Source organism: Bradyrhizobium sp. URHC0002 (assembly GCF_054059515.1).
In genome coordinates this window covers 8048617-8104843 of record NZ_JBSSCF010000001.1, presented here as the reverse complement: position 1 = coordinate 8104843, position 56227 = coordinate 8048617, and the positions used below count along the sequence as shown (strand labels likewise).

At 59.6% G+C, this 56227-nt stretch carries 57 protein-coding genes, 1 tRNA gene and 4 pseudogenes (1 of these 62 cut by a window edge); 33 read left to right on the top strand and 29 right to left on the bottom strand.

Annotation, left to right across the window (positions count from 1 at the left end; genetic code table 11):
• The first annotated feature begins 443 nt into the window (after positions 1-443).
• Entirely contained in the window at positions 444-1229 is a 786-nt protein-coding gene (locus ACVWVY_RS39095; RefSeq protein WP_456631382.1) for a DUF427 domain-containing protein, read from the top strand.
• Between the two features lie 739 nt (positions 1230-1968).
• Here ACVWVY_RS39095 and ACVWVY_RS39090 read toward each other — a convergent pair.
• Positions 1969-3252, bottom strand: a complete 1284-nt coding sequence (locus ACVWVY_RS39090; protein ID WP_456631373.1) for an IS256 family transposase — start codon at positions 3250-3252, stop codon at positions 1969-1971.
• 278 nt (positions 3253-3530) lie between these two features.
• On the opposite strand from ACVWVY_RS39090, the pseudogene ACVWVY_RS39085 reads away from it, so the two are divergent.
• From ACVWVY_RS39085 to ACVWVY_RS39055, 7 genes and pseudogenes are all read left to right on the top strand, one after another.
• Positions 3531-3922 (top strand): annotated as a pseudogene (locus ACVWVY_RS39085) (aminotransferase class I/II-fold pyridoxal phosphate-dependent enzyme); the annotation flags it as partial.
• 398 nt (positions 3923-4320) lie between these two features.
• Positions 4321-4584, top strand: a complete 264-nt coding sequence (locus ACVWVY_RS39080; RefSeq protein WP_456631381.1) for a hypothetical protein — start codon at positions 4321-4323, stop codon at positions 4582-4584.
• Between the two features lie 53 nt (positions 4585-4637).
• Entirely contained in the window at positions 4638-5468 is an 831-nt protein-coding gene (locus tag ACVWVY_RS39075; RefSeq protein ID WP_456631380.1) for a hypothetical protein, read from the top strand.
• A gap of 189 nt (positions 5469-5657) precedes the next feature.
• Positions 5658-5804, top strand: coding sequence for a 4Fe-4S cluster-binding domain-containing protein (locus ACVWVY_RS39070; RefSeq protein ID WP_456631379.1), 147 nt, complete (start codon positions 5658-5660; stop codon positions 5802-5804).
• Between the two features lie 32 nt (positions 5805-5836).
• Positions 5837-6010: an ATP dependent DNA ligase gene (locus tag ACVWVY_RS39065; RefSeq protein WP_456632428.1), complete on the top strand. Its 174-nt coding sequence runs from the start codon at positions 5837-5839 to the stop codon at positions 6008-6010.
• A gap of 249 nt (positions 6011-6259) precedes the next feature.
• Entirely contained in the window at positions 6260-6406 is a 147-nt protein-coding gene (locus ACVWVY_RS39060; protein ID WP_456631378.1) for a hypothetical protein, read from the top strand.
• A 508-nt stretch (positions 6407-6914) separates the two neighbouring features.
• A complete protein-coding gene (locus ACVWVY_RS39055) occupies positions 6915-8297 on the top strand; it encodes a tyrosine-type recombinase/integrase (RefSeq protein ID WP_456631377.1) in 1383 nt (460 codons plus the stop codon).
• Positions 8298-8311: 14 nt separating this feature from the next.
• On the opposite strand, the gene ACVWVY_RS39050 is transcribed toward ACVWVY_RS39055, so the two are convergent.
• Positions 8312-8554, bottom strand: a complete 243-nt coding sequence (locus ACVWVY_RS39050) for a hypothetical protein (protein WP_456631376.1) — start codon at positions 8552-8554, stop codon at positions 8312-8314.
• A 538-nt stretch (positions 8555-9092) separates the two neighbouring features.
• Between ACVWVY_RS39050 and ACVWVY_RS39045 the strand changes: the two genes are divergently transcribed.
• Together ACVWVY_RS39045 and ACVWVY_RS39040 are read left to right on the top strand one after the other, a co-directional pair.
• Positions 9093-9171 (top strand) — tRNA-Glu (locus tag ACVWVY_RS39045).
• Positions 9172-9260: 89 nt separating this feature from the next.
• Positions 9261-9959: pseudogene (locus ACVWVY_RS39040) on the top strand (UPF0182 family protein); the annotation flags it as partial.
• A gap of 15 nt (positions 9960-9974) precedes the next feature.
• Here the strand turns inward: ACVWVY_RS39040 and ACVWVY_RS39035 are convergent.
• Positions 9975-10136, bottom strand: coding sequence for a hypothetical protein (locus tag ACVWVY_RS39035; RefSeq protein WP_456631375.1), 162 nt, complete (start codon positions 10134-10136; stop codon positions 9975-9977).
• Positions 10133-10315, bottom strand: a complete 183-nt coding sequence (locus tag ACVWVY_RS39030) for a recombinase family protein (protein ID WP_456631374.1) — start codon at positions 10313-10315, stop codon at positions 10133-10135. Before ACVWVY_RS39030 ends, ACVWVY_RS39035 begins: the two co-directional genes overlap by 4 nt.
• Before the next feature lie 134 nt (positions 10316-10449).
• On the opposite strand from ACVWVY_RS39030, the gene ACVWVY_RS39025 reads away from it, so the two are divergent.
• Complete coding sequence (locus tag ACVWVY_RS39025; RefSeq protein WP_456631373.1) at positions 10450-11733, top strand: IS256 family transposase; 1284 nt, start codon at positions 10450-10452, stop codon at positions 11731-11733.
• Positions 11734-12250: 517 nt separating this feature from the next.
• On the top strand, positions 12251-12763 hold the full coding sequence (locus ACVWVY_RS39020) for a lipocalin-like domain-containing protein (RefSeq protein ID WP_456631372.1): 513 nt from the start codon (positions 12251-12253) through the stop codon (positions 12761-12763).
• A 286-nt stretch (positions 12764-13049) separates the two neighbouring features.
• Here the strand turns inward: ACVWVY_RS39020 and ACVWVY_RS39015 are convergent, their stop codons facing one another.
• On the bottom strand, positions 13050-13187 hold the full coding sequence (locus tag ACVWVY_RS39015) for a hypothetical protein (protein ID WP_456631371.1): 138 nt from the start codon (positions 13185-13187) through the stop codon (positions 13050-13052).
• Positions 13188-13938: 751 nt separating this feature from the next.
• Between ACVWVY_RS39015 and ACVWVY_RS39010 the strand changes: the two genes are divergently transcribed.
• The 3 genes from ACVWVY_RS39010 to ACVWVY_RS39000 all read left to right on the top strand — a co-directional run bounded on the left by ACVWVY_RS39010 (position 13939) and on the right by ACVWVY_RS39000 (position 16225).
• Positions 13939-15114 (top strand): LLM class flavin-dependent oxidoreductase, encoded by a 1176-nt coding sequence (locus ACVWVY_RS39010; protein ID WP_456631370.1) that lies wholly within the window; start codon positions 13939-13941, stop codon positions 15112-15114.
• Between the two features lie 111 nt (positions 15115-15225).
• Positions 15226-15540 (top strand): tyrosine-type recombinase/integrase, encoded by a 315-nt coding sequence (locus ACVWVY_RS39005; RefSeq protein ID WP_456631369.1) that lies wholly within the window; start codon positions 15226-15228, stop codon positions 15538-15540.
• A 481-nt stretch (positions 15541-16021) separates the two neighbouring features.
• Positions 16022-16225, top strand: coding sequence for a hypothetical protein (locus ACVWVY_RS39000; protein WP_456631368.1), 204 nt, complete (start codon positions 16022-16024; stop codon positions 16223-16225).
• A 103-nt stretch (positions 16226-16328) separates the two neighbouring features.
• Here the strand turns inward: ACVWVY_RS39000 and ACVWVY_RS38995 are convergent, their stop codons facing one another.
• The 4 genes from ACVWVY_RS38995 to ACVWVY_RS38980 all read right to left on the bottom strand — a co-directional run bounded on the left by ACVWVY_RS38995 (position 16329) and on the right by ACVWVY_RS38980 (position 20625).
• Positions 16329-17762, bottom strand: coding sequence for a peptidoglycan-binding protein (locus ACVWVY_RS38995; RefSeq protein ID WP_456631367.1), 1434 nt, complete (start codon positions 17760-17762; stop codon positions 16329-16331).
• Positions 17763-18239: 477 nt separating this feature from the next.
• A complete protein-coding gene (locus ACVWVY_RS38990; protein WP_456632427.1) occupies positions 18240-19235 on the bottom strand; it encodes a L,D-transpeptidase family protein in 996 nt (331 codons plus the stop codon).
• An 11-nt stretch (positions 19236-19246) separates the two neighbouring features.
• Positions 19247-20314, bottom strand: a complete 1068-nt coding sequence (locus tag ACVWVY_RS38985) for a glycosyltransferase family 4 protein (protein ID WP_456631366.1) — start codon at positions 20312-20314, stop codon at positions 19247-19249.
• 137 nt (positions 20315-20451) lie between these two features.
• Positions 20452-20625 (bottom strand): hypothetical protein, encoded by a 174-nt coding sequence (locus ACVWVY_RS38980; protein WP_456631365.1) that lies wholly within the window; start codon positions 20623-20625, stop codon positions 20452-20454.
• A gap of 136 nt (positions 20626-20761) precedes the next feature.
• Here ACVWVY_RS38980 and ACVWVY_RS38975 point away from each other — a divergent pair.
• Positions 20762-21123 (top strand): annotated as a pseudogene (locus ACVWVY_RS38975) (AmpG family muropeptide MFS transporter); the annotation flags it as partial.
• 435 nt (positions 21124-21558) lie between these two features.
• Here ACVWVY_RS38975 and ACVWVY_RS38970 read toward each other — a convergent pair.
• Complete coding sequence (locus tag ACVWVY_RS38970; protein WP_456631364.1) at positions 21559-21747, bottom strand: hypothetical protein; 189 nt, start codon at positions 21745-21747, stop codon at positions 21559-21561.
• Between the two features lie 36 nt (positions 21748-21783).
• On the opposite strand from ACVWVY_RS38970, the gene ACVWVY_RS38965 reads away from it, so the two are divergent.
• The gene (locus tag ACVWVY_RS38965; protein WP_456631363.1) at positions 21784-22017 is read left to right on the top strand and encodes a hypothetical protein; all 234 of its coding nucleotides are present in this window, start codon (positions 21784-21786) and stop codon (positions 22015-22017) included.
• A gap of 209 nt (positions 22018-22226) precedes the next feature.
• Positions 22227-22475, top strand: coding sequence for a PilZ domain-containing protein (locus ACVWVY_RS38960; protein WP_456631362.1), 249 nt, complete (start codon positions 22227-22229; stop codon positions 22473-22475).
• Positions 22476-22579: 104 nt separating this feature from the next.
• Here the strand turns inward: ACVWVY_RS38960 and ACVWVY_RS38955 are convergent, their stop codons facing one another.
• Positions 22580-22807 carry a hypothetical protein gene (locus ACVWVY_RS38955; protein ID WP_456631361.1) on the bottom strand — a complete coding sequence of 76 codons (228 nt, stop codon included), beginning with the start codon at positions 22805-22807 and terminating at the stop codon, positions 22580-22582.
• A gap of 543 nt (positions 22808-23350) precedes the next feature.
• On the bottom strand, positions 23351-24271 hold the full coding sequence (gene ligD, locus ACVWVY_RS38950) for a non-homologous end-joining DNA ligase (protein ID WP_456632426.1): 921 nt from the start codon (positions 24269-24271) through the stop codon (positions 23351-23353).
• Between the two features lie 870 nt (positions 24272-25141).
• Here ligD and ACVWVY_RS38945 point away from each other — a divergent pair.
• Both ACVWVY_RS38945 and ACVWVY_RS38940 read left to right on the top strand, forming a co-directional pair.
• A complete protein-coding gene (locus ACVWVY_RS38945; protein ID WP_456631360.1) occupies positions 25142-25591 on the top strand; it encodes a hypothetical protein in 450 nt (149 codons plus the stop codon).
• A gap of 1 nt (position 25592) precedes the next feature.
• Complete coding sequence (locus tag ACVWVY_RS38940; protein ID WP_456631359.1) at positions 25593-26906, top strand: PQQ-dependent sugar dehydrogenase; 1314 nt, start codon at positions 25593-25595, stop codon at positions 26904-26906.
• Between the two features lie 272 nt (positions 26907-27178).
• Here the strand turns inward: ACVWVY_RS38940 and ACVWVY_RS38935 are convergent, their stop codons facing one another.
• The 4 genes from ACVWVY_RS38935 to ACVWVY_RS38920 all read right to left on the bottom strand — a co-directional run bounded on the left by ACVWVY_RS38935 (position 27179) and on the right by ACVWVY_RS38920 (position 31111).
• A complete protein-coding gene (locus ACVWVY_RS38935) occupies positions 27179-27373 on the bottom strand; it encodes a hypothetical protein (protein WP_456631358.1) in 195 nt (64 codons plus the stop codon).
• Positions 27374-29028: 1655 nt separating this feature from the next.
• Positions 29029-29442 (bottom strand): hypothetical protein, encoded by a 414-nt coding sequence (locus ACVWVY_RS38930; protein ID WP_456631357.1) that lies wholly within the window; start codon positions 29440-29442, stop codon positions 29029-29031.
• Positions 29443-30100: 658 nt separating this feature from the next.
• Positions 30101-30352, bottom strand: a complete 252-nt coding sequence (locus tag ACVWVY_RS38925) for a hypothetical protein (protein WP_456631356.1) — start codon at positions 30350-30352, stop codon at positions 30101-30103.
• Between the two features lie 561 nt (positions 30353-30913).
• A complete protein-coding gene (locus ACVWVY_RS38920; RefSeq protein ID WP_456631355.1) occupies positions 30914-31111 on the bottom strand; it encodes a hypothetical protein in 198 nt (65 codons plus the stop codon).
• A 551-nt stretch (positions 31112-31662) separates the two neighbouring features.
• Between ACVWVY_RS38920 and ACVWVY_RS38915 the strand changes: the two genes are divergently transcribed.
• Positions 31663-31977: a hypothetical protein gene (locus tag ACVWVY_RS38915; RefSeq protein WP_456631354.1), complete on the top strand. Its 315-nt coding sequence runs from the start codon at positions 31663-31665 to the stop codon at positions 31975-31977.
• Positions 31978-32558: 581 nt separating this feature from the next.
• A complete protein-coding gene (locus ACVWVY_RS38910; protein ID WP_456631353.1) occupies positions 32559-32891 on the top strand; it encodes a hypothetical protein in 333 nt (110 codons plus the stop codon).
• Positions 32892-32939: 48 nt separating this feature from the next.
• On the opposite strand, the gene ACVWVY_RS38905 is transcribed toward ACVWVY_RS38910, so the two are convergent.
• Positions 32940-33188, bottom strand: coding sequence for a hypothetical protein (locus tag ACVWVY_RS38905; RefSeq protein ID WP_456631352.1), 249 nt, complete (start codon positions 33186-33188; stop codon positions 32940-32942).
• Between the two features lie 499 nt (positions 33189-33687).
• Between ACVWVY_RS38905 and ACVWVY_RS38900 the strand changes: the two genes are divergently transcribed.
• The 5 genes from ACVWVY_RS38900 (at position 33688) to ACVWVY_RS38880 (ending at position 38659) form a co-directional block, all read left to right on the top strand.
• Positions 33688-33993, top strand: a complete 306-nt coding sequence (locus ACVWVY_RS38900; RefSeq protein ID WP_456632425.1) for a PAS domain S-box protein — start codon at positions 33688-33690, stop codon at positions 33991-33993.
• A gap of 310 nt (positions 33994-34303) precedes the next feature.
• Complete coding sequence (locus ACVWVY_RS38895; protein WP_456631351.1) at positions 34304-34945, top strand: response regulator transcription factor; 642 nt, start codon at positions 34304-34306, stop codon at positions 34943-34945.
• 17 nt (positions 34946-34962) lie between these two features.
• The gene (locus tag ACVWVY_RS38890) at positions 34963-35409 is read left to right on the top strand and encodes a response regulator transcription factor (RefSeq protein WP_456631350.1); all 447 of its coding nucleotides are present in this window, start codon (positions 34963-34965) and stop codon (positions 35407-35409) included.
• 237 nt (positions 35410-35646) lie between these two features.
• The gene (gene lpxD, locus ACVWVY_RS38885) at positions 35647-36624 is read left to right on the top strand and encodes a UDP-3-O-(3-hydroxymyristoyl)glucosamine N-acyltransferase (protein WP_456631349.1); all 978 of its coding nucleotides are present in this window, start codon (positions 35647-35649) and stop codon (positions 36622-36624) included.
• Positions 36625-38422: 1798 nt separating this feature from the next.
• Positions 38423-38659, top strand: a complete 237-nt coding sequence (locus ACVWVY_RS38880; protein WP_456631348.1) for a hypothetical protein — start codon at positions 38423-38425, stop codon at positions 38657-38659.
• Between the two features lie 108 nt (positions 38660-38767).
• Here ACVWVY_RS38880 and ACVWVY_RS38875 read toward each other — a convergent pair whose 3' ends face one another.
• Positions 38768-42292, bottom strand: coding sequence for a chemotaxis protein CheB (locus ACVWVY_RS38875; protein WP_456631347.1), 3525 nt, complete (start codon positions 42290-42292; stop codon positions 38768-38770).
• Between the two features lie 50 nt (positions 42293-42342).
• On the opposite strand from ACVWVY_RS38875, the gene ACVWVY_RS38870 reads away from it, so the two are divergent.
• A complete protein-coding gene (locus ACVWVY_RS38870) occupies positions 42343-43452 on the top strand; it encodes a chemotaxis protein CheB (RefSeq protein WP_456631346.1) in 1110 nt (369 codons plus the stop codon).
• A gap of 167 nt (positions 43453-43619) precedes the next feature.
• Here the strand turns inward: ACVWVY_RS38870 and ACVWVY_RS38865 are convergent, their stop codons facing one another.
• The 6 genes and pseudogenes from ACVWVY_RS38865 to ACVWVY_RS38840 all read right to left on the bottom strand — a co-directional run bounded on the left by ACVWVY_RS38865 (position 43620) and on the right by ACVWVY_RS38840 (position 47990).
• Positions 43620-43949 (bottom strand): hypothetical protein, encoded by a 330-nt coding sequence (locus ACVWVY_RS38865; RefSeq protein ID WP_456631345.1) that lies wholly within the window; start codon positions 43947-43949, stop codon positions 43620-43622.
• A gap of 181 nt (positions 43950-44130) precedes the next feature.
• Complete coding sequence (locus ACVWVY_RS38860; protein ID WP_456631344.1) at positions 44131-44370, bottom strand: hypothetical protein; 240 nt, start codon at positions 44368-44370, stop codon at positions 44131-44133.
• Positions 44370-45136 (bottom strand): annotated as a pseudogene (locus ACVWVY_RS38855) (ATP-dependent DNA ligase). Before ACVWVY_RS38855 ends, ACVWVY_RS38860 begins: the two are co-directional and overlap by 1 nt.
• Positions 45137-45309: 173 nt before the next feature.
• Positions 45310-45657 carry a hypothetical protein gene (locus tag ACVWVY_RS38850; protein ID WP_456631343.1) on the bottom strand — a complete coding sequence of 116 codons (348 nt, stop codon included), beginning with the start codon at positions 45655-45657 and terminating at the stop codon, positions 45310-45312.
• Positions 45658-46586: 929 nt separating this feature from the next.
• Positions 46587-47249: an SOS response-associated peptidase gene (locus ACVWVY_RS38845; RefSeq protein ID WP_456631342.1), complete on the bottom strand. Its 663-nt coding sequence runs from the start codon at positions 47247-47249 to the stop codon at positions 46587-46589.
• Between the two features lie 561 nt (positions 47250-47810).
• A complete protein-coding gene (locus ACVWVY_RS38840; RefSeq protein ID WP_456631341.1) occupies positions 47811-47990 on the bottom strand; it encodes a hypothetical protein in 180 nt (59 codons plus the stop codon).
• A gap of 266 nt (positions 47991-48256) precedes the next feature.
• Between ACVWVY_RS38840 and ACVWVY_RS38835 the strand changes: the two genes are divergently transcribed.
• Positions 48257-48598: a DNA -binding domain-containing protein gene (locus ACVWVY_RS38835; protein WP_456631340.1), complete on the top strand. Its 342-nt coding sequence runs from the start codon at positions 48257-48259 to the stop codon at positions 48596-48598.
• Between the two features lie 487 nt (positions 48599-49085).
• Here ACVWVY_RS38835 and ACVWVY_RS38830 read toward each other — a convergent pair whose 3' ends face one another.
• A complete protein-coding gene (locus ACVWVY_RS38830) occupies positions 49086-49349 on the bottom strand; it encodes a hypothetical protein (RefSeq protein ID WP_456631339.1) in 264 nt (87 codons plus the stop codon).
• Positions 49350-49535: 186 nt separating this feature from the next.
• Here ACVWVY_RS38830 and ACVWVY_RS38825 point away from each other — a divergent pair, with 186 nt between their 5' ends.
• Complete coding sequence (locus ACVWVY_RS38825; protein WP_456631338.1) at positions 49536-49775, top strand: hypothetical protein; 240 nt, start codon at positions 49536-49538, stop codon at positions 49773-49775.
• A 563-nt stretch (positions 49776-50338) separates the two neighbouring features.
• Here the strand turns inward: ACVWVY_RS38825 and ACVWVY_RS38820 are convergent.
• The gene (locus tag ACVWVY_RS38820; protein ID WP_456631337.1) at positions 50339-50647 is read right to left on the bottom strand and encodes a hypothetical protein; all 309 of its coding nucleotides are present in this window, start codon (positions 50645-50647) and stop codon (positions 50339-50341) included.
• Positions 50648-50680: 33 nt separating this feature from the next.
• On the opposite strand from ACVWVY_RS38820, the gene ACVWVY_RS38815 reads away from it, so the two are divergent.
• Positions 50681-51085: a hypothetical protein gene (locus ACVWVY_RS38815; protein WP_456631336.1), complete on the top strand. Its 405-nt coding sequence runs from the start codon at positions 50681-50683 to the stop codon at positions 51083-51085.
• A gap of 120 nt (positions 51086-51205) precedes the next feature.
• A complete protein-coding gene (locus ACVWVY_RS38810; RefSeq protein ID WP_456631335.1) occupies positions 51206-52252 on the top strand; it encodes an alpha/beta hydrolase in 1047 nt (348 codons plus the stop codon).
• Between the two features lie 692 nt (positions 52253-52944).
• On the opposite strand, the gene ACVWVY_RS38805 is transcribed toward ACVWVY_RS38810, so the two are convergent.
• The gene (locus tag ACVWVY_RS38805) at positions 52945-53307 is read right to left on the bottom strand and encodes a helix-turn-helix transcriptional regulator (protein ID WP_456631334.1); all 363 of its coding nucleotides are present in this window, start codon (positions 53305-53307) and stop codon (positions 52945-52947) included.
• A gap of 874 nt (positions 53308-54181) precedes the next feature.
• On the opposite strand from ACVWVY_RS38805, the gene ltrA reads away from it, so the two are divergent.
• Complete coding sequence (gene ltrA, locus ACVWVY_RS38800) at positions 54182-55564, top strand: group II intron reverse transcriptase/maturase (protein ID WP_456631333.1); 1383 nt, start codon at positions 54182-54184, stop codon at positions 55562-55564.
• A gap of 140 nt (positions 55565-55704) precedes the next feature.
• Here the strand turns inward: ltrA and ACVWVY_RS38795 are convergent, their stop codons facing one another.
• Positions 55705-55914 (bottom strand): helix-turn-helix transcriptional regulator, encoded by a 210-nt coding sequence (locus ACVWVY_RS38795; RefSeq protein ID WP_456632424.1) that lies wholly within the window; start codon positions 55912-55914, stop codon positions 55705-55707.
• A 260-nt stretch (positions 55915-56174) separates the two neighbouring features.
• Positions 56175-56227, bottom strand: the 3' end of a protein-coding gene (locus ACVWVY_RS38790; protein WP_456624786.1) for an IS110 family RNA-guided transposase. Its footprint extends 1000 nt past the window's final position; 53 of the gene's 1053 nt are visible here — the last part of the coding sequence; its start codon lies off the right edge, out of view; it ends in the stop codon at positions 56175-56177.

Here is a 56227-nt window from a genome sequence, read left to right as displayed (position 1 = left end):
GCCCCTCGTAAGATCGCTATCGAATAGGGAGTGACGACTGATTTATTCGCTGGAATACCCCGGGGGTGCGCCGCCCATTCACTTAGGCTTGTGTGCGGGGTGTGGAATCAACTGATCTCCTGATGCCATGTCTGCAACAAAGATTCTCTGGGGTCAGATTTGCCGTTATCTTTGCGGTCGTGCTGATCACGATTTGGGCCGATGCAGTGGACGGCATGGCGGCTCGGCGCGAGGGAGTTACCGAACAAGAGCGAGAACGAACGATCAGGCGTCCTTTCGAAATAGGCAAACGTCAGACTTCCAAGGGGCTCGCGTTTACACCGGTTCTCGTTTGCCGGTCTTTTGGTCTTGCTCGAATCCGGCGCCTGTACGCTGGACTGACGGTATCGTTCCTGCATGATCGCTTGATAGGTCCGTCGTCCCCAAAAGGAAGGAGATTCAAGATGCCTGAGACACTCGCACGACCAGTCGTTCCGGCTGCGGAGGAGCGGGCCCGGCTGAAGGAGGGAGTACACATCGAACGCAGCCCTCGCCGGGTACGGACCTACTTTGGTGGAAGGCTGGTCGCCGACAGCGAGCACGTTCTCCTTGTCTATGAAACGAAGCGGCCGCCGGCTTACTGGTTTCCGATTGCGGATGTCCGAATGGAGTATTTGGAGCAGGCGCATCAACCGGCGGACACCATTCGCTGGCGCTTGGTGGTAAAGGATCGCACCGTTCAAAACGCGGCTCGCGCTTACATCAAATCGGCCGGCGATCGAGCCGCACTAGAAGGTCACCTCGCTTTCTACTGGGATGTAATGGACGCCTGGTTCGAGGAGGACGAGCAGGTCTTCGTTCATCCACGTGATCCATACACAAGAGTTGACACGGTCCACAGTTCGAGGCACGTGCGGGTTGAGCTTGAAGGCGTGACACTGGGTGAAACTCGCCGGCCGATCCTCCTCTTCGAGACTGGGCTACCGACCCGCTATTACATTCCGAAGGTTGAAGCGCGCATGGATCTGCTTGAGCCAACCGAGTCTGTCACGCGATGCCCGTATAAAGGTGTGGCGCGCTACTGGTCGGCTCGGGTGGGCGACAAGCTCGTCAAGGACATCGTGTGGAGTTATCCGGCGCCAATCCCCGAGTGCCCGAAGATCGAAAACCTGCTCAGCTTCTACAACGAGCACGTCGACCTGTTCGTCGATGGGATGCTGCAAGATCGCCCAATCGAGCCGTTCTCTTAACGTCGCGATCAGGGGCCTGGAGTTTCTCCGACTCCTACCGCCTCCTTGGACGTGGACTTCGTCCGCCTCGAGATGCCATGCGGAATCTCGATCGCATGGCAACGTCTTACATTGTGAAAGCAGTGCGTGGGACGCTAGATAATATGGACGCTGAGGGTTGAACGTGCCGTAGCCGACGGAATGAATGGCAAGCAAGCGATGGGGCGATTCGGTGATTTGACACGCTCGTGGCGCAACAATCCAGCCCCGCATTCATGCCGCCGGTAGAGCAGTTGAATGGGCTCGCGGCAGCTCGCTCGAGGCAACGAGAGTGGACTGCTGGGCCGCCGGCGACTACGCGAGGGTTATCGCTTTAGGCTCGTTGCCCGATCATGACATCCCGGCTGTCATTAAGCGATCAGGAAGTCAGTGAGATCTGCCGCCTCATTCGCAGTGCGTTCTGTCCAAAGGATGAGCAGCTTGCACCCATTCTTCATGGCGTCCGGGCCGTGTTCCCTACCTGCCCTTGAAGTACAACGAAGTGCCTGCCTGGTACTGCTTGCCCTCGTTGGTGAAGTCGTCCTCTACAACATACAGTGCCTCGGCGGTGCCTCTGTGGAGATATGCCGGAATAACCGCGCCAGGCTTCATGTCTATGTGCGACATTACCAGTCCTCGCGTGTAGTTCAGTGGTGTCGCCCTCACTCTGGAAAGGGAAACGATCCGAGCTATCGCCAAATTTTGGTGACGGCCGGGCCGGTCAGGCGGCGGCGGTTATGGGCTGACGGTCAGCGGGTTTAGCGATGACCTCGATCCCGTTGTTGAATGTCACACCGAGAACGAGTTTTGGCAACTGGTTGTGGCCGTCGAGACGACGCCAGCTTTTCTGAGCGGCCTCGAGCAGCTTGAAGACCATCGCGAGCGCGGTCCGGTTGGACAGGCATCCCTTCGATCGGATGGTGCGGTGGCGCACGGTAGCGAAGGTGCTTTCAATGGGATTGGTCGTCCGCAGGTGTTTCCAGTGTTCAGCCGGGAAGTCGTAGAACGCCAGTAGCGTGTCGCGATCCTTGCTCAGGCAGTCCGCCGCCTTCTCGTATTTGGGCGTGTAGCTTTCGATGAAGGCGTCGAACGCCAGTTTGGCGGCGGCCTTGGTTTCGGCCATCCAGATCTCCTGCAATGCGCGCTTGGCCTTCGGCTGCTGGCTCTTCGGCAACTTGGCGAGTACGTTGGCGGTCTTGTGCACCCAGCAGCGCTGCTCGCGCGTTTTCGGCCACACCTCACCGGCCGCCTTCCAGAACCCGAGCGCGCCATCGGCGATGGTAAGCCGCGGCGGCACGTCGAGCCCGCGCCGCTTCAGATCGAGCAGCAGATCGCGCCAGTCCTGCGCGCTCTCGCGGGCGCCATCGGTGAAGCCGACCAGTTCCTTGCGGCCTTCCGGCGTCGCGCCGATCAGCACCAGGATGCACTGCTTTTCGTCTTCGAGGCGGGCCTGGAGATGGATGCCATCGGCCCAGATGTAGACGTAACGTTTCGCCGACAGATCTCGCTTCTGCCACGCGGTGTGTTCGTCAAGCCAACCATCCTTCAAGCGGCCGATGGCGGATGCCGACAACCCGGCAGCGTCCTTGCCGAGCAGTGCCGCCAGCGCCTCGGAGAAGTCCCCGGTCGAGATCCCCTTCAGGTAAAGGATTGGCAGCAGCGTCTCGATCGATTTCGAGCGGCGCATGTAGGGCGGCAGGATCGATGGCGAGAACCGGATGCGGTCGGCGTCGGCAGGGTTCGCCTCACGATCGCGCACACGCGGCTGTCGGACGGCGACCGCGCCGATACCGGTCATCACCTCGCGTTCCGGCAGGTGACCGTGGCGCACGACCCGCTGGTGGCCATCTGCGGTCTTCAAATCGGCATGCTTGCCGAGAAAGTCCGCGACCTCGGCCTCAATCGCCTGGGCCAACAGAGTACGTGCCCCAGTACGTATGATTTCCGTGAGTTGATCGTCGACGTTCGTTGGATGAATCAGCTGGATGATGTTATCTTTGGACACGGCATATCGCTCCTTTGGTGGAGAAGTGGAGGCGTCAAGCACCCCCACGATATGCCGCCTTCCCGATTCCCGCCGTCACCAACTTTCAGCGATAGCTCAACGATCCCTCTTGAGCTGACTGCCAACTACTTCTTGATCGACCATGATTCTGTCTCTTGCGGAAGAGAGTCACACTGAGTGTGATGCGACCTGTAATGCATATCTCCGACCTTCAAGTCAGCTTTGTTACAATCCAGCAAGGTTGAAAAAGTCATAGCAAGCGGGCGGTTCAATAGCGGGCGGTCTGCGCCGCCGCTACCGCGGCGATCGGGCACCTCAAGACTTCGCAATGGGAGCGCGACCGCCATCAGGAACGCGCGGCGCGGGTAAAGTCCGTCCTCAATGCAGCAGGTCTGCCGGTAATGCCCAGTGAGACGCACATTGTGCCGGTAATGGTGGGCGATCCGGAGAGGTGCAAGGAAGTGAGCGATCTCCTGCTCGCCGAGCACGCATCTATGTCCAGCTGATCAACTATCCGCGCGGCACCGAATGGCAACGCATCACGCCGACGCCTATCACGATAACGACGCACTCGCTCGCTGGAGCGCTGCTCGATGTGTGTGGGCGTCTTGGATTGCCACTGCGACACCACGCGCTAAGCGGCGGAGTGACTTCGGGAAAATTCGTGTGAAATGTCAATGCGAAGGGCGTCTCTTAGTCGGCAGTTCGGTCGGACTCTCTTCACACAGCAAGCTTCGATATTTGCCGGTTGACCAATCGCAAGAACCGGTTGTTGCGAGCTCCCGGAACCGCCGATTCTTGCGATATTGGCGCAGAGGACCGGGAAGGTCCCCTTTTAGAACGGATTTCGCAGCGAGATCGGGTGTTGTGCCTCTAACGTTTGAACTTGGTCGGGGCCCACCAAGGCTCGGGTAGGCAGGCCCTAAACATAGGTTTGCTCTTCTTAGCCAATGTGCCGTACGCGATCGACCTCTGTGCAATGGTTTGGTTCTCCTCTCGTGGCTACGCTCGGGGTGTTAATCGCCTGACCTATCGAGCGGCAATCGAGGAGTTCCAGCGATGAGAATCATGGGTGCAATCGCATTGTCAGGTTTTGCTCGCAGGACGGCTGAGTCAGCCTCCGACTTCGCCAGCGTCGTTCGCAACCTGATTATGGACGTGCGCGATAGTTACCGGCCCGAGCTGCACTACATGCGCGGCCCCGGTCCGAAATGGCGCGCCAAGCATCAGCCCTGGCTGAAATTCGATTCTCATGCCGTACTGCCGACCGCGCAGCACCAGCTGTCGTCGGCGCATACACGCCGCCGCAACGCGGCTAACTCCACCCGATAGCCAGCCGAGGTTACGGAATCATGCCCGCTCGCTGGGCAACCACCCGATCTTGGATGCTGCTGATTGGCGCCGCTCTTTGCATCGCATTGGTCGGCCTGATGGCCTTGTTGGCCGGTTCGGCGCGTGCCGGCGTCGCGTTCGAAGCACGCAAATTGCCGATGAAGTTCAGCTGGGTCCCTTGCCAACCGAATTGCCGGGGCTGGGTCAGCGCGGTCGGTATCGTGACTGCGGATAGTCCAAGGGATTTCGATGAATTCGCGCGCGGCCGGCAGCTCGGCAGCGCGACCATCGTGCTGGATTCCAGCGGCGGTTCGGTCAACGACTCGATCGCGCTCGGACGGCGCTGGCGCAATCTCGGGGTGCTGACCACCGTCGGCATCAGCGTTCAGACCAACACTACGCAGAGCGCTCTGCCCAACGTGGCGCCCGTGGCCTATTGCGAATCGATGTGCGTGTTCCTGCTTCTGTCGGGCAAGACGCGTTACGTGCCCGAGACTGCCCATGTTCGTGTGCATCAGATATGGATGGGCGACCGCGCCAATGACGCCAAGGCAGCGACCTACAGCGCAGATGATCTGATGATCGTGGAACGCGATATCGGTCGTCTCGCCAAGTATACCTTCGACATGGGCGGTGCGGGCGATTTGCTGTCGCTGTCGCTGAACGTGCCGCCCTGGGAAGATCTGCATGAACTGTCGCGGGAAGAATTGCGACTGACCAATCTGGTCACCACCGATATGGTTGATCATCAGCCGAGAAACCCCGACGCAGCGGTTGACGAGCCGACGCCCAAACCAGTGCAGGGACAATTCGTAAGCAGCGCGGTTGCGACAGAGACAAATCCAGAGCCGGCGAAATCAACCAAGTCGGCTGAAGCTATGTGACGGCTATACCGGACTTCTCTCGCGCGGTCCTCGACCGCCGCTTGTGGCCTGAAATCGACCTAGCAACAGGCTAGTGCTGTCCGATTTGGGAGGGTATGAAAGCCAGGCGCCGGAGGAGGCCGGCGGCGACTTCGGCTATGCCCGTCCCGACGAGACCTCATCACGCTACGACTGACCGGGCGTCCGGGGGTGGTCCTCTTCGTCTCGGACTGCCTGTTGCGCTGCTCGTATTGTCACAACCCAGATACGTGGCGTTCGAAAAACGGACCTACGTCTCAGCGCAACAGATCATGGCGCGACGTCAAGCTGTTCTCTCTGCTGACATGGGGAAGGTAGGCACCGGCTGGTCCCGCACCGTTTCGAGCTAAATCAGGAAGCAGCTCGATATGGTCGAGAGCCCAAAATCAAAGCTCACCAAAGCCATCCGCAAACCGAAGGCGACATGGGTTGAGCCGTCCCTCGTTGCGGAGGTGGAATACCGGGACATCACCTCGGAGCGCTTGCTACGGCAAAGCTCGTTTAGGGGGTTGTCTCGGAGATAGGTTGGGCGAGGGGGGCCATCGGCCCACTTTTTAACCTCAACCATCTCGATCGGGTCGAGTTTATCGCAAACCACACAGAGTAACTCCGTGCGCCTTGTTGAACTCGGCGCGGGGTACCATCCTCTTCCAGCAGTGCAAACAGGGGTGACACGGTCTATGGCGACCTACCACTCGCAATACCCAAACCGACACTCATCAGGAACTTTGGTTCCTGTGTGACGTTTCATTTCAATTTGGAGTGAGGCTTGCATGCAAGATGTCATCGACCAAGTGATGCGTACCTGTGGGCTGATGGTCACACTGGCGCCGGAAGAAGAAAAAGCTGCACGCATGCGGCTGGTAAGCTTCCTGAAGGATAGGCGCGAGGATGCGCGCAGTCTGGCCGTCGAAGGGTGAAGTTTCTTCGAGGGGATAGGGCCTCACGAACGCGGCGTGCCTGATCCCGATTGCAAGTTTCGCGAAATTGCCGAGAAAGACCTGTGACCACCACCGGCCACCGAGCGATAGAGCCCCAAAAACATGGCAGAGAAGGTTTTCATTCTGAACCGGCAGCTAAGTAATTGATATATCTGGGGGCGAATTCCTCGCGAAATTCAGAACGTGCGTTGGAATTGCTTAGGGTCCTGCCTGATTTTGATTCCGCCATTCGGAGGTTCGATCCCTCCCGCCCCAGCCATCGGTATTATCAAGCCTCCTCAATCCTCCTCCCATCTCCTCCCATCGCATCGCGCGCATGACGACAAGACTTTGTTAATTCGGGAATTTTCTCCTCAAGCGATGTCTTGCGTCTGCATCTCTCATCACCCGCCTCGGGCCGCCTTGAATTAAAAACGGAATCAAACTAGATAATCCTCTACGGGTGACTGGGCATTGCGCCCAATCGAACAATGGATTTTCCGGAATTATGACCAAGTTCTTTAACGCCAAGAATCTTCACTCCCTGCCGGACGGGGGGCTGGACGAGAAAGGCAAGCGCAAGCAGAAGCTCTATACCGATGAACACCATCGCAGCTTCAAACTGCTCGTGACCGGCAACTCGCGTCTGTTCTATTCGCAGTGGGAGAAGCCCAAGCACATGCTGAAGGAGAGCCAGAAGCGCCAGCCCAAGCTCACGCCACTGGGCAGCGTCGAGGATTTCTCTTACAGCGCCGCGCTCGCCGCGCATCTTAAACTGCAGGACGACATCAAGCAGGGCATCTATCCTGAGGCCACAAAAGGCGTGGGCCGCCGCAAGACCGGCCCGACCTTCGAAATCTATGGCACGAAAGTCGTCGGAGGGTGGGCTGGCAAGCGCAAGAATGCCAAGGATGCCGCAGGCATGAAGCGGATCATTCCGATCTATTGCACGGCGATCAACAATCTGCCGATTGAGAAAATCGGCACGCCCGAGGTGCTCCACGTCATGCGTCCGATCTGGGACGCCAAGCCGGCCATGGCCGAGGAAGTGCGTTCGCTGGTTGCCCGCGTCCTGAAGGCGGCGGCGAGGGAAGAACTGCGTCCCATGGGCGATCCGGCAAGCGTTGAGGCTATCGTCGCGGTGCTCGGCAAGCCCGTCAAAAAGCGCGGGCGGATTCGCGGACCCATGAAAGCGCTCAAGGGAGAGAAGATGCCTGAGTTCATGGTCGAGCTGCGCGCCATCAAGAGCCAGTCGGCACGCGCGCTTGAAGCGCTGATCCTGTCCAACCTGCGCACCAATGCGGTGCGCTATCTGCACATCGACCATCTCGATCTGAAAGCCGGCGCCGACGATCCATTGCGGCCGGGACCGAAATGGACGGTGCCGAACGACCTGATGAAGGTCGATGACGACGGCCATCCGTTCATCCTGCCGATGGTGCCGCGTCTCGTCGCCGTGCTCAAGGAGCAGATTGCGTACCTGCAAGAAACCTTCCCCGGCCAGCCGGTCGGGCTGTTGTGGCCCGGCGATGCCAGTCAGCTCACAAATCCGTTCGAGCAGCCGATCTCGGAAAACACCATGCGCGATCTGCTCGTGGATACGCTGAAGAAGAACGCGACACCGCACGGCATGCGCGCCACCTTCCAGACGTGGGCGGAAAATGAGCTGCAGGACGACGGCGAAACCATGAAGTTCAATCCCGACGCCATCGGTTACTGCATGGCGCACAATCCGGGCGATAAGGTCAAGCGCGCCTACCGGCGCAATCGGCTCTGGAAGCCCCGCATGGGCATCATGAATGCATGGGAGCGCTACCTTGCGCGGCCGAGGCCGCAGCTCAAGGCGGTCGCCTGTATATGCGGCGTTGGAGACGCAACGGAAGGCTCGTAGCTGAAAATTAGTCTTCACCGCGCGCCACGAACGGCGCTCGGTTGTACGTCGGGCCATTGCTCGATATAGCGCGTGATCTCGCCCGCCATCACCACCACCGAGTGTCCGTGCTTCTTGGCCTTCAGCTCGCCGCGCGCGATTACACGGTCCAGTTTTGCCAGCGACATCCGCAATTCGATGGCAGCCTCCCGGCGTGTCAGGAACAGCCGCTGCGTTGGCGCTGGCACCTCTCGTTGCGCCTTGTGCATTCCCGTCATGGCCCGTCTCCTCTTGCTCGGTGCTCCAGCTATCATCAGTCGCGGGCTTCGATCTCCTGGATGTAGCGGATGACGTTCTCGCTGACTCCGTCGATGTGGGTCCATCGGCTACAACCAACGCCGTTCCTGTTGGAGGCGAAAATCTCTCTCACGGCTAATCAAGGAATGAGCTCCGGCGACCCATCACGGTCGCAGAGGACTGACCCGACGTGAACAAGTTAATGCTGAGGTCGTTGAATCGGCGGCTAAGTCGTGCAGATAGGTGGGTTGCTCTGAATGTAATTGAGCTCAACTCCGCCTGCGTGAGCCGCCGACTGACTAGGAATCTGGGGTCAGGAGTTCGAATCTCTTCGGGCGCGCCATTCAATTCAAGCACTTACGAAAAAGCGCCGTTTGAAAAGCCGATACTAAACCGGCTTTTTCAAACGGCATTTTCCGCTCTCTACCATGTGATCGGCGCAGGGGCACATAAGCCGCCGCGGTCGATCGTTCAGGGAGGCGAGCCACAAAAGTGCAAGTGTCTGCAATCGTCGAACTCGCTTTGCGATGATCATCAATTGGATCGACTTGGCCTTCTCAAGGCTGAAACAGGGGTTCGATTCCCCTAGGGAGCGCCACAGCCAGCCGGGTAATCTTCCGCAAATCAGTAACTTGTTGATATTGATTGACGCGCTGGTACTTTACCTTGAGCTTGAGACCATAGCCTTTTCCGCGTCAGCCGGCCGGTGACGGCGTCTCGTCCATGGACGGCATTACCACGATGGTACCTTACTATATCATCATGCGGCTGCCCGGAGAGGCGCAAGCCGAGTTCTTCATCATGATCCCGATGGTGCCGAGCCGTCGCGACAACATGATCTCATGGCTCGCCGCGCGCTGCGACGAGCCCGGCTATGGCAAGCTGATCGTGTACGAATTTCCCAAGGAGAAGCTGGTCTACGGACCGTTCCAGATCGAGGCGCGAATTCATCAGAACACGGAGATCGCCCAGCAGATATCGCTGTGGAACCAGATGGGGTCGCGGGTGATCCGGGGAAATCTGCTCGTGATCCCGATCGAGAATTCGATTCTCTACGTGTCGCCGCTGTATTTGCGGGCCGAGCAAGGACATTTGCCGGAGCTCAAGCGGGTGATTGCCGCCTATGGCGAGCACGTCGTCATGAAAGAAACACTTGTCGAGGCACTGTCGGCACTCTTCGTGGACAACGAACCCGCGCCGCCGCCGGGTGCGATCGCGGAATCGCCCAGCGAAGGGTCCGCCGCAAGACGCGCGCAGGAGGCGCTCGATCACTACAATTAGGCCATGGAGCGGTTGAAATCCGGTGATTGGACAGGCTTCGGCAAAGAGATCGGCGTGATGCGCGGTCTTTTGGAAGATATCCGCCGGCAATCGGGTAGCCGCTGAGGTGCCCGCGAAACGCTATTTTCTGACTTGCCGGTGCAACGGCTGACCAAGCTTCAAGGTGAGCGATCCAACGTACACGAAGGCGTTGAGCCAGGTCGCGCATTCGCGTTCGGCGAGATTGTGAAGGATGTTAAGGAGGTCTCGGCTAGAGCGGGCCAGCCGGTCGAGCTTGGTCACGACAATGGTATCGCCGCGGGCAGGCCACGCTTGAGCTTTTCAAACTCTGGCCGGCCATTGGTCGATTTACCTGACGCTTTCTCACTGAATATCCGCTCGCATCCTGCGGCTTCCAGCGCGGCTACCTGTCCGGCGTAGTCCTGGCTCTTCGAACTCACCCGCGCATAGCCGTACCTCATCGCATCACCCCGTTTTGAAAGTCTAACTTTCGGAGTGAGCTATCGCTGAAAGTTGGTGACGGCGGGAATCGGGAAGGCGGCATATCGTGGGGGTGCTTGACGCCTCCACTTCTCCACCAAAGGAGCGATATGCCGTGTCCAAAGATAACATCATCCAGCTGATTCATCCAACGAACGTCGACGATCAACTCACGGAAATCATACGTACTGGGGCACGTACTCTGTTGGCCCAGGCGATTGAGGCCGAGGTCGCGGACTTTCTCGGCAAGCATGCCGATTTGAAGACCGCAGATGGCCACCAGCGGGTCGTGCGCCACGGTCACCTGCCGGAACGCGAGGTGATGACCGGTATCGGCGCGGTCGCCGTCCGACAGCCGCGTGTGCGCGATCGTGAGGCGAACCCTGCCGACGCCGACCGCATCCGGTTCTCGCCATCGATCCTGCCGCCCTACATGCGCCGCTCGAAATCGATCGAGACGCTGCTGCCAATCCTTTACCTGAAGGGGATCTCGACCGGGGACTTCTCCGAGGCGCTGGCGGCACTGCTCGGCAAGGACGCTGCCGGGTTGTCGGCATCCGCCATCGGCCGCTTGAAGGATGGTTGGCTTGACGAACACACCGCGTGGCAGAAGCGAGATCTGTCGGCGAAACGTTACGTCTACATCTGGGCCGATGGCATCCATCTCCAGGCCCGCCTCGAAGACGAAAAGCAGTGCATCCTGGTGCTGATCGGCGCGACGCCGGAAGGCCGCAAGGAACTGGTCGGCTTCACCGATGGCGCCCGCGAGAGCGCGCAGGACTGGCGCGATCTGCTGCTCGATCTGAAGCGGCGCGGGCTCGACGTGCCGCCGCGGCTTACCATCGCCGATGGCGCGCTCGGGTTCTGGAAGGCGGCCGGTGAGGTGTGGCCGAAAACGCGCGAGCAGCGCTGCTGGGTGCACAAGACCGCCAACGTACTCGCCAAGTTGCCGAAGAGCCAGCAGCCGAAGGCCAAGCGCGCATTGCAGGAGATCTGGATGGCCGAAACCAAGGCCGCCGCCAAACTGGCGTTCGACGCCTTCATCGAAAGCTACACGCCCAAATACGAGAAGGCGGCGGACTGCCTGAGCAAGGATCGCGACACGCTACTGGCGTTCTACGACTTCCCGGCTGAACACTGGAAACACCTGCGGACGACCAATCCCATTGAAAGCACCTTCGCTACCGTGCGCCACCGCACCATCCGATCGAAGGGATGCCTGTCCAACCGGACCGCGCTCGCGATGGTCTTCAAGCTGCTCGAGGCCGCTCAGAAAAGCTGGCGTCGTCTCGACGGCCACAACCAGTTGCCAAAACTCGTTCTCGGTGTGACATTCAACAACGGGATCGAGGTCATCGCTAAACCCGCTGACCGTCAGCCCATAACCGCCGCCGCCTGACCGGCCCGGCCGTCACCAAAATTTGGCGATAGCTCCGTTTTGCCCGCGGTTGGGCGCGGCTGCGGGTGGGGTGGGGAGACCCCGGGGGATATGTCGGGATTGAACCGCCTTGGGACTCCAGTACCAGTCATAGAGGCGGGTGCAGTAGGCCACTGCTTCCCTTCGACCAGGCGGGAAGGACCTGCGTGCCAGTCTTAGCCTAGCGTTCGCCCGCCGCGGCAGAAATCGCCAGCAGGGGATGGTTGGTATCGAGCAGATACTGGGCGTATATCTCCGAGCTGACTGACGTTCTGCCTGTCGCTCCCCGCGCGCTGTTCGCCTTCCTGGGCGCTGAGCTGCGGGTCGCCCGCCCGGTGTCGCCCGTCTCCCGGCTTGTTCGGTGCCAGCGCGGGTTGCCATTGCCGTCGCTTGGCGGCTGATCCGCCGATCCTGCAAGGCGCGACGCTGTCATGAATGCGAAACTGGTCTGGCCACCAGCTTTTGTTGTACCGTGGGTGGACCAACTTTAGGAGGTCTCATGAACAGGCGTTGCGTATTTGGCCTCTTTGCAATTGCGCTGGTCACAATTCCTGCTTTCCCAAGCCACAGCGTGGCGCAAGGAAAGTCCCTCAAGGATCAACTCGTCGGCACGTGGATTTACGTGTCCAGCACAGGTAAGCGTGAGGATGGCAGCGCCGTGCCGCGGCCAAGCGCCCAAGGCGCGGTGACCTACACAGCCGACGGCCGCTTCCACTTCATCACGGTGCGCACCGAGGTGCCGAAGTATGCGTCGGGCGATCCGGCACGACCGTCCCCCGAGGAAGCCATGGCCGTTGCGTCGGGCGTGGTTGCCTACACTGGAACCTACACGCTGGACGAAACCACGAAGACGGCTCACCTCAACATCGAGACGAGTTCGGTTCCGAATTTCGTCGGAGAGCCTAATCAGCGCCGGATCGTCACGTCGATTACCGACGACGAATTGAAGCTCACGAACCCGCGCACACCTGCAGGTGTGACGCTGGAGTTGGTGTTCAAGCGCGCGAAGTGACCGAGCTTGCCATGCCATCGTCAGCGTCGGAACGAGGTAAGCCCGGCGTGCGTGCGGCGAGGGCGCGGGAGGAAGCTCCGGGGCGGTAATGCGGGATTGAATCGCGTCAGGTACCGGCACCGGTTATTGCCCCACATTATCGCGGCGCGTTTTGACCATTGGTGTCGCTGCAGTACCGGTCCTGCCGTTCATCAAAATGGACGTGCGGTGACCGTGGCCAAGTTCTTTGCGACCGCGCGCCGAAAAATGATCGATGGTCAGGAGTGTTGATCCCTGACTGGGGTCGTCACCGCCTCGAATGACGACGCAGGGGAGAGTCTGTTGTGATTTCGTCTGGTGATTTGTGCCAGGTCGCGATGCCGATGAAACCGGCATAGCCGATCACGTTCACCAATATCTCCATCCACAGGGGCAAAACCGTCATTTCGCACCTCCTGCCAACCACCTCCTTATCCAACTACACCTAAGGCACGGCTAGCTAGAGCGCGTAACTTTTTATCTCGGGTGATGTCACGAACTCACGCGGGCGCTGGAAAGGCGTGGGCTATTGGTGGAACGGGGGTCGGCGCGCACCGTCCTGACGGAAGATGCGCCACCTCCTCAGTGGCTCGACCCGCCTGGATGGCTTCGTGAGGCGACCGAAGGAAAAGCCGGTCCATGAACTCGAACCTACATGCGCCGCCGCCAGTGCTCCGAAGTCCGTGGCTATGCCTACAAGCGGGGTCATATGGCAATCTGAAGCAGCCTGATGGCCTGGCATTCGAGGATTTCATGAAATGGCATATCCCGCGCGTCAGCTGACGGTCTTGGCTGACTCGGCGGTCGATGGAGTCCTCCAGCTCTTAGGTTGCAACCTTCGAAGCCGAGGTGGCGCCGTATTTCCTGCGCTATGGCGTGCGAAACATCCTCGGTTCGGTCGTCTCGGTGTTTAACATCACCCTGCGCAGCGGGTTGCTGTGCTGCCCATTTATCAGGTCGACGTTGGTGGTTCATAGTTGGCGCTGTCGGCGTCTCTCCGGCTCGCGTAGACGGATTAGTGACTGCGCACCGCGCCAATAGACTATGACTCCGCGCTCGCGTAAGATGTGTTTGGCTGCAGGGTTCGTCAATTTGAAGAGACGGTCGCATTTCCTTATGGGAGACGCCTCAGCCAATATTCGATGGAGGACATGCCTATGACATCCCGACTGCGTTTCGGTGTTTTTCTCGCGCCCTTCCATAAGCCCGGCATTAATCCGACGTTAGCCCTACAGAATGACCTGGATCTGGTCGCTTGGCTCGACCGTCTCGGTTACGATGAAGCGTGGTTTGGTGAGCACCATTCCGCCGGTACGGAGATCAGTGCGTCGCCCGAAATCATGATCGCGGTTGCGGCCGAACGCACGCGTCACATCAAGCTTGGCACGGGCGTCGTCAGCCTCTCCTATCATAATCCGCTGTGGGTTGCGGAGCGCATCGTGCAGCTTGATCACCTGACCCGCGGCCGCGTGATGTTCGGTGCCGGTCCGGGCTCGCTGCCGACGGACGGCATCATGATCGGGGTCTCTCAGTCCGAGACGCGTGAGCTCCTCGAGCAGAGCCTTGACGTTATCATGAGGCTGCTGGCAGCAGATGAGCCGGTGACATTCAAGAACCATCGTTGGGATCTGCGAGATGCACGGCTGCATCTTCGGCCTTATTCCAATCCGCTTTTCGACGTGGCGGTAGCGGCCGTGGCGTCGCCCACGGGGGCCAAGCTCGCAGGGCGGCATGGCATCGGACTCCTCTCGGTCGGCGCGACGACAGCAGCTGGCTTCGATGCCCTGGCACTGCATTGGGATGTGCTGGGCGAGGAAGCGCGGGTGCACGGCAAGACGGTCAACCGCTCGAATTGGCGCCTCGTAGGCCCGATGCACTGTGCAGAAACCAAGGAGCAGGCGATCGCCGACGTACAGTACGGCATCGAGCATTGGTTCCGTTACTTTCAGGCGGTTGCGGCCTTCCCGCAAATGGCCGTGCTTGGCGACAGCGCCGCTGAAATGATCGACTTCATCAACAAATCCGGCCTCGGCGTGATCGGAACGCCGGAAGAGTGTGCCGCACAGATCGACCGGCTCGTCAAACAATCAAACGGCGGCTTCGGGTGCTATCTGCTGCTCGGCCACAATTGGGCGAACCCGCAGGCGACCGCCAAGAGCTTCGAGCTGATCGCCCGCCACGTCATGCCCCACTTCCAGGGACAGGCCCAGTCGACCCTTGACTCCGCCGAGCGCGCCCGCGCCGCGCGGCCTGAACTCGCTGGTCTGCATGCCAAAGCTGTGGAGGCCGCTGGCGAACGTTACGCCAAGGAGCGTGGTGCGCGGACGCGCTAGGTCGTCGTCGACGGGATTTCCTACAAACGTAGCCCGCAGCGTGTACACTTAGTTGTCAAGCAGCGCCATCGTGCCCGTCCGGAGGGCCAAGGCACGCCTGCCACCCATCCCGTGGTCGGCGATGAAATGCGGGCCCTGCGCAAGTTGCAGCGGGAGCAGGATCCCGAGTCGCCGTTCGTGTTCACCAGCGAGCGGGGGTCGCCGTTCACGACGGCAGGCTTTGCGCGCATGGTGGAGCGCGCTGGTGTCGAGGCCAAGCTAGGCTTTCCGGCCCATCCTCACATGCTGCGCCACGCCTGCGGCTTCGCGCTGGCCAACAGGGGGCACGATAGCCGGGCGCTGCAGGACATCGGCCACCGCAATATCCAGCACACGGTGCGATACACTGAGTTGTCGCCGGGTAGGTTCAAGGACTTCTGGCGCTGACGGAATGACCGGGCCTGATATTGGCAGACAGCACTGCCGGTCTGGGTGGCAGAGCATCCGGTATTTGAGTGCTTCCCTCCGTTGGGTTCCTATGTCAGGTATCCGGCAGTCAGCTTGTGTGCCGTTTGGTACACAAGGGCATGATAACTAAGCCTGATTCGACACCGTCGTCGTCTCTGCAGTGCATGCGGTGCCGCCGCGTCATGGAGCCGCTGTACATCGTCCTCGACGATTGCGGGGAGCGCACCTTGCGCTACGAGAATTCCGAGCGCGCGATGTTCTAGTAGGTGATGCCCCGAAACACTTTTCAAGGCCATGGTCATTCATGCTCTCAAACAACGGCGTGCGGGCAGAGAAAAATCACGCTTCTCGGAAGCTCGCTTAGGAAATGTCGGATAACGGGCAGACCTACCGCTCGAAAAATTGTTGAATTTATTTCAGCAAGCGATTCCTGCCGCTTAGTAGTGTTGGAGTGGCCATCATGGATATGGACGATGCGGAGGACTCTTTAAAGCAAGCAGCAGTTTGCCGAGAAGAAGCAAACAAAGCTCTCAACCTGATTGAAGCAGCAAGTTGGCTGCGACTCGCCGAGGATTTTGAGAAGCGGGGAAAGCTGAAGAACCTTAGAAAGCGACGCCGTCCTCCTTCCTTGTGGATCGAGCCCCCGCCCGCTGACGCGGGCTAACGCCACCCGACGGCGACGGGCCCATGTATATGACCAGTGGCCCACAGGCAAGAAGGAGCCCCGCCAAAAGCGAGACTCCTCGTAATCGACCACCTGCCGATCGTTACTTCTTGCTCGAACCGGAGCCTGACGACGAACTCGGCGACGAGCTCTGGTTTGCGCCCGGCTGATTGGCCGCCGGAGAGCTTCCGCTCTGCGATGGTTGGTTTGACTGACCGGTCGTATTCGACTGACTGGGCGAGCTCTGTCCTATCGTCGAAGACGGCTGGTTCTGCGCCTGACCAGAATTCTGGCTCGGCGTCTGACCGGTCGCGTTCTGCTGGTTCGACGGCTGGCCCGTCTGGCTCTGAGCGGTGCCGGTCCCCGTCTGGCCCTGACCCGTCGAGGTCTGGGTGCCGGTGGAGGTCTGGATGCCAGTCGAGGTCTGAGCGCCGGTCGAAGAAGATTGCGACTGGATGCTCTGGCTCGCCTGCTGGCTCAGCCGCCCGGAAACGCCAAGCGACGACACGGTGCGCATGTCGATGCTCCCGGTCACGGCTATGCCCTGCTGACGCTGGTACACAGTGATTGCCTCGCGGGTCTCCGGACTCCACATGCCGTCGGCTTCACCATGCAGCACGCCACGCTCGATCAACACGCGCTGGATGACGCGGATGTCGTCGGGCGGAAGGTCGACCACAGCTACGGTGCTGCCGCCGCCGCTTGCGCTGCCGCCATGACTGGCCCCAGCGAAACGGGCGCGCGGACCTACCGGGACTACATCGACGATACGGCGATCGCGGTCCACGATCACGACCTCGTCTTCCACGACGAAGAAGCTATCGTCGCGATAGGCCGGGAACACGTCGATTAGCGCCGGATAGGTAGAGACCGAGGCGACGGTCACGCTCGATGGGACCGCGATGCCAGCGCGAACCTGGAAGTTGATCGAGCTCGCGTTGGCGTGCGGCGCGTTGCTGGCCTGCACGACCGACTGCTGCAGCGTCGTGCGCTGCTGCGTCGTCACGGTCTTGCCGCTCTGGGTCTGGGCCTGGGTGTCAGCCGTGGCCTGGCTCTCGGTCTGACCCTGCGTGTTGGTCCGGCCCTGGGCCGCGTTCTGGCTGTTCCCGGTGCTCGAATTCCGGTCCTGGGCGCTCTGGCCGGATCCGCTTTGCTGGCTGTTGGACCTGCTGTCGGCCTTGGCGTCGGCCTTGCCCTTATCCTGGTTGCGGTCTTCCGACCGCTGCGTATTGTCGCGCTCGGACTTGCTCTGACCGGCCGTCTGATCCTTGTCCTTCTGGCCGTGCTGCTGCGCGCGGTCCTTGCCGGTGTCGCGCTGTTCCTTGCTGGACTCCTGCGAATGGCGCGTATTTTCGCGATCGGACTCGCGCCCCTGGCCCGCCGTCTGACCTTTGCTGCTGTCACGCGGGCCTTCGGCGCGGCCACGCTCCTGGTTGCCGGATTCCTCGCGCTGCGCGCGGCTGGACTCGCTGCCGCGTGCGGAAGACCCTTCGGCCCGGCCGCTCTCGCGAGATTCGGACCCGCGACCCTGTGCCATTCCTTCGTTCTGGGAAGCGCCTTCTCGACTGGAAGCGCCGCTGCCCACCCCACCTCCGGAATGCCCACCCGCCGACATTCCCTTTTCGCTCGCTGCGCCGCCGGCACCGCCGCCCGCGCCACCGCTCATGCCTTGCGCAGACGCAAAGCCCACGCCCGCAAGCAATACTGCCGTCGTGACTAGAAACCTACTCCTCACTTTGTTCATAATCAAAATCTCCTCCTCGGTTGTTCGCTTGCTTCCCATTGGATGAAGCTGGACACAAATCGACGCCGCTTCATGACGCGAGTATCCGTCACTGGAAACCGGGTAGAGATGTAATCGTTCCGCTTAGCGAGATAGTCGAAAGTCGAATTCTGTGAGATCGATGCCCGTCATCACCCGCTCGAATTTGACCCGCGTTCGGCAAAGATCCATCGCTCGCCCACAAGGGTTTTCTGGGCGTGTACTGATCGCTATCGATAAGCCGACCAGACCTCAGTGACGGTCGGCCACAAACTCCACGGGCGTGCCTTTCAACATCTTGCCGGCCACACGCTCGGCATCCCAGTTCGTTAGACGCACGCAGCCGTGCGATTCCGCCTTCGAGACCTTTCCAGGCTCGGGTGTGCCGTGGATCCCGTATCCTTCCGCCGACAAGCTGATCCACACCGTGCCAACGGGATTGTTCGGGCCGGCTTTGATTGTGAACGGCTTGTTGGAACGCACGCCCTTGAAGTGATAGTCCGGATTGTAGCGATAGGTCGGATTGCGGCTGACTTCGGTCACCTTCAGCGTCCCCGACGGCGACGGCTTCTCCTCGCTTCCGACGGTCGTCGGGTAGAAGCCGATCAGGGCATTCGATTTGTCGAATAGCTTGACGGTCTGCCGCGTCTTGTCCACTTCGACTCTATCCGCCTTGGCGGATCCACCGCTTTCGCTAGCCCCCGTATCCACCACCACGATGGTTTCGCCGGCGTGGTCGAACTTTTTTCCGGGATTGAGCGCAGCCAGAAGCTGCTCGCTCATGTGAAACTTCTCGGCAATTGCCTCTCGGGGGCTTGTGAAGCCGAGCTTCGGAATGTCCTTCATGTCCTCCATCTTGGCCGGAACTTTTTCGAGGAATGGACCGGCCACGTCCTTCTCGGCGATTGCGTAATCCGACGTGATAGGCCGATCGTCCGCCTGCAGCGCCTTCCAAACTTCCTCCGCCAGCGGATTGGCGCTCGGCAACTGCTCAGCCTCCGCGTAAGCACGCAAGGCCTTTCTTGCGTTCTCTCCGAACTTGCCGTCGATCTCGCCGGGCGAGAAGTGCGCCCTGTCGAGCAGGACCTGCAGCCGGACGCCGGCGGGCGTCGCTTTATCCTGGGACAGAGATTTCTTCGAGGGCTCTGCAGAATTGATCGCGTTGGAATTCAGCTCGGCGCTCAATGCAGTACTAGCGGCGAGGACCGCGACCAAGACCAGTATTAGGTTTGCTCTCGGAAACCACATGCGTTGCCCTTTCATTTAGCCGACGCCTTCTCGAAGACGCCCGCCTCATCTTCTGCTTCGGCGACCAGATCGCGGTAGCGTGCCTCATACTCACTCGCCATCCGGCAGGCCGTGAAACGCTCCTCGAACCGCGCGCGAATTGTTCTTTTGTCGAGACGGGGAAGCTTGCGGATTGCCCCGACGGCATCTTCCTCGCCATCGACAATGAAACCCGTCACGCCGTCCTCTATCACTTCAGGAACGGAGCCGGAGCGGTAGGCGATCACAGGTGTCCCACATGCCATAGCCTCAATCATCACAAGACCGAACGGCTCGGGCCAATCGATCGGAAATAGCAACGCGGCGGCACCGGCGAGAAAAGGCTGCTTCTTCGCGTCGTCGACTTCGCCGATCAGGGTCACCTTCTTGCCATCGATGTGGGGCAGCAGTTGCTTCTTGAAGTAGACGGATTCAGCCCTAGGAATCTTGGCGGCGATGCGCAGCGGCATGCCCACAGCTTCGGCTATGCGAATAGCGTCTTCTGGACCCTTTTCCGCCGCCAAGCGTCCTAGGAAAGCCAGGTAGGATCCTCGGGCATAAGAAGGCCGAAATAGGCTCGGCGGCAAACCGTGCTGGATCGTCGCGATCCATTTCGCCTCCGGAAGCTGTTGGCGCCGGTTGTTGGAAATCGAGACGAAGCCCGCGCTCGAAAATTCCCGAACGACGTCCGGCAATCCCGGAAGGTCCAGCCGCCCATGCGCCGTAGTGATAAACGGCACTCCGAGCCGGCTGAGCAGTGGGAGCGGTAGCCAGTCGACGTGGGAGTGGATGACGTCGAAATCGGCGGCGCGTTTGGCAATCGCTTCCAAAGAAAGGGCGCAGGCGGCGCTCGGGTCTGCGCCCTTTCGACCGAGCCGCAGCGCCCTTGGCCACACCGAATGGAGCTTTCCCTTGGTCCGGGAGTCGCCGCTCGCGAATAGCGTGACCTCGTGGCCGAGCCCCACCAGTTCGTCGACCAGCCAAGCGACCACGCGCTCGGTGCCGCCGTAGAGTTTGGGAGGCACGCTTTCGGCAAGAGGAGCGAGCATGGCAATACGCATACGCTACCCGGCCTCCCCGAAGACGGCGCGCATGGCCCAAACCACGGCACCCGATATCAGGTAGGACACGGCCAGAAGCGTCCGCTGGGGTCGAGCGGTACGGAAGACGATCCGCTCCGCCAGTCTCGCCAGCGGCCTCAACATTCGTCTTCAGGAAGCCGCGCGAGATAGGCGAGGCCGAAGCTTGCGAGCTCGTCCACCTCCTCTTCGCGCCCTTCGCGTCTCCCTTGGAGATGACGTTCGAGCAGGCAGCGACGATTGTCGGCAACATCGACACCATCATGGGTCGCGCAAAAGACGAACCAGGCCATTTCGACCGCCGTCCGCAAGGTAACAGTGTCGCCCATTCTCAAGCTCCGAGCGCCGAGACGTTCTGTTCCTAGCAACTCGCTCAAGTAGAAATGTTTCCACTTTTTCCCGGTATCCGAACTGGTGCACTGCAACCTCTCCGACCTGATACCTCACAAGCCGCACGTCGGCTTCCTCGAGACGATCTGGGCGCCGATCCGCGATCTCCTTAAGCGGCTCGGCCCGATGGCGGTTGCGATCCTCTTGCTGGTCGCGGGTTTCCGCATGCCGGGTTACATCGCGAGCGCAATGGCGGTGCCGCTCTTCAAGCACCAAGGCTTCACCAATACCGATATCGCGACTGTCACCAAAGTCTTCGGCTTCTGGATCGCGCTTAGAGGCACCTTCATGGCGGGGTGGCTGATCCCGCGTATCGGCATGATGTCTAGCCTCATCATCGGCACGGTTGCGGGCTCGGCTTCGCGCTCGCGTTTCTTGCCGCGCATGGCGGAGATGGCGGCAACAAGGCGCCGCCGAGCACATCAGCCGGCCCGATCGCATCGCCTGGAAATCCATGTGCGTCACCAGCGAAGGCAGGGAGAAGGGCGAGAAGTGGTGCAAACGCGCGATCTGGGGCAACACCCTTCCGGCCCTCAAGAAGGCGTGGAAACCGGTCGAAAAGGTGACATCGGAGGCGTTCGTCGGCATGTGGCGCGCGCGGGTCGCTGAATTCTGTTCGAAGTACATGGCGACGGCCGTCGCCGCAGGGGCGAAGAGTAATCCGTTGCGAGGTCGTCAGAAGCTGCCGCATCCCGCCGCCTAGCCCGTCTCACTTCACAATTTAGGAACGAGATCCGCGCCATTCGATTGTTACGGTTGTTCTGCGGTATCAAAGGCCGGCTGGCTTTCCTTTGGAGGTTTCGATGAAGGCCATTTGTACCATATGCAGCGGCGACCTATCTTACCGGCTCGGGGCTTGGCAGGCGCTCGGGACGAAGATCGACCTTCGAATAGTCGATGTGCCGGATCTCCTCCTCCTCGATCCACATCAGCGTGACATCGAGCGGCAGTCCGGGACATTGATCGACGGTGGCGGAGCCCGCGGAAATTCTTCCAGTGGACTTGCCTAAGACACGGATCGTCACTTCGTCCATCCCAAACCACGTCGGGGGACCATCCGTGTGGCGTTTTGTATTTATCACCGCTTCAAAATTCTTGCCGTCGAGACGATACGAGCCCTCGTAATCGATGAAGGCATCGCCGCCAATTATTCGGCCATCCTTCACCCGAACGAGCGCGGTGCCGGTACCGCCCCGCGTCCGAAACCAAACGCTGTAATCACCTTCTCGCAAGGCAAACCTCTTCGTTTCGGCGCCACGCTCGCAGAATATTCTGTGCAAACGTTCAAGGCGTGAGTTCGGGTCACAAGTCCGTGGAGACATGCTTAACGGCCGGTTTCCGGCGGATCGTTCCAGAGTGCCGGTAGCGGACGTTCTCGAAGATCAATGGCCAAGACGAGAAGGCGTAGAAGAGCGTTTCGCTAACCGCGCGGTCCTTGCTTGAGGGGTCGGGAGCTCGCGCGAGCGCCTGTGTTCCCTCGCGTGCGAAATCCTTCGGTGCTGGTGTGGAAGAACGACGAAAATCGCAACGCGAAACTATCCGCCAAACGGCCTATGTCTCCCACATGGGGTTCAGCACCCGGTGCACGATTGTCAATATCTCGCCAGAAGGTGCGGCCATCGAGGCCACTGACGCCACGTCCATTCCGAGAACATTCAAGCTGATGACCGTAAATGATCGTGTCGTTCGCAACTGTCGGATAGTTTGGATCAAGCTGAACACCTTAGGCTTGGAATTTGATAACGGAGCCTAATGAGGGTCACCCGGTCGAACCGCCGGGTCGGTCCTTTTTGGCCGGACGCAGGAACGGGTCCTAATCCGACTTGAGCCGATCCCATTTGATTTTAAAGCTGACCGTTAGGTGCGGATCGCGATGTCGAAGCCTTGCGCCCTCAGATCAAGTAGGGTGACCCGATCTGCGGGAGTTGCGCTGTTCGGCATTTCAACGATGTACTTGTGATCAGGGAAATTTTTGAGTGCAATTCGAAGCTGCGGAAGGTTGTTAAATTCCAAAGTGATGACCGGATGATCTTCACCGGCTCTCCTAACGGGATAAACTTCCAGGATCCACTTGTTCCCGCTCATTGCGCTACATCTGGATTGGCACTTCTCACATCATTGCGGTCGCGTCCTCGCAAAATGCGCAGCCGGGCATCTACTGCCTTTGAACTTCGCCTGAGAGCCACGCATCGGCGGTCATCTTCTGCGGTCCACGGTCTGTTCAAATTCTTTGCCAACGGTACCCTCAACTAACTCAGAACACGATAGATGCCCGATATCATTGCGTTGCCGAGGCAGACAGCAATCACTATGCAGACGATGACTTCGTCTCTATCGAACTCCCTGGGCGGCTCGGGTGTCATCGGTTTTGCTTGAAGCATGTCTTTGCCCTCGATTAATCCGCAGTCGGTAGCCGGCGCATTGTGAATTGGATTTGTCCGTCGGGCAGCTGACACCAACCCTCGATAATCGTCATGTAACCGCCCGCAGGATACTCCCGAAGGATTTCGCGCGCCTTGGCGCGCGCGTCATCGATCGAAAGCGTGAATGTCCTACGCAGAAAACCGTCGGCATCGAGACGTCGGTTCTCCCGCAACTCCATCGCTCGGTTGGCTATCCCTCGCGGTTTCATGCATCCTCCCTGATACCTTTGAAGAACGGGTGCCGCACCTTTCCCTCAGCAGATTTAGCGCGGTATTCGATCTCGGCCATCAGTTGTGGCTCTACCCAGATGCCCTTGTGGGCGATGCGCTTGCGGTAAGGCTGCGTTTTGCGGATCAATGGCGTGAGACGCTTGCGCAGGTCAGCGGCCGATCGCTTGTCGAAGCCGTGGTCAACTTTGCCTGCATAAACCAGGTCGCCACCTTTACGGCGCCCGACATAGATGCCGTCCCAATCCGTGCCATCGAGAGCGAAGCCCGCGATCGTGAGCGTCTCGCGTTGCGCGCAGGTTTTCTTCACCCATGTATTGCCGCGGCCGGAAACATAGCTGCTGTCGCGGACCTTGGAGACCACGCCCTCGAGCCCGACCTTACAGGCGTGAGCAAATACCTCGGCACCGTCGACCTCGAAGCTGTCGCTGAACTGGATATCAGTATGTTGGATGATCTTTTGCAACTGGACCTTCCGCTCGACCAGCGGCAGTTTCCGCAGATCGTGGCCGTTCAGGTAAAGTAGATCGAACGCGACCAGCACGATCTTTGTCGATTGACCCTTCAATTCGTTCTGCAAGACAGAAAAGTCGGTGGAGCCATCCGCGGCCGGTACCACGACCTCACCGTCGAGTATCGCGGAGCGAGCGGCGACGTGCCATGCATCATCAGCAATCTTGCGGAAGCGGTTGGTCCAGTCATGGCCGCGGCGCGTGAAAACTTTCACGGCCTCGTTCACGACGTGCACTTGGACGCGGTAGCCATCGAACTTGATTTCGTGGAGCCATCGCTCGCCGCCAGGCACCTTCTCGATCGGGGCAGCCAATGCTGGTTCGATGAAGCCCGGATAGGACCTTTTTGTCCCGATTGCGGACGGCTTTTTGCGCTGGAAGGGCACGGTTACACTAGGCGCGCCACCAATTGGCGATGATTGGCCCATTCCGACACGATGGAAAACGTCCATCTCGACGTACGCATCCGGCACTCCACAGCTACCACTCTAAGTGATTTCAAAGTACGCGATCGTCAATTCGTTCCTGCGGTAGGAACGAGATCCCCGCAATTCGATTGTCCCGGATGTTCTGCGGTATCAGAGGCCGGCTAACTCACTTTCGGAGGTTTCGATGAAAGCCATTTGTGTCGCCTTGAGCGTCAGCCTCGCGGCCTGTTCTTACGCTCTTGCGCAAAGTTCCGGTGGGACATCTGCCGGTTCATCCGCCGGGGCATCCGGGGCAGGTGCCGGATCGACGCTTTCAAACGGTAGCACCATTAGCGGTACGGGAGGCTCACCGGGTCCTAATACTGCGAATGCTCTCGGCAAAGGCACAACCGGCAACAACCTAGGAGCCCCACAGACGAGTGGCGCTGGCTCCGCACCGGCGTCGCACGGCAATGCCGTTGACACACCCGCAGCAAAGGCAGCCACGCAGAGCCTCGGCAATACAGATGCCGGCGTCCTCAAAAAGTAGATTGCGCCAGAAGGATCGATCGTGGCCAAAGATCGGATAGAAAAGCAGCCTGACGGCGGACCTATTGCAGAACACCGGAGGCTTTCGCCGCCTCTGCGCTGGCCATCTCGCCGCGCATGCCGGCAAGTTTCCAGGGCCATCGCATTGCGTGGGGGTAGTGCCTCCGCTTTCGTTTTCTGGCTCAATGGCGCCCGACACCAAGCGATCCACAATACTTGCGCACGGCACCGAACCAACGCTGCTGCTGGGCGTTTTCGGATTGCCGCGAAACCATTTCGCTCCGCATCCCGGAGGTCGTTGTGTCCAACTCAGCGCATATGCTGTCCCCAAACCTTGATCGAAGACTTTATCAGCCATCGCTTCATCCGCTCCGCGCCTTGCTGCTGGGCGCTGCCAACGCCTTTCTGGTGAGCGGCTTTCTGAGTGATTGGGCCTACTTCTCGGACCACCAGATCCAGTGGAAGAATTTTGCCGACTGGCTGATCATCGGTGGCCTAGTCTTCGCAGGTTTTGCGCTGTTGTGGGCGTTGATCGACCTGTTCCGCAGCTCGCTGGACCGCGGATGGCGCATCATCGCCTTTGGGCTGCTGCTCGCCGCCTTCGTCCTCGGCATCGTCGACGAACTGGTTCATGCCAAGGACGCCTGGGCCAGCATGCCTGACGCGTTGATCATCTCCGCGGTCGTGGCCGTGCTCGCGGTAGCCGCGACGGCGCTCAGCTTCTCCACCACCGCGGCAGGAGGGCGCTGACATGAAGACGGCAAAGGCAATTCCACTGCTCGCGCTCCTGATCGGCCTCGGTGCTTCCGCGCAGGCGCCCGAAACCGGGCAATACGGAGCCGATCCAAAACTGCCGCAGCCGCACCGCGGGCTGCTCCCGGTCATGAAGATCGCCAATCCTGCGTCGTGGGGCGACAAACGGCCGAACGCCGCGCAAGGCTATTCGGTGAGTGCGATTGCGACCGACCTCAAGATTCCGCGCCAGACCCTGGTGCTGCCGAACGGGGATATCCTGGTCGCCGAGGGACGCGGCGGAGCCGATCCGACGCTCACCCCGAAAGATTTCATCGCCGGCATCATTAAGGCCGAAGGCGTCACCCACGTTGAGAGCGGTAATCGCCTGACCCTGCTGCGGGACAAGGACGGCGACGGGAGCTACAAGGAACGTACGGTGTTCGCGGAAAACCTCAACGCGCCTTACGGCATGGCGCTGATCGGCAACCAGCTTTACGTCGCCAACCAAGATGCGCTGGTGCGCTTCGACTATCGCAACGGGCAGACCCGCGCCAGCGGCCTGCCGGTCAAGGTGACCGACCTGCCGTCCCAGATGAATCATCACTGGACCAAGTCACTGGCCGCCAGTCCCGACGGAAAATTCCTCTATGTCGGCATCGGCTCCAACAGCAACATCACCGAGCGGGGCATGCTGGCTGAGGTCGAGCGCGCCAGGATCTGGCAGGTAGACGCGCAGACCGGCGCGCACAGGCCCTACGCCACCGGCACGCGCAATCCGACCGCGCTGGCGATCCAGCCCGGCACCGGCCAGCTGTGGACCGTGGTCAACGAACGCGATGAACTCGGCCCCGACCTCGTCCCGGATTATCTGACCTCCATCAAGGAAGGCGCTTTCTATGGCTGGCCCTACAGCTACTGGGGCCAGAACGTCGACACCCGCGTGCATCCGCAGGATCCGCAGAAGGTAGCCGCGGCGATCCGTCCGGACTACAGCCTCGGATCGCACGTCGCCGCGCTGGGCGTCGCCTTCTCCGCGCCTTCGATGGGAAGCAAATTCGTCGACGGCGTCTTCGTCGGCGAGCACGGCAGCTGGAACCGGCAGTCGCCCGCTGGCTACAAGGTGGTGTTCGTGCCCTTCAGCAACGGCCATCCGTCGGGACCGCCAATCGATGTGCTGACGGGCTTCATGGGAGAGGACGGCAAGACCCGTGGCCGCCCCGTCGGCGTGACGGTCGACACCAACCGCGGCGCCCTGATCGTCGCCGACGATCTGTCGAACACGATCTGGCGCGTCACCGCTGCGCCTAACCAGCAATCGAACTTGCGCTGACGCTGCGCTGCCGACCCTATAGGCCGCTGCCGATGCTTACGGGGAGCGGAACGCAACGTCTCCTCAAAAGGCTGGTGGAAACGACTTCAGAGAAGCTCGATGGGAACGATGTGGTCGTCCTATGCCACGGGAGGAACCCCAGACATTACGTCCCAGGTTCGAGCAGCAACTGCCCACGAGGTCGAGCCTCGCCCGAGCAGCAAGAGGCAGCGAACCTCCGGGCTTGGCGGTTGATGGCATTTACCCTGCTCATCGGCGTCGCGATCGTCGCTTCAGTACTTTTCTCGCTGGAGCCTGCGGGAAGCCGGATTATCGGCATCAGCACGCCATACAAAAAGAGCGGACTGCTTTTCACGAAGTACGAGAACCACTTCGACAAAAACGACGATGACACCTTGTGTCATCCAGGCCCCCAGCCGGACGATGAACAGCGCCACGCTTTCGCAGGCGTATGTGGATCGCGCCATGCGGGCCGATCCCGCCAAAGCATCAGCGGAATATCTGGCCGAGTTTTTCGCGAGACATCCTAGAAAACGCCGTCGATACGGGCTGCACCGTGCGACCGCCCTTTGCCCCGCACACCTACCGCGCCTTCGTCGATCCATCCGGCGGCAGGAACGACAGCTTTACATGCGGGCGAACAACGCTTTTTGATTTTGGAACGCCGGCTTCGGGGCGTACTGTCCTCGCGCGTGGGATAGGTAGTAGGTTCCCCAAAGTCCGTGCTCCTTCCCGCGACGAGCCCCTGCAGGGAGCACCAACCCTTGCAGGGGTTCTTGATGCGCGGCAGCCGGGGGCAGTTCAAGGCTTTTTGACTTGAACGTTTTCGCGCCCCCTTGGTAGATTCTGCCTGCGTCGTGATCCCAGATGCTCCTGCGACGCGAGTACCCCCTGACGCCCCCGCCGGACTTCCAGCGGGGGCTTCTTTATGCGCGGCAGATCGCGAGCGCGGGACCGCAGCTCTGTTCGAAGGTCCTAGCAGGGTTTCGGTCCGGGAATGGCTCAGGGGTTTACGACGGCCCGGCAATCGGCAAGATCCTACCCTATGGGGCAGGTGTAGTTGCGTAGGGGGATTTCTCCCATGACTACCCTGCAAGCGATGTGGGCGGGTGCGTTGCTCGCCTGGACGCCAAGTGTCCTAATGTTGATTTTGTTATTTTGGCCACGCCGTTCCCAGCGCCGACCCGGTCCCTGGGACATGTGAGGGCTCTAACACTTCCGAACACGACAGAGAGCCCCCGCGAGGGGGCTTTTTGCTGGGCGTGTAGATCGCCAGCGACTCCCCGGTGTGTCTATAAGTTAAGGGCAACCTAAGGTTTGAATGGCAGGGGTGTCCAAATATCAAGTATGAAATAACCCCACTATGGCTGCGAGGTTCGCTTGCGAACGAGGAATCCAAGTTTATTGGGAATGGTCCGCCCAGTCGGTACCCGCCTGCATTATCGTTGAGGTCCGTCCGCGCCGGCCGCCGATCTAGGAGGAAGCGACAGCTCGTCGCGGAAGGGTAGCCCGAGGAGCGTGTTCCATACATGCGGGGCTTTGTCGAAGCAGTATCGCGGTGGGTAAGATGAAGAAGTGAGAGCCGTTCGTTATCCATCGAACTAGCGTTTGGCCGAACCTGAGAATCGGCGCCATGACGCTCAGGATGTGAGCGATAGCTTCCTCCAGGCATACCAAGGCGTCATCGTCACCCCTTGGGTTTGCGCCACGACCAGCTATCAGAAGCGTGATGCGCGGCTCACCCACGATCCGCGATACTCGGACATCGCCCCGTCGCTCACGTTCGCAATCATCGCGGCGCCGAGCAGGAGTACGAGGAACGTCAAAAAAACCAAGTCCTGCCATCGCCACGACATGCGGCACTCCCGTTTTCCGCAACAATCGGGATCGATGTAAGGAGTTCCTACGCGTCGATACTTGGGCTCAGTCTCTTTGCTTCGTCATGAGCCGAGGTTCAAAGGTTAACCAACGAGCCGTAGGTTCTACTGCCGCCGCAAAGGAGCTTAAGCTTCGGCCATATTTTCCTCGCGCCTCGGTCGTGCGGTGACGCCGCCGATCAAGGGGGTGTGATTTGGCTGATTACTCAAAAGCCGGCTTGGCATGTGAAGGACGTTGAACGGGATTAGTGCCAAGTGGGTGTAAACCTTCTGGCGACGGCCAGTACGCTGCATTCGTCGGATTCGAGTGTGATCTTTTGTGTCAGCATGACATCACCCGCGACCAGAATTTCGTTGGGAGCAAAACATAGCCCCTCTACCATTCTTCCGCGCGAGTCGATCTGGCAGACATTCATCGAAGTGCCGTAACGGATACGGTATCGTTTGCCGCTCTGTCCGCCAATAACATCAAAATACCGATGGGACTCATATTGAGCCAGTTGTTCAGGCGACAGCCATTCCTTTAGCACGTCTATCGCGCGTGTTTCTGCTTGTGTGCATCCCGCCTCTAGATAACGGTTTCCGATGGCGCGGGCTCCACGAGAGACCCTCGTTATAATCGATCGCAGAAGGGCGGGGTTCAGCAGCTTTCCAACCATGTGAGATGCCAGCCAAGCGCGATGACAACAAGGTCTCGCCAGCTGTTGGATCACGCGCTCCCATGCGAGGGATCGGAAGGTGAAAGGCTCCAATGATCGGACGACATGGCGAGGCGGTCCGTTTGCAAGATGACAACTTGCCGTACCCTCGTTCGTTCCTTAGCCCCTTGGGAACGATCTTAATCTTACAGCGTAAATTGGGCGGAGGCGCAAGATGCCCCCGCGCCGCCGTTGCGGCTAGTCGACAGCGCCCGGGTTGTAAATGCGATATTGGCACAGGCGCCGAAGTGCCAGCGCCAAATTGTCCCGTGACGTCAATGGCGTCGGGTGAAGCGGATATGACGGACGCGGCGCACGGCGTGTTATGCCGATCGGGGCGCGGTATTTTTGGCTTTGAAACCACGGGCCGGGCTTGCTGTTGAATAAGTGGGCCGCGAACAACTTCCAAACAGCGCAACGCGGTCGGCACGGGGCCGCCGGTTTGCCAGTGTCCCCCCAACGGCGGCCTTCGCGGCGACCGAAATCAATAAGCGATTTCTCCTGTGAATGCGAGATGAACTGATGCGCAAGAGAACGCCGCAAACGGCGATCTAATACTGACTGTTGTGTGCAGCCTTGGCCGCGCCGCTATCCAACCGCCGTGAGCGATCGCGCCTTCTCAGACCGCACGTCGTTCTGGCGAGATGTCGTGTGAATAGTGCGAACACTCGACCACCGCCGACATCGCCGCGACCCTCAGTTTCGCCGGGTCTCGCTCGCCCTTGGCGGCACAAGCTAGTATTTGCGAAGCTATTTCGGCCATCATCGCCGACGTTCGCTTCCCTACCGGGAGCGTCGCGGCGGTATCGTCGAGGACTGCTTTCATCAGGTTGATTAACTCCGGCTGATAAATCGCTCCATGTTCGCCCATCGCCGCTTCCTCACTCTATGCCTCTTTCTTTGATTCGTTCGGCGATAAGTGAAGTTTGTCTGTCCGCTACCCGACGGAGGCAGGATTATATTTTTCGTTGCGGTGCAGCGTCATGGCGCCCGGCACGCCAAAGCTCGGCAAGGGTTGACTGTCAGTCTCTCACCGTGTCGGCCCGAACCGGTCGGCGATTGAATGAAAGTGGAAAGCCTTTTTGGCTCTGAGCGGCGGCGCAGACCAAAGCCCACCGTTGGATGATCGGCGCCTAGCTCGCGCGCGCGATGAGACGGACACGGGCGCGCGAAAATATGATGTGGTGGTGAGAGGCAAGGCGGGGCCTTGGCCGTTATTCCAGCACGCCGCCGGACAGTTTCAAGCCTGCGTCGAAACCGACGAAAAGCGCCTGTTTTACTACTGCCACTTTGTCCGAATGGGATGCAGTCCCAGCAATCCATCTGACAAAATGGCACCGTCGATCAGCAAACCGGCAAGCGGGTTCAATGCGATGTACCCCAAGGCGAAGCTGGGAAGCTGTCGAGATCGTTTGCGAGCTAACGAAAATCTTTAAGGCCGCGCCCCATGAACGGCATCCAAATGCGTGAGCATGTTGGCCCGTACCGCATTGGCGGTCGCGGCCGTGACGACGAAGCCGACCTTACAAACTACGCAGCTCGCGATGATGACCCCGCGTTGGTCGCGGTGGAAGGTGAAACCGTCGACGTCGGCTCCGGGCGGCGGGTCGCAGATTGTTTCGTCGTTCATGGGGCGTTTTCCTAGCGTCGCGAATTGGCGTTTTCGGGACTGCGAACTATCTAAAACGTGCATGCACTATCTAACGTGCATGCTCAGATCCCCCTTTACCCTGTATACCGGCCGAGGCCGCAAAGGTTCCTGACCGGCGGGATGGATTCACAAAGTAGTCAAGCGCGACGGCAAGCGTGTGCGGCTGTTCACGCGCAACGGCCAATGCGAGCAATTGCGGCGTGCCTGCGAAAACAAGGACGCGCTAGGGGAGCGGGGCGAAGGAAATTGCCGTAGGTATCGCGCGACTTGTAGAGGTCGCTTGTAACATTCGCAATTTTTCAATGCTTTAGCGAATCTCAGCACCCAGACGCCTTTGTTTGCGATGATTCCGGTCGGGAAAAAACTGGAACGGGACGGATCAATGCGCGTTGCCCTCGCACAATGGGGGAGGTATCACCGGATGGCAAGACGAAGACAAACGCTGAAGTCAGATGGCAACACGGCGGCAGGGTCATTTGCTAACAAGGTTAAGGCGGTACATTGAGGGATTGGGCCCTTACCAATCGTTGATGGTGCTTGCCATTCCAACCAGCCTTGTTGAGCCCCTCAAGCTCGCCGCAGTAGCGATAGCAGGTGCAGGGCATTGGATCACCGGCACCGTCACCATCGTTTGTGCTTATGCGGCCAGTCTGCTTGGTATCGAGCGACTATTTAGGATCGTCAAACCTAAGCTGACGATGCTGCCGTGGTTCGCTCGATTGTGGAACTGGCTCATCGCTTTCAGAAGCCGTGCGCTCCGGGGTTTCGCTGAAAAGAGATCGGCTCGACCAGCGCGTTTTTATAAGCTCGGAGTTGAGCAAGGCCCGCAGGGGGCTGACTGGTAGTGGTGCTGTGCCGGACTCCTAATACGCGCACTGAGTCGAAATTGCCAAGCAGATTATTCTTCGATGTTCGAACGATAACCGGAACAAAGTCTCAACGCGCGAGGCCCGGATGAGGGTGTCCGGGCCTCTGTCAAAAACCTCAACGGCACCCTCCGTGCCGCTCGGCTGATGGTCTGAGTGAGCGTAGCAGCACCTCGCTGGGCTGCTTTGACCTAACGCAATCTTTCAGAGGCCGAGCGTAGGCCAAACGGTCGGCAGTCTTGCGTGCCTCGGCTGCCTGTTCTGCTGCAGACCGAACCGACGCGGCGTAAATGGTCTCGCGTGACTTGGTACCCATATAAGAGAGGATGCGCCGGGCCGCGCGGGACAGGCAAGCCGCTATAGATTGCGATGGATGGCGTGCCGGGCACAACGGAGGCGACGCAGCTAGTTGGGTACGCTTTCGAGGGTAAAGCGGAAGTCGGATTTCGGAGCCGTCAGGGCAGCTTTTGGACCCGGTTGATGCCCGATGGAACCGACCGCCCGCTTGTCGAATTGCTTCTGACTACTTCCCCATTTGGGGCAGACAAGTGGGTGGTGCGATGGCGATGAAATGGATTTTGGTCGTCCTGATTGGCGGCGTGACCCCGATACAAACTGACTTGCAGTTTGACAAACTTGCGGATTGCCTCAGCGCCGAAGAGCAACTCCGAAGAACATATGCCGACGCTTATGAGGCGTGGGACAAGTTGGCGGCCACTAACATCGAACGACGGCGTGACTATCGGAAGGCCCGGGAATTTCAGGAACGAAGGCTTGCTAATACCGGCACCTGTATTCCTCATGCTGGAACTGACCAGCCCGTCGCCGTGACACGAAGCGGCGAACAGCCAACCGGAATTACGTCTCCGCAGCCGCCGCCAAAATCTAATTGAGGTCCATCAACAGTGGCGGATAATGATCATCCGGCCAAATCCGATGCCTCAGTCATGCTCATCGAGCGGCGGCTCGTTGCGTTCGTCGGCTGCTTTGCTGCACGCCTCGCTAATCTTTCGCCTGATCTGCGTCACGACCGCGTCGATATTGCGCCGGACGACCATGTCGCGCGAGCACCGGGCCGACATGCCCGATAGATGCGTCAGCGTGATGCCAACGATCTGGTCGATCAGTTCATTGACATCGTCCTGTCGCACCAGTTCGCGCTTCTTCTCCATGATCCTGATCTGTAGCAATTCGGTTCTTGCCTTGGCATGCGCCGCATCGGCTTCACTGCGCGGCGATTACTGCCGCTCCCGCCGCAAGTATCGCAGGTAGGCAACGCCGCTTTGGTCGGGCGGGAAGCCGCTGCCATCGGGCGCACGGTGCAGCACGCCTTCGGCTTCGAGCTTGCTGATGTAGGTCCGGCTCCAATCAAGGTGCTGCGCCAATCCGACGCGCTGACGTCGCGGGCTTTCTGGATCGCGGTGGCGAGACAGGGTCGACAGTGGACGGGTGGGTGACGATCTCAGCCATCCTGTTCGTTTCTGTTGCGTCGCGGCAGCATACTCCGATCGCAGTGATCCAATTCTCATCGTTCGGCTGACGTGATTAAAGTGAACCGGAGTTCCCATCGAAGGAGATGCATCCATGGAAGAGCAGTCCATATTGGCCGATATGATCCTCGATCAAGTTGCTGACGCCATCATCTGTATTAACCCAGCGGGAGCGATCATTCGGTGAAACCCTGCCTGTATCGCGTTGTTTGGCTATTCTGCCGGGGAGGCGCTCGGCCAAAGTGTCGACCTGATCATACCCGAGCATCTACGGGCTGCACATTGGAGCGGCTTCGACGCGGCGATGACGAGGGGCGCTCGAAACTTCAAGGCCACCCGACACTCACCCGCGCTCTACACAAAAGCATTACGCAAGCTGTACGTCGAGATGACCTTTGTGATTGTAAAAGGAGATACCGAAGGCGAAGTGCTTGGCTCGGTCGCGATGGCACGCGACGTAACAGAGCGGGTTGAGCGAGAGCGGGCTGCAAGTCGATCACCTTGAAAACTTAACGGCTCGAATGATGTCCATAGCTGGTTGATAAGACGCCCCCAATCACATAGGTTTGCCTCCCCTGTAACCGCAACCACCGATTTCCACGCGCCAGATATTCTAAGGTGCGAATGGCGCGGTCCCAGCATTGAGCCATGCCCTCGGAAGGACCCCGGAAGACGGGCAGGGTCCCGTTTTTATCCCATCCCCACTCTAAGACTGACGGTTGACCCGGCCCACTCCGCACGTCCACTACTTGACAAAGCACTCCACTGGCGTGGCGCTGCATACACATCAAATAAGCAACAGCGGGGTCAAAAGATTGTCTGGTTTCGTTCATGTTGTTGACGATGATGCTTCCTTTCGCCAAGCGATAGAACGTCGACTAAAGCAAGCCGGTTATGAGGTTGTTATCTATCCTTCGGCCCTGCATTTGTTGGTCAACTTGCCAGCCGAAAGCATCCCGAGCTGCATCCTACTCGATGTGCGATTACCCGGCTTGGACGGTCCGGGGCTGCAAAAGCGACTCGGCGAACTCGGCTCAACGCTGCCGATCATATTCCTCACTGCTTATCATGACATTTCTGTTACCGTGCAGGCCATCAAGGCCGGTGCGGATGACTTCCTGATCAAGCCGGTAACGTCGGACGACCTCCTTCGCGCGATTGAAAAGGCTTTAGCGCACCACCGAGCATTGCGCGATCTGAAAGACAAACTAGACAGCGTGCGCGCCCGAGTTGGCCGATTGACGCCACGCGAACGGGAAGTTTTCGAGCTTGTCGTTCGCGGCGATCCCAACAAGCAGATCGCCCGGGCGCTTGGCTGTACCACCCGTACAGTGAAAGCCCACCGCCACAAAGTGATGGAGAAGATGGAGGCGAAATCCTTGGCGGAGCTTGTGTCCATTGCCGAGCGGATCGGCATTGCGTCGGCTACCAGACATATGGACAGTCTTTCTTTTTGATTTGGAACCAACATACATTGATTTACGTCAAACTGTCCGGCCGAGGCTCATATCAAAGCCTCAGACAGGTCGGCGGACAGGTCATGATGTCGAGAGATCCCAGCCTTGTTTTAGTGGTCGACGATGACTTGGGCATGCTGAAGTCCGTCCAGCGGCTGTTGAGGCTGCACGCATATGAACCCATCCTGTTTTCATCCGCAGAGGCTTTCAAAAACTACACCAATGTCGAAAAGGCAGCTTGCGTCATCTTCGACATCAACCTGAACGACGGGTCCGGTATCGAGTTGAGACATGGTCTCAAAGCGGCAGGCGTTTCCGTGCCGATGATCTACATGACCGGGAATGAAACCCCTGCCGTTCGTGAGGCTGCGCTGGCTTCTGGCTGCGTCGCGTTTCTCACAAAGCCATTCTCAGCGGAGGAATTGATTGAGCCGCTGAAAAAGGCGTCCGCCTTTAGTTCATAGCCGCGCGTTGACATACCAAAAGAAGGAAGCTCGCGTAGTCATATGGCGCCGCGCGGGCATCTCGCTTGTAGACGAGGCGGGCCGCTGTTAGACCCGCGGGGCACGGCAGGTGAGCCGCCCGGGGCGGCGTGTCGCCCATGGAGCTGACGCAATTGATCTGTATCAACGCGCCGATCGCTTCGTTGCACCAGTCAAAATGGTAACGCTACTGAACCGGTTCGCGAGCTGGGAGCACGGGTGATTAAAGCAACTTTGGGCGACGCAAGGTTCTTTCGTCGAAGTGGCCCATATCCACTTGCCGTGGTCACAGACAGGGCGGGGGGAATTGCTGATGACCTCGAGCTGCTCCTCGAAGGTGTTGCCCCTCTGCAAACGGCTGGCCCGAATGAAGTGAGTTTTCTGGACAACCCACGTTACGCTTCTGCACTGGATCAAACTTTGGCGGGCGCTGTGATCGTGCGTCCTGCCATGGCAGCACGAGTGCCAACGGGTACGGTGGCTATCCAAACCACTGAACCCTACGCCGCTTGGGCACGTGTGGCCGCACTGTTCTATCCCGTGCCAGCGGCTTCTCCAGGCATTCACCCGTCCGCAATTGTCTCGGAGGGGGCGCTCGTCGATCCGTCCGCGGAGGTCGGGCCGCTGTCGGTAATTGAGACCGGGGCAGAGATAGGGCCCGGTTGTCGGATAGGACCCTGCGCGGTTATCGGAAGTGGCGTGATTGTCGGCCGAGATTGCCGAATTGGCGCGCATGTGAGCTTGAGCTACGCAGTGTTAGGAGCACGCGTTTACGTCTATCCCGGTGCTCGGATCGGGCAGGAAGGATTTGGATTCGCCTCCATAAAACATGGATTTCTGTCTGTCCCCCAGCTTGGGCTGGTCATACTTGAAGACGACGTCGAAGTCGGCGCTAATACGACGATTGATCGAGGTTCATCGCGAGACACGGTGATTGGCGCTGGCTCGCGTCTCGATAACCTCGTGCAGATTGGCCACAATGTTGTCCTCGGCCAGTCTTGTGTCATCGTCGCACAGGTCGGTATTTCGGGCTCAACCGTGCTGGAGGATTTCGTCCGGGTCGGTGGGCAGGCGGCCATGGCCGGGCATCTTCGAATTGGTGAGGGTGCGGAGGTCGGTGCGCAGGCTGGCGTCATTTCGGATATCGCGCCAGGCACGAGCCAGACGGCTCGTTGCCACTGCCTGTTTCTGACTTGAAGCAGACCTCCCGCTCAGTCGAGGATGTTGGCCCTGTCGGGATCAAATGAATGGACCCAAAGAAACGGCCCCAGCTTTGGGGCTGGGGTCAAGCTGGGGCCGTCCTTTGTCTTACCGGCAGGCTGCTCCGCTTCCCCATCCGGCAATGCGCCAAATAGAAATCCAACTTCCCCGGAAGTCTGTATGGCACCCGACAGACTCGGAACCTGCAACCCTCCTAGCCTTAAGACATCGCCTGGCGCTAGGGGAAGGGGAAGCGCATGCCTGACTCACGACATCGGCCCATTTGCCCAACTTGCCACCGTTCCATGACACTTGAACTTCAGCCCAGCGGCATGCCTCCACGCACGTTCCAGTGTCTGGAATGCGAGCGGCCCGACCCGATGAAGTCGCCGGTGATTGCGACCATCCTGAACGCGCTACAGCCGCCCAATTAGGTTTGATCGAGCTGCAATAGCAAATGAAATTGGGCGTACTCATACTAATGCGGGACGCTGAAAGAAAAGGCCAACTTCGCTCAGGTCCTTGCTTGCCAACGAAACCGTTATTCCGGAACCAAGACTAATTAGCAACCCAAAAAAGACGAAGCTTAGGGTAGCGTATACTGCAAGGGCGACAGCATCGGTCATTCGCTCGCCCCAGCGCGCACGGACGGCAACTCAATCCAAAAGGAAGGAGGGCGTCTACCCTTATTCGATTTCTGTCGGTTAGCCCGCTTCTCGAATTCATCGGCGAGCTGTAGCCAACTTGCCGCTTCAATTAGACTGAGCGATTTATTCGATTGTTCCCGGCATATGACCGCTTGCCTTAAAAACCTGTCCGCATCCTCGCTATCCACGACACCAGACTCCATGAGTACCAGGCCCCGGAAACCATTTTTAAAAAGCAATGGAGAGGGATGTCTGTCCGGCTTTCGACATTATTATGGAAATTCGGGAAAAAATGGCAAGTAGTCAGGCAGCCGAATAGTGCCTGCTGCGCATTTTAAACTGATCGAGGATTCACCAGAATCGCGGTTCGTGATGGGTCAGCAGTTGTCGCCTGCGTCAGCTCTAAGGGAAAAGCAAGTATTGCCTGTCCCCAAGTTCGGCCCATCACCAGGTCCTGCCAAGCAAGCTAACATCGGAAATTCCTCCGGGCCTGGGCCCAGAGGATATTCCAAAATTTTGGATAGAGATTTGCTTAGGGGGCACCCAACTAATGGTGCCGGATGGCTCCATGCATTCTTCCGCCGTATCCCGCTCGCACGACGCCGGCGCGATATCCGCCATATCCGACCCGGGACATGCCGTAGGCACCATATCCTGCCCGGTGCCCATACGCGCGATAACCTACGTGGCGTCTGTAAACTCGGTAGGGTGAGTAGCCATAACCGTAGGAAACCGGCGCATAGCCATAGCTATAAGCTGGCGCATACGCATAATCGTCATCATAGCCATAGCCGTATGGATAGCCGTACCCACCTCCATAGTACGGACCGGCAAGCGCAGCACCGACCAGGGCTCCGGTCGCAAGTCCAAGTCCGACGCCGCCCCACCCCCCACCTCCATGTCCCCAGCCACCATGTCCCCAGCCACCGACATGGCCGAAACCACCATGCATCCCGAAACCTCGCGCCTCAGCCGGGTTCGAAACGTTGGCAGCCAGTAGTGCGGCCGCCGCTAAAATCGCAATACGCACCCTCATAGGGCTCTCCATCGTGTGAAATCGTAAGGCTAAACGGACCAACTCGTCCACGGTTCCGAGCCTCACCGCCCTAACTTCCTATTTTTGAGCTGAGATGCGAAACGGAGCTGAGTTGAGTTGGATGCTCGGCCAAAGCCGTGAACCTGAACAAGAATTGTCGCGCATCACGCAAGCGATCCGTTTGCACCAGGGGTGGGACATGAAATACGTGACAGGGTTCTTCGCTGCAATCTTGCCGATCCTGACCCCACCCCGATTGAAAAGGCCCGCCGGTTCACGCTGGCGGGCCTTTAATTTATCGGCAATCAAATGCACCGAAGAAAAATCAATGGGACCTTCCTGGCTGTGACCGCGAGCGTTGTGCGTGGGGCCGCCGAGGGACAATTCGACGACGACCCCCCGGCCGCTTCCTCCTGTGACCGAGGTCGCTACCGAGGTTAGTTCGGGACGGCGCGCGTTACAGACTCACGGCAGGCGCTTTCGGCAACTGTACTTCGATCGTGCAGAGCACCCCGCCAGAGGTGAATTCACGCCGTACGGTCGCATTCGGGATCGCTCGGTCGATCAACTCGCTTCCGAAACCTCTTGTCTTCGGCTCCGTGGTTCTCGGGCCGCCGCGTTCGCGCCACGTCACGGTAAGAAGTGGCTGGCCATTCCGGGTCTGCAGGCTCCAATCCATATCTACGGTGCCCGCTTGCTGCGAGAACGAGCCGTACTTGGCGGCGTTGGTCGCAAGCTCGTGGAAGACTAGTCCGAACGGCGTTGCCAAATCAGGAGGCAGGAACACCGGCTCGCCTGTGATCCTGACCCGATCAGGATTGCCGCCGACATGAGGTTCGAATTGCCTGCGCGCCAGCGTCGCGAGATCGGCGCCCCTCCAGTCCGAATCCACCAGTAGCGAATGGGCCGCGGCCAGCGCGGCGAGGCGGCCGTCCAAGCGGTCGGTGAATTCTTCGTAGGACTTACTGAAGCGCCGCGTTTGATGCGCTATCGACTGCACGACCGTCAGCGTATTCTTGACGCGGTGCGTCAGTTCGAGAAGCATCAGCTTCTGCTGCGTCTCCCATACCCTGCGCTCGGTCACATCACGCGTGCTCTCGAGGGCGAGTTGTTGCCCCTCGACCATCTCGAGGACGATGCGGCTCTCGATTATCAATTCCCGGCCGTCTTTGGTCCGGTGCTTCAGTTCGCCGCTCCAGTTGCCTTCATCATGCAACTTTACGCGCAGCTCCGCGAATGAACTTCCAGGCACGATCGTGCCCAGCAGCCTGTCCTTCTTTTTTCCGACCGCTTCGTCGCGGCTGTAGCCGTAGAGTTCCTCACTTCCACGATTCCACTGCAAAATCGTGCCGCTGAAATCCCAGATGAAGATCGGATCGCGCGAGAGCTCAACCAGCTGTGTCTCCTGGCGGAGCCTGCGTTCGCTCGTGCTGAGCGCTTCTTCCGTATGCCGTCGGTCCGTCATGTCGACAAAGGTGAGGACGACGCCGTCGATCTTGTCATCGACCGTGCGATAGGGGCGCAGTCGAACATCGTACCAGCGGTTGTCGCGGCTGCGGATTTCGCGCCTGATGGGCGTGAGGTTGGCGAGCACCCTGCGGGCATCGCCAACCAGGCCGTCATATTCCAGCCGGTGGGCGAAATCCGAGATCGGACGACCCTCGTCGCTCGGCGTGATGCTGAACAGTTCGGTGACCTGTTGCGTGAATCGCTTGATGCGCAGGCTGGAATCGAGGAACAGGGTTCCGAAATCGGTCGCCGCCATCAGGTTTTGAAGATCGCTGTGCGCGCGCGAAACCGCTTCCAGCTTCAGCTTGAGTTCGCTGTTAACGGTCTGCAATTCTTCGTTGATCGACTGTAGCTCTTCCTTGCTGGTTTCAAGCTCCTCGGACGTCGAGCGATATTCCTCGTTGATCGATTGCAGTTCCTCGTTGGCTGCGCGCAATTCCTCATTGGCGCTCTCCGATTCCTCCCGGGTCGTCCGTAGCCGCGCCTGGGTCTGCTGCAACTCTTCGCGCAGGTGGTTGATGATTTCGTTGCCTGCAGCGTTCTCAGCCGACTGACCTTCGGTAACCTCTTCAACCGAGCCTCCTTCGATGAACAGCACTATCGCCCTGTCTTGTCCATTGTCGTCATGGTCGTCGGCGGGCTTGATGTGCATCAGCACCCGATGCGGCGAGCCGTTGAAGCGAACCGGAATAGGCAAGCTAAGCCAGGGTTTCGAGGTTTCGAAAGCCCTGTGCAGGGCCGACCGCAGTTCAAACCGCAGTTCGGGCCGGACCAGATCGACGATATTGCCGCTGAGCGGTCCGCCGGCCGGCTGCAGGAAACGCCCGGCATTTTCGGACATGTGGAGAACGCGATGCGACTGATCGACCAGGATGCTGGGGGGCGCAAGTTTCTCAAGCGCCTGACGGTGCGAGGCAGCCTCGTTCAGCAACGCGCTGCTGCTGGGCGGCCGCATCGGACGTGCGGCCTGCTCGTGGACGACGGCCACGCTGCCGAGCAGGCGCGGCAGCAGACGAACCTCGCCCGGGGCCGCCGAGGACTGGTAGATGCGCGCCTTGCGGTCGAACGTACGGAATTGTCCGGCCGGGTTATCGGCGCTCTCCGATGAGCCCAGCATCAGAAATCCGTCGGGATTGAGTGCGTAGTGAAATGTATTGCACGCCATCTCCTGAAGGTCTCGATCCAGATAGATCAGCAGGTTGCGGCAGGCGATGAGATCGAGACGCGAGAACGGCGGATCCTTGAGCAGGCTATGGCTCGCAAACAGCACCAGGTCGCGCAATTCCTGGCGAACGCGATAATGGTTGGCTTCCCTCACGAAAAAGCGCCGCAAGCGGTCTTCGCTGAGGTCGGCTTCGATGGCCGCGGGGTAGTGGCCCTCTCTCGCCATCGCGAGCGCCTTGGCGTCGATGTCTGAACCGAAGACCTGGATCGTTGGTCGGATATCCTGTCGGGAGGCCTGCTCCAGCAGCAGCATCGCGACCGAATAGGCTTCTTCACCAGTGGCGCAGCCGGGCACCCAGACGCGGATCACGCGATCGGACAATTTGCCCTGAAACAGTTGCGGAATGACCTGAATCTCGAGCGTCCGGAACGCTTCCTTGTCCCGGAAGAACGACGTCACCGAAATCAAGAGGTCGCCGAGTAGCGCCGGCGCCTCGTCGGGATTGTCGCGCAGCACGTCGTAATAGGCGTTCGGGCTGTCCGACCTGGTGACCTGCATGCGGCGCGCAATCCGGCGCAGGATCGTCGCCCGCTTGTATTTGGTGAAATCGTGCCCGGTCCGAACCCGGACATGCGCAAGGATCCGCCGCATGAGATCGGGATTCAACCCGCCCAGGTCCGACGGGGCGCCAAGGCTCTTTTCGCGTACCAGTTCGGTCAGCCGCTCGGCTATCTGGCGGATCGGCAGGATGAAGTCCGCAATGCCGGTCGCAATGGCGGCGCGCGGCATCGAGGGAAATTCGGCTTCGGTGGGATCCTGCACAAGAATGATTCCGCCGGACTCCTTGACGGCCCTAACGCCGACGGCGCCGTCGGACCCGGCGCCGGTCAGGATCACGGCGCAACCGTCGCCATGCTGTTCGGCCAGCGAGCGGAAGAACAGGTCGATCGGCGCCCGTTTCCCGCGCGGCTCGTCAAATTCCGCGGTGGCGATCTCGTCGTTGGTGATGTGCAGCCGGCGGTCGGGTGGGATTACGTAGACGTGATCCGGCTGCAGCGCCACCGGGTTACCCACCTGGAGAACAGGCATACGGGTGCGCGTGGCCAGAATGTTGGACATCTCGCTGCGCACGTCCGGGTCGAGATGCACGACCACGACAAAGGCCGCGCCCGTTTTCTCGGGCAGCACCTCGAACAGATGCTGCAATGCACGGACGCCGCCGGCAGAGGCGCCGATGCCGACCACGATGGTTTTGGGGCGGCCAGGCTCAGCATCCTCGTTCCGCTCCTCCTCGCTTGCTTCACCCATCGCGCGGCTCATTTTTACTTTGTTGGTTGCTTATCGATAGCAGACGGCATTTGGCCCATTTATCAGGAGTTTCGGCAAGGAAATATTGGACCGACTTTTCCGGAACGAATGATCCGGCCGCGGGTTCCCCTTTTGGGGCTTGGAGCATTTCAATGGCTAATCGCGATGTTCTCGCCATTGGGACGTCGGCCGGAGGGTTCGAGGCGTTGCGCTTCCTTGCCGGCGAGTTTTCGCGCGACTTCCCCGCCTCGATTTTAGTGACGATCCATCTGTCCAGCCAATTCCGTTCGGCGCTCGATGCCATCCTCACTCAGGCGGGTCCGCTCCCGGCCAAATTCGCCGTGGATGGCGATAGGCTTGAAAGAGGTCATATCTATATCGCGCCGGCCGAGCGGCACCTCATCGTGGAGAGCGGGCAGTTGCGGCTGGGATCGGGGCCGCGCGAGAACAACTCCCGGCCGTCGCTCGACCCGCTATTCCGGTCCGCGGCCCTGTGTTGTGGTCCTAGGACGGTTGGCGCCGTCCTCACCGGGACGCTGGGGGATGGCGCAGCCGGCCTGTCGGCACTGAAGCAATCCGGCGGCATCACGGTGGTGCAGGACCCAGGCGACGCCGCCTTTCCGGAAATGCCCGCCACGGCCATGATCCGTTCGCAGCCCGATCATGTCGTCGGCCTCCTTGGCATGCCGGCGCTGTTCGAAAAGCTGGTGCGGCAACCAGCAGGTCAAGCAGTGCCGGTCCCAAGCCACCTCAAATATGAAGTCAACATCGCAAGCGGTAGACGCGGCAGCATGAGTGAAATGGATCAAATCGGCCGTCGGTCGGTACTCGCCTGTCCCGACTGCCACGGGATCATGTGGGAAATCGAGGAAGGTGAACTTGTGCGCTACCGATGCCATGTCGGCCATGCCTATTCGGCAGAAATCATGAGCCTCGCGCTCGACGAGAATTTAAAGCGGGCCTTCGGAAGCGCGTTGCGGGCGCTCGACGAACGCGTCGCCCTTGCCAGAAAACTGGAAGCGCAAGCGAGCACGAGCGGCCGGACCGGGATCGCCGAATCGTGGGCGGCCAAGGCGCTTGAGTTCGAGGCGCAAGCCAACGTTATCCGCGATTCGATCAGACGCACCGATGAGATCGCCACGCGCTTCACCGCGGTTTAAGGAGTATGTTCATTGACTGAAACCACCAGAGGTGCGGAGTCCGCCCCGAGGGAACCATTTGACTAGCTACGGGGATTTCCCAGCCGGCCAGGCCTCTTGTGTTCACTCTTACACAGACGGGAGCACTTGTTTGTGGTTTGGTGTTGCCCAACTGACCGTTCAGCAGGTTATGAATTGGGAAGGGATCGAGGGAGGAATGGGCCTTGCTCCTCAAACTTAATGGGCATATTTCGAATTGTCTCGAGCGGGCGACCAATGCAGAGCACCGCGCTGTACACTCGATCGATCCCGCGATCCGCAGTGACCATGAATTGTTGGCGCAGAGCTGGCGTCACCTTGCCCGCAGCTATTAATTCGTTGAAAGCCTTGAACGCTTTTTGTCCGAGAAGGCGCGTGGCAACGACGCGACCGTTCCCCCGGAAATGTTGGCCGTTGTAGAGGAACAGCCGGCGCAACGCGAAAGCAAGCCGATCATCCGGCGCCGCCGGGTCATGCATGAAACTTCATTCAAGGATCGCCTTCTGAAAAGCGCGCAAGATGCGCGCGAGCAGGCGGCTCGGCTGCCTGCAGGGCCCGTGCGCGAGCGCCTGCTTCTAAAGGCTCGGCAGAGCGAAACTGCGGCAGGTATCGATACGTGGGCGTCTTCGCCCGGATCGCCGCTGCCGGACGATCTTGACCTCATGAGGAAGCCGAGGGTTTGATCCTTCGAACCGCTCGGCCGGTGTGGCTGGGATGCACCGTCATTTGCCAGTCCGGCGGCTCCAACCTGAGTTCATCGGCCTTACGGGCCACTTCATCCACGGTGCCCGAGCGGCACAAAAATTCGGCCGCCTCCTCGATCGAGCGACCATGTTCGATCGCAGCCCGGAGGTCGTCTATATCCATCGCGGTCCATTCGGCATCGTCGTAGATGTCCATCACAGGTCCTCCCGCAGGCCCCTGAAGAAGGGATGGCGCACCTTGCCCTCGGCGGATTTGGCGCGGTACTCGATCTCGGCTAGCAACTCAGGTTCGACCCAGATGCCCTTGTGCGCGATGCGTTTGGTGTGGTGTAGGGCTGGGTTTTGCGGATCAGCGGCGTCAGTCGCTTGCGTAGTGCTGCCGCCGAGGTCTTGTCGAAGCCGTGGTCGACCTTGCCGGCGTAGATCAGATCCTCGCCCTTGCGCCGGCCGACGTAGATGCCGTCCCACTTGTTGCCGTCGAGCGCGAAACCAGCGATGGTCAGCGTCTCGCGCTGGGCACAGGTTTTCTTGACCCAGTTGTTGCCCCTGCCGGAGATATACGCGCTGTCGCGCACCTTAGAGACGACGCCCTCAAGTCCGACCTTGGAGGCGTGGGCATACGTTTCCGCTCCATCGACCTCGAAGCTTTCGCTGAATTGGATGTCGGTGCCGTCGATAGTCTTCTTCAAGTGCACCTTGCGCTCAACCAGCGGCAGCTTCCGTAGGTCATAGCCATTGAGGTAGAGCAGATCGAATGCGACCAGCACGATCTTTTTCGACTTACCCTTTAGCTCATTCTGCAGAACGGAAAAGTCCGTCGTGCCGTTCTCGGAAGGGACGACGACCTCACCATCGATGATCGCCGAACCGGCGGCGATATGCCAGGCGTCGTCAGCAATCTTCCGGAAACGCTTGGTCCAGTCGTTACCGCGCCGGGTGAAGACCTTCACCGCCTCGTTCACGAGGTGGACCTGCACCCGGTAACCATCGAACTTGATTTCGTGTATCCAGCGTTCGCCGTTCGGTACCTTTTGGATAGATGTCGCGAGGGCCGGTTCGATGAAACCGGGATACGGTGCTTTGACGCCAATCGCGACAGGCTTCTTGCGTTGAAATGCCATGCACTCCTCGCCGCCTAAACCAGTCGTAATGCCAATTGCCGCGCCGGCCCAGCGCAGGCGTCAACGAAGTCTCGGAGATGCTCAGGCACGGGCTCGCCCGCAATGTCGCACCGGGTCTGAATTTCGTGCGCGACATCTGGGGAGACGTCGTCCGCCCAATGCTCCAAAGTGTTGAAGGCTACGACGCGAACCGGATCGTTGAACTGCCCGGTCATAAAGTCGCTGATGATGGTTTCGAAGTCCGTGCGCTCGATCTCGGTTTCGCGGTAGACACTGCCGCTGCTAAAGCGATCAACTACCAGATAAACTGTCTGATCCGCGCCGTACGGCACGGTACTCGGTGACCAGCCCGCTCTGGGCATCGCAATACTCCAACGCAACAGGAAACCGGCGACACTCAACCGTTCGCCGATTAGTAAGTTCCTTCAGGACGTTCTTGAAATAAGCGTCATTCACAACTTCTGTGACGGGCTTCCCCCAATGCACAATGTGCGGTCAACGTTTTCTATTTCTTTTTTGCGGCTGCCTTGAATGAAACTCCTAACCGCATTGAGACTTTGCGAATGCGCTGAGGCGTGCGCTTCATGATCCGAGCCGCTTCCTCTAACGACTTTGACGCTTTGGCGAGTTCAATAACGCGACGATCATCTGCAAACGACCACGACCTAGCCATCCGTAGAGCACTCCGTTGAAGAACAAAGTCGCCACGCAACCATGTCCGCTGATGGCTTTGCCGTGGGACTGAACTTGGGGGAATTGCCCGGCGCTCTATCGATAGCTGAGCGTTTTGACGTCGTAACTCGTATCGCGCATTAAGCTAACTCCTCAACCTTACCCAGCCCGCGGCACATCGGTATCCCCGTGTTTTTGCGGGGCGGTCATAGCCATCCGGTCTTCCGAGAAAGTATGCTCGGGGTGATTTGCCGAGGACCCACGCCATGACAGCCAGCCCAATGTGCGTCGCATGTGGTGTTGAGCGACGTTCCATCGCAGTCGAGCTTGTAAACGCCAGATATGAAATTCGATCTGACGAATGTCCCAAGTGCAAGACGGTGGTGAGGTTAGTGAACGCTCGTAGGATCACTATCGGAAAACGTCAACTGGCCGAGACGCGAGGCATTGGAGCAACGGATTGGTCCGAGAAAGAGATCAGTCAGCTCATCGAAATGGTTGGTCAGAAGATCACCGTCAGAGAGATAGCAAAACTCCTCGGTCGTCATGTTGGCTCAGTGCGACGTAAAGCCTGCGCGTTAGGTCTGATAGTGGGCCGAATGGTGCATTAGCAACTGCTTCAGGCCGCAGCCTTGTCTTCCTTGTCTGCTCCCCGCATGACGATCTTCAGCGCATCCTCCGACAACGGTCGCTGCAGCGTCCTCGCCTCGTCCCACGGCGCGCGCATCCAAACATCCCGCTCTTCATCCGTCAGCAAGATGACCGGCATCGCCTTGGGATGGATTGGCTCGACGACGGCATTCGGCGACGTGGTGAGGAAGCCATAGACGTTATGCGGACCCGGGATCGGCTTTGATTTCGTGCCACGCTCGCCTTTGAACTCGGTCCAGATGCCCGCGAAGCAGGTTAGCGGCCGATCGTCATTGATCGCGAACCAGGCGACATCCGTTTTCTTGGTCTCGGGGTTCGGCTCTGGCGCATATTCAGCAAAGCTGTTGAACGGCACGGGGCAACGGTTCTCCGGCTTCAGCCAGCCGCGCCAATGCGGCGATGAGGTGTTGCGAATGTTCGTGACCGGTGGGCCGCCAGTGCGCGGCGGTGGCGGCATGCCCCAGCGCATCAAAACTAATTCCCGTTCGTCGCCCGCATCGCGAATGACCGGCGCGGGATAATCAGGAAACACGCCCGCCATCGGCGCAAGATTGCCGACGTAATGGTTCATTACCCGGAAGAGGGCGGCGATTGCGCTCTGATTGGTCGTAATTGAATAGAGGTTACACATAGTAGCAGCGCGTTACTGCTGATCCTTCGGCGTGGCCCCGCTCGCCGCGTCGGGAACGGACGGGCCGGGCGCTTCGGATGCCGTGCCTGTTCTTAGCTCCGGTGTCGCCGTGCATTCGCCCGCCCAGAGCTTCGTCCCTTTGACCGTTCCAACGAGCTTGCAACCAACGGGCGCCTTCGGCTTTGTTTGAACGATCGGCTTCGCGCTGACGGTCGGTCGCTTTTTTGGTGTTGCGCCTTGAGCGAGCGCAATCGTGGGAATGAGCAACATAGCGAAGCAAAGCGCTGTCTTCATAACGTGGTTCCACTCTTCAAAAAGTGCGCGCGTCCGCAAAAATCAGCTTACCAATTTGTTGGTGCGCGCCACATCCTCCAGTGCGTCGGAAAAATCAAAATAGGCTCATCGGCCCAAGCATTGTACCATCCCCCTAATTTTCGACGGCATGGAAAACGCAATGGCATAATGCCAGTCTTATCAAGTTCACCTACCTCCAAATCGCAATCTTCCGGCGCGAGTTGGATCGGTAGCCACTGCATGGCCCGACATGACATCCCTGAGAGCCTAAAGGGCGCGTGTAACCAATGCCGCCACCCGCCTCTGGAAGCCGCTGATCTGTCTGAATGCGTCCCGCCGCTCTGATTCTTCAGGCAGCCGTTGCGCGGCTTCCCACAAATTCACTAGCAACCGCGCCATATCGATCAATTCATTAAATTCCGGCATTCCAACGGTGCGTTGGCTCAATGTTAGGTCCTCTGATACGAATAGATGTGGGTTGGGGGGCCGCGAGGGGAGGGCGCGGTAAGTAAAGGAAGAGAGTATGTACAAATGGTATCTATGCAGTTGCCGCGCGGAAGTACCGGCGCAACAAAAGGTGCTCTTCTCCACGCACGCGGCGTAACATCGATCTCCACGTTTTGCTCATGTTGAAAACGAGGATCAGCCAGCATCTGCGGCATCCCTGTGTCATGCAATCGTCATATTAGAGCCGGTGCGTTTCCGAGCTGGGTATGCGGCTTGACCCAAAGCCGTGGCCGACGTTGTATGCTACTTGTTGTACTCTCGCCGCGAGAAGGCCCTATGAAGACGCGCCAATCGATCCACACGTCGCTGATGTAGTCCCAACCGAAGCAGCCCTAACTGACTATGATAAGCAGCACATGATCACGTACATGTGCGTGTTTGATGCTGATCAACAAGGCGCCGATTGGCGTGAAGTCTGTCGGATCGTGTTGCGCATCGACCCGGACACCGAGGCTGATCGCGCACGGCAAGCCTTCGAAAGCCACCTCTCGCGTGCCAGATGGATGACCGACCGTGGGTATCGCCATCTGTTGGGATGCGGTGGCTAAACTCAGCAGCTTCTAACCCGTCATTCGCTGAAATCTAGGCTCAAAGCGTTCTATGAAGCGGTCGGCTTGCCAAAGCTCCACGGCGTAGTCATCAACGCAGGTCTTCGCAAGACGCCGCGCTTCCTCCTTATTGGAGCAGCGTATATCAATCCGGCTCGTGATATGGTCATCGTGCCCCATCATGTAGGCTCGATACTCCTCCATCGAACGCCTCCCCGTGCCACGCTAAAGACCATGGGAAAAGTAGCGCCGCGAGAGGGAGCGGTCCATTTGAAAGCTAGACCCTGTGTATTCAGTGGAAAACAAGACCAACCTAGAGGAAGCAAGACGGCGCGACTCCCGGACCGTCTCTTCTACTTGTGCCGAGAAGCACATGATCACCCTACATGCGCTTGCTCGATGCAAGCTGGTCACAGAGCCAGACCCCTACGAGGACGACGCCTACCGACTGTGGGCGATCAAGCTAAGTAGACCCAGCAGCGAAGCGTTAGCTTGATTTTCGTTTGCGCCGTGTTCTTTTGCCGCTGAGCCGTTTGGCGTTTGCCGCCACCTTTCTTCGATACTGCTCAACAATTTTGTCTCCCGAGGCACCAGCCATCAGGCTTGTACCGGCCTTCGCCGCCGCAAACATTTTTTCACTTACCATGCGCTGGGCTTCGCGTTGGGCCGCTTTGCCGCCACGCATCAACTTCGCGATCCGCAACCCGATCACGCGGTTGCTTTCTAGCCCCAGCATCATCCAGTTCCACATGCTGCGATACTCCTAGCAAGGCGAATAGCTTCGGATCACATCAACGACACGGTGTGTGTGGTGTCCAATCAAGGCCGCGTGGCTGTCACGACGGGCACAATCGGCTCGCATCTTCCCGAGCCTGCCTTGGCAACGCGTGTACCTAAGATAAAGGGTTCCTTCACCTTGATCTAGGGAACACCCGAATTGGCAATAGCCAAGGGCCTCGCTACGCCGTTGAAGATCAGACCGCTGCTGCTGGGGGCCAAACGGATATGTCCGATGGGTGTGGCAGGCTGGCGCTTTGCGCATGTGAAGAGAACTCTCCACGTTCGAGCGGTGCTTGTCGGCTTGCTGGAAGAGTTGCCGTTTGTCTGCCCCGTGGTAGTCGCAATCGGCTCGACAGTCATGATCCTAATCAAGCTCTGCAAGGATTTGCCGCAGTGAGGCGGGTCTGAGCGCCAGCGCGCGCTCACCCTTTCTACCCCATCATCCTGCTGCCACCACGGCATCGTCGGCAGTGACGGCGTCCGGCGTTGCATATGCCGGGCCGTGCGTTCGATCCGCTATCGCTGTCCTTTTCGGTTGAAGCCGCCAGCTAAAGCCCGCGCCTCCGCCGGCCGGTCAACGCTCACGCACCTGTGAAAAAAGCGACATAGCCCCACAAAAAAAATGGCGACACAATTGGCACGCGGCAATGGAGCCGATGGGGCGCGGCAACAGTGAGAGACTGGACCAAGCTAGCTGCACTCTCGCTATTAATTTCAATCGGCATCACGGCCATCTTCGCCACCGCTGCCTTTGCGGTCTGGTGGGAGTTCATGCGTTAGCCCAGCTGCTCCGCGAGCCTGATCTCGCCTTGACGCTCGCGGTCAACGCTTACGCCAACCACAGCAGCAGCACCAGCGCGACCGCGATGGCGACCGCCGCGATGAAGATCAGCGCTTGAGCGTTCGACATGCGCCACACGCTCGGCGAGCGGCTCAGGCTGTATGTCGAAGAGAACTTCCTTAATGCTTGAAGAAGTTATCAAGCTTTACAGGTTCGCCGGTATCTCGCCAGAACAGTTTTTTACTGAGGCTGGCAGCCACCGCGAGGCGGTGGTGGCCGCCGACCAGCGTATGGTCATCCGTTGCTTTCGCGATGACCTCTCCGGCTTCGTCCACGATGGTTTTCATGTGACGCCTCCAATCCAACGCGCCGATCAGCGCCGCCGCGATGATGCGCAATATATCTAAACCTCGTGCAGGCTCCGGGCGTTCCAACCCATGATGATCACGGTTTCCGTATTCGACACGCGCCACCTCGCGCACCGCCATATGTGTACCAGCCCGCATAAAATTTAACTCGGAATGCGCTGTCGCAAATATATTCAAAAGGCGCGGTCGCGCGGTCCCGGCACTTTCCTCTGCCCTCCACAGTACCTTGAATGGGGAGGGCTACCCGTCGCGCGCATCGAGCGTGCTGGTGCTGCTGCCTGCATGGTGCTGCTGGGTGCTTGGTGGGCGCCGTCACCATCGTCGCGCGTCGGGCACAACGACCTCGACCATCGCGGCAGCGTCACGCTGACTGTCGAGCGGCACCGCGAGGACACGGCAGCGGTCGAGCCGTGCGAGCACATGGTTCGCCAGCATCGTGCGGTGCGATGGACGCGGCGGCACCCGGTCGAGCTGCACGCACCGATGCGGATGGTCTGGCCTGTCATCGTCGCCACGTCACCATCGTATCGTTTCGGCGCGCACCTCCCGGCGCCCTGAAAGCCGGTCACAAAGCCTTGAGGGATGCGCGAACGGCGTTGACAGTCGTACGCCCCGGTCCGACCGTTCGTTAACGAGGCGCGGCGCCTCAAGACCGCGCTCTCGAACGGGAGGCGGCGCATGAAAATAAGACCTCTCGCGCTCATATTCGCGTTCGTGATCGCGTCTGGAAGCGCGCTCGCGCTTGAAGGCGGCGTTCGCAAGGTGCCCGCGCGCGACATTCCGATCCCCGACGCGGACGTCAGCCCGGCGACGCAGGCCCTGATCGCCGCGCCGCTGCCGCCGGACTGGAACCTGCTCCCGAAGGATGCCGCCGCCTGGAAGGCGCGGATCAATGCGAGCGCCGAGGCGCGCGTGAAGACCTTGCCGGACCTGCGCGCTCGGCTCGGGGTAAAGGTCGAGGCGGTCAAGATCGGTGGCGTGAACGCCTTCATGGTCACGCCCGACAGCGTCCCGGAGGCGAACCGCGACCGGCTGCTCGTGCATCTGCACGGCGGCGGATACGTGTTCTTTCCCGGCGAATCGGGAACACGCGAAGCGATCCTGATGGCGGGTTACGGCAAGTTCAGGATCGTTTCGATCGACTACCGCATGCCGCCCGACCATCCCTATCCGGCCGCGATGGATGACGCGATGGCGGTGTGGAAGGAGGTCGTCAAGACCAACGACCCGAAGAGGATGGCGATCTTCGGCACCTCCACCGGCGGCGGCATGACGCTTGCGATGGTGTTGCGCGCCAAGAAGGAGGGGCTGCCGCTTCCTGCCGCCACCGCACCCGGCACGCCGTGGTCCGACATGACCAAGACAGGGGACACGTTCTTCACGATGGAGATGATCGACAACGTTCTGGTCAGCAATGACGGCTGGCTCGGCGACGCCGCCAAGCTCTATGCGGGCGGCACCGACCTCAAGGATCCACAACTCTCGCCGGTCTATGGCGATTTCGCCGGCTTCCCGCCCACCATCCTCACGTCGGGCACGCGTGATCTGTTCCTCTCCAATACGGTGCGGGTCCACCGCAAGCTGCGTCAGGCCGGCGTGGTGTCCGACCTGCATGTGTTCGAAGGGCAGTCGCATGGCCAATATGGCGTCGATCCGTTCGCGGCCGAGACCAAGGAGCATTTCGGCGAGCTTGCGGCGTTATTCGACCGGCATCTGGCGAAGTAGCCTTCCCGGAGGCGGCGCGCGCCGGGAGCAGCAGAGCCAAGGAGCGGGCAGGCGGCACCGACCGCGCGTGACCGGGGTCGCGCCACGGTGGCCGCACAGCGCGCTGGGAGCGCAGGGCACAGGACACCGCGCAAGCCGCGCCAGCACATCACGGGCCACGAGGGCAGTAGGAACCCCGCACAACGGACACTATACGGACACCACTTTCCGTTTTGCCCTTTGCGTCAATCGGTTACATATAGCCGCATATTCCCACAAGGGGAGAAGGGAAGCGAACCACTGCTCACGAAACCCACACGCCAACGCAGTCAGGTCACGACGTGGATCGCAGCGGCGGCAAAGCGGACCGGCCAGATGAACATCAGTTGGATATCGTCGACTCTGGCGTCAGCGATTTCCGGGAGAATAGAAACGCGGCAGCAGCGCCACGGTCGACCACAGGATGGCGACTGGGCTCACCTCGCGGTAGCCGCGCCAGGCGGTCAGCTAATTAGCACCGCCGACAGCTGGCCGGCCCGAATTTCAGGCGGATACGGTCGCCAATGAGACGGGGCATAGACAGTGCGGGACGTAGCAAAACGTCTTACAGTCCGTCTTACGTCTTGGAGAGGTGAAAAAGCTAAGTCTTTGAAAATCGAACCAAAAATATCCAGAAGAAATTAGAATGACGGCCCTAGGGAGCGCCAGCGGTCTCAGAAGCCCTGATAATTCAAGATCATCCCACAAACATTGGCTTTGTCTGCTCTCAGGTGGTAGCAGAAGGTCATAGCTTTCGATGCGTGCGATGAAGGGGCAGCTTCCGGGGCATCGACATCGCTCCACGTTTCGTCAACGCGGGTATTATTGCCATCGAACGGCAATTCATCAATGGCAATGTCAAGCTGGCGCACGTCCCAAGCTCGCCGTCGTTTTCCGAACAATCTTGCTCGGGGCATTTGGCCGTTCTTCACCATCGCGTCGAACGTGTTGGGTGACACGCAGATATAGGCGGCAGCAGCCTCGCGACTGATGAGTCGGGGGGCAAGTGATGGCGGGATCGCTGTCTGCCTTGGCATCGCTATATCCTGTGCCGGACGATCTCAATTCTGCCGATCCGAGAATCTCGAACAGCATGAACCAGCGATGCTGATGCAAGCAAAAGGGCGACGGTCCGTTCGGATGCTCTGGCGTGTTATGGCGTACAAATCGGCCAGAGATTGCGCCACGTTGATGCGACTGCATCCGCGCTTGATGAGAGCCTGCCTGCTGGGCTCACGCTCGAATATCAATGCGACCTGGCCGGCATCCACGAAGACGACCACGCAGCTGATAAACCGCAATTTTGTGTCAGCAAGAACCGAGATTACTATTAGGTATGACGCCGTACGCTCCGCTGCCTCTCTGTTCACGATTGGAAGCACCACCGCGCTTCCAGATCGTACCCTTAGCTGCACGGGAAGCCCAAACCGGGACGGCGTCAGGCCGTCAAGGCCGAAGCCGCGAAGCGGGGGCGCGATAGCGTCAGCCTGTGTGTCTGACATGTCCGACAGCTTGGGGGTGAAAGTCCCTTGTGTAACCTGATGGAGGTGAAGCACTAGCGAAGCGCAAGGGCGGAACCGCGAGGGACCGTCTGAAGGAAGCGTGGAGCAAAGTCGCGACCCGACGAACAGAAATCGGATACGAGGCAGCACTGGTCGGACGAGCGGGCAGGCATTCGCGAAGTCCATCTCCATCAATGGCCAGAGTTGTAAATCCGGCGGGTGTGCGATGAAGGCTGTCGGACTTACTCCGAGAGATCTGCATCGTGTCCTTCGGGACTGAGGATGCCGCAAGGCGTTCTGACCGCGATGCAGAAGTCAGCAGAGGGCGTATTAGGTCGGCTTGCCGGCTGAAGGCCCGAACGGTCCCCGATGAGGGGTTGAAGGAAAGGGCAAGTAGACCGGACGTCTCATGACCGCATCGCGACCGCCATACCAACTTGAGTTGGACTTGCCGATGCCTGCGCGGGGTGAAGCCCCGCGTCGGGACGCGCAAGAGGTCGAAACGATCGTGGCGACGGCCGAACCCAAAAGCCCGGCATCCACAGAACATCTTATGGAGGCGATCTGTGACCCAGACAATATAGAAGCTGCGTTGGACGCGGTGGTGCGCAACAAGGGAGCGCCCGGCATTGACGGTATCACCGTCAAACAACTGCCGGCCATTCTCAAAGCGCGCTGGCCGGAAATCGAAGATCAACTACTGCAGGGGCGCTACCAGCCGCAACCGGTGCGTCGGGTGAGAATCCCGAAGCCGGACGGCGGGACGCGCAACCTCGGCATTCCAACCGTCATTGATCGTGTGATCCAGCAGGCAATCCTGCTGCGGCTTCAGCCGCTGTGGGACCCAACATTCAGCGAGCACAGCTACGGCTTCCGGCCGGGCCGCTCCGCTCACCAAGCGGTGGTGCAGGCGCAAGCCTACATCATCGAAGGCTATCGGTTCGTCGTGGATATTGACCTGGCCAAATTCTTCGACCGGGTCAATCACGACCGGCTGATGGCCGCGGTGGCGGCGCGCGTCACGGACCGGCGGTTGCTCCGGCTCATCCGGAGCTACCTGACGGCCGGTGTGCTCGAAAACGGGTTGTTTGAGGACAGCCGGGAGGGAACCCCGCAAGGAGGTCCGCTCTCTCCGTTGCTCTCGAATCTCGTGCTGGATGAATTGGATCGCGAGCTTAAGCGTCGCGGCCACCGGTTCGTGCGTTACGCGGATGACTGTAACATCTACGTGCGCAGCGAAAAGGCCGGCCAGCGGGTCATGGAGAGCCTGACCCGCTTCATCGAACGGCGCCTCAAGCTTCAGATCAACACGGAGAAGAGTGCCGTTGCCCGACCGTGGCACCGGACGTTCCTCGGATTTACGGTGAGGAACGAACCGGAGTTCCGGCGATGCATCGCCGACAAGGCCATCATCCGGTTCAAGCACCGGGTGCGTGAGCTAACGCGGCGACATCGGGGCATCACCCTGGAGCGGATGATCCGTGAGCTGGCCTCATACCTGCGGGGATGGGCTGGCTACTTCGGCTTCAGCCAGTGGCGTGAGTTGCAATCCCTCGATAGTTGGATTCGGCGGCGCATTCGTTGCGTCGTCTGGATCCAGTGGAAGACGCGTGGCAGGCGATATCATGAACTCCGGCGCCTCGGAGTACTCGGGCCAGCGGCCAGCGAGGCCGTCTTCAGCCCAAAGGGACCGTGGCGAATGAGCTTCACGAACGCAATGCACCGCGCCTTCACCAACGCGCGCTTCAAACGTCTGGGTTTGCTTCCCATGGAAAAGCTTGTGGACGCTTAATCCGCCGAACCGCCGTGGTACGGACCCGTATGCCCGGTGGCGTGGGAGGGGCGGCATCGCGAGATGCCCCCCCTATCCCGATTGACGGCCTGACGCCGGTCCGGTTCACTGTCGTCGGCAGCAATCCACCAGAGGCCTCATCAGACCGCATCGAACTCGCGTTTCGGGCGCCATGCGACGGGAGCGGCGATCCAGCGGTTGATGTCGGACTCATGCCAGCCGCTCCCGTTAATGCTGATCTTGATCTGCGGCGGGAACGTGCCCTCGGCGATCTTGCGGTAGATGGTGGACCGGGACAGCCCGGTCCGGGAAAGAACGGTCCTCAAGCGGATGATACGCTCTTCTCTAATCGGCGTGTTGAGGTCAAGCACTTCCGAGCCTCCCACTTGGGTGACGTTCGACGTCTTTTCGCGGCCCGCGCTTCTCTCCGGGATCGGCATGGAAGCCCTCCCATTATGGGGTCCAGTAGAACGATGTGGTCCAATCTGGTTCGCATCCTGATGATGGCTCATCGGAGATAAGACCGTATGCGAACTCACATCATTCATCGTCCGCGAAGGACGCCTTCCGCCTCGCGGCGGAACTCTAAACTCTTTGTCTGCTGGTCGCGTTATGCAGTCGCGCCCGTCGTTGTTGGCCTGGTCTCCCGTGTCCAACGGAACT

Coding starts and splice junctions, on each gene's coding strand:
- ACVWVY_RS39095 (WP_456631382.1), top strand. CDS start 444: ATGCCTGAGACACTCGCACGACCAGTCGTTCCGGCTGCGGAGGAGCGG.
- ACVWVY_RS39080 (WP_456631381.1), top strand. CDS start 4,321: ATGGGTGCAATCGCATTGTCAGGTTTTGCTCGCAGGACGGCTGAGTCA.
- ACVWVY_RS39075 (WP_456631380.1), top strand. CDS start 4,638: ATGCTGCTGATTGGCGCCGCTCTTTGCATCGCATTGGTCGGCCTGATG.
- ACVWVY_RS39060 (WP_456631378.1), top strand. CDS start 6,260: ATGCAAGATGTCATCGACCAAGTGATGCGTACCTGTGGGCTGATGGTC.
- ACVWVY_RS39055 (WP_456631377.1), top strand. CDS start 6,915: ATGACCAAGTTCTTTAACGCCAAGAATCTTCACTCCCTGCCGGACGGG.
- ACVWVY_RS39050 (WP_456631376.1), bottom strand. CDS start 8,554: ATGACGGGAATGCACAAGGCGCAACGAGAGGTGCCAGCGCCAACGCAG.
- ACVWVY_RS39030 (WP_456631374.1), bottom strand. CDS start 10,315: ATGAGGTACGGCTATGCGCGGGTGAGTTCGAAGAGCCAGGACTACGCC.
- ACVWVY_RS39020 (WP_456631372.1), top strand. CDS start 12,251: ATGAACAGGCGTTGCGTATTTGGCCTCTTTGCAATTGCGCTGGTCACA.
- ACVWVY_RS39015 (WP_456631371.1), bottom strand. CDS start 13,187: ATGACGGTTTTGCCCCTGTGGATGGAGATATTGGTGAACGTGATCGGC.
- ACVWVY_RS39010 (WP_456631370.1), top strand. CDS start 13,939: ATGACATCCCGACTGCGTTTCGGTGTTTTTCTCGCGCCCTTCCATAAG.
- ACVWVY_RS39000 (WP_456631368.1), top strand. CDS start 16,022: ATGGATATGGACGATGCGGAGGACTCTTTAAAGCAAGCAGCAGTTTGC.
- ACVWVY_RS38995 (WP_456631367.1), bottom strand. CDS start 17,762: ATGGCACAGGGTCGCGGGTCCGAATCTCGCGAGAGCGGCCGGGCCGAA.
- ACVWVY_RS38990 (WP_456632427.1), bottom strand. CDS start 19,235: ATGTGGTTTCCGAGAGCAAACCTAATACTGGTCTTGGTCGCGGTCCTC.
- ACVWVY_RS38985 (WP_456631366.1), bottom strand. CDS start 20,314: ATGCGTATTGCCATGCTCGCTCCTCTTGCCGAAAGCGTGCCTCCCAAA.
- ACVWVY_RS38980 (WP_456631365.1), bottom strand. CDS start 20,625: ATGGCCTGGTTCGTCTTTTGCGCGACCCATGATGGTGTCGATGTTGCC.
- ACVWVY_RS38955 (WP_456631361.1), bottom strand. CDS start 22,807: ATGAGCGGGAACAAGTGGATCCTGGAAGTTTATCCCGTTAGGAGAGCC.
- ACVWVY_RS38940 (WP_456631359.1), top strand. CDS start 25,593: ATGAAGACGGCAAAGGCAATTCCACTGCTCGCGCTCCTGATCGGCCTC.
- ACVWVY_RS38935 (WP_456631358.1), bottom strand. CDS start 27,373: ATGGCGCGATCCACATACGCCTGCGAAAGCGTGGCGCTGTTCATCGTC.
- ACVWVY_RS38930 (WP_456631357.1), bottom strand. CDS start 29,442: ATGGTTGGAAAGCTGCTGAACCCCGCCCTTCTGCGATCGATTATAACG.
- ACVWVY_RS38925 (WP_456631356.1), bottom strand. CDS start 30,352: ATGGGCGAACATGGAGCGATTTATCAGCCGGAGTTAATCAACCTGATG.
- ACVWVY_RS38920 (WP_456631355.1), bottom strand. CDS start 31,111: ATGAACGACGAAACAATCTGCGACCCGCCGCCCGGAGCCGACGTCGAC.
- ACVWVY_RS38915 (WP_456631354.1), top strand. CDS start 31,663: ATGGTGCTTGCCATTCCAACCAGCCTTGTTGAGCCCCTCAAGCTCGCC.
- ACVWVY_RS38910 (WP_456631353.1), top strand. CDS start 32,559: ATGGCGATGAAATGGATTTTGGTCGTCCTGATTGGCGGCGTGACCCCG.
- ACVWVY_RS38875 (WP_456631347.1), bottom strand. CDS start 42,292: ATGGGTGAAGCAAGCGAGGAGGAGCGGAACGAGGATGCTGAGCCTGGC.
- ACVWVY_RS38865 (WP_456631345.1), bottom strand. CDS start 43,949: ATGCATGACCCGGCGGCGCCGGATGATCGGCTTGCTTTCGCGTTGCGC.
- ACVWVY_RS38860 (WP_456631344.1), bottom strand. CDS start 44,370: ATGGACATCTACGACGATGCCGAATGGACCGCGATGGATATAGACGAC.
- ACVWVY_RS38850 (WP_456631343.1), bottom strand. CDS start 45,657: ATGCCCAGAGCGGGCTGGTCACCGAGTACCGTGCCGTACGGCGCGGAT.
- ACVWVY_RS38845 (WP_456631342.1), bottom strand. CDS start 47,249: ATGTGTAACCTCTATTCAATTACGACCAATCAGAGCGCAATCGCCGCC.
- ACVWVY_RS38835 (WP_456631340.1), top strand. CDS start 48,257: ATGCGGCTTGACCCAAAGCCGTGGCCGACGTTGTATGCTACTTGTTGT.
- ACVWVY_RS38830 (WP_456631339.1), bottom strand. CDS start 49,349: ATGTGGAACTGGATGATGCTGGGGCTAGAAAGCAACCGCGTGATCGGG.
- ACVWVY_RS38820 (WP_456631337.1), bottom strand. CDS start 50,647: ATGGCGGTGCGCGAGGTGGCGCGTGTCGAATACGGAAACCGTGATCAT.
- ACVWVY_RS38815 (WP_456631336.1), top strand. CDS start 50,681: ATGCGCTGTCGCAAATATATTCAAAAGGCGCGGTCGCGCGGTCCCGGC.
- ACVWVY_RS38810 (WP_456631335.1), top strand. CDS start 51,206: ATGAAAATAAGACCTCTCGCGCTCATATTCGCGTTCGTGATCGCGTCT.
- ACVWVY_RS38805 (WP_456631334.1), bottom strand. CDS start 53,307: ATGCCAAGGCAGACAGCGATCCCGCCATCACTTGCCCCCCGACTCATC.
- ltrA (WP_456631333.1), top strand. CDS start 54,182: ATGACCGCATCGCGACCGCCATACCAACTTGAGTTGGACTTGCCGATG.